Consider the following 57,671-nt stretch of genomic DNA (forward strand, 5'->3'; position numbering starts at 1 on the left):
GGCTGGGCCCGGGCGATGATCTGCCCCACCACCCAGATCAGGGATACCACTTCCGCGCCGTACTGCAGGGCGTCAGCGGCGAGCTGCTTGGGGATGTACCGGCGCTGGAAATCAAGCCGGCGGCGCTCATCCGCGTCACGGAGGCGGGAACGGAGGTCCATCAGGAATCCCACGATGCCGTAGAGGCGCATCTCCGCGATGTGCTGCGGCCGGAGGAGGTTCGTTTCGATCATCCTCCGCTGCCGGCGCGAGTCCACCTGGGTGTTCCAGTGGGCAATCTGCTCACGGGACAGTTTGAACTGCAGGTAGACGCTGGGCACGATGGCCACCAGGACAATCACCGCGATCCACCAGCTGACCAGGAGCAGCGCCCCGACGGCGAGGATCACCGATACGAGCTGGGTGAAGATGGCGGCGATCCGGTCCAGCACCCGGGCGTAGCTGTCGGAGAAACGCTTGGCGCGGTCGTACAGGTCTACGGTCTCTTTGTCGTCGTACCGCCAGAACTCCAGCGCCAGGAACCGCTGGTACATCTGGTCGCCCACAATGGCGCCCACCTTGAAGCTCATCAGCTGCTGGATGTAGCGGTCCACGCTGCTGAAGGCGCCCCAGAACAGCCCGAGGGCGGCGGTGATGATGACGTAGACGATGGCCAGCTGCCCTGCGCCGGAATCACCGGCGTACGCCGCTGCCAGCGCCGTTGTGGTGAGCGCAGCGTAGTAGGTGGTCACCAAGGGAAGCACGGCCGAGATCAGCGAGCCGAGCACCTTCATGATCACAGCGCCAGGCGAGGCATGGAAGCTGACGCGCAGTACCTGGGCCACGGCGCGGGCGTACGGGCGAAGGGCCAGACGCCGCGAGGGGTCCCGCTTGGGGGTAAGCTCCGCCGGATGTTGCGTTGGGGGCATGGTCTCAGCCTAGTGCCGCGCAAACAAGGGATGGGCAGCAGTGCCCATCCCTTCCAGGTGTTTAGCGGGAACCGTAGTTCGGCGCCTCGACGGTCATCTGGATGTCATGCGGGTGCGATTCCTTCAGGCCTGCCGGGGTGATCCGGACGAACTTGCCGCGGGCCTTCAGTTCGGCAACGGTGGGCGCACCGGTGTAGAACATGGTCTGGCGGAGGCCGCCCACCAGCTGGTAGGCCACGGAGGACAGCGGACCGCGGTAGGCCACCCGGCCTTCGATGCCCTCGGGGATGAGCTTGTCATCGCCGGAGACGTCTGCCTGGAAGTAACGGTCCTTGGAGTAGGACGTGTTCTTGCCGCGGGACTGCATGGCACCCAGCGAACCCATGCCGCGGTAGGACTTGAACTGCTTGCCGTTGACGAAGATCAGCTCACCCGGGGATTCGTCGCACCCCGCGAGCAGGGAGCCGAGCATGACGGTGTCGGCTCCGGCAACCAGCGCCTTGCCGATGTCGCCCGAGTACTGCAGGCCGCCGTCGGCAATCAGCGGGACGCCAGCCGGGATGGCGGCCTTGGCGGACTCGTAGATGGCGGTGATCTGCGGGACACCCACACCGGCCACCACACGGGTGGTGCAGATGGAGCCCGGCCCCACGCCCACCTTGATGCCGTCGGCACCGGCGTCGATCAGCGCCTGCGCACCTTCGCGGGTGGCGGCCTGGCCGCCGATGATGTCCACGTGCGCGGCAACGGGATCGGATTTGAGCCTGCGGATCATGTCCAGCACGCCCTGGGAGTGGCCATTGGCGGTATCCACGAACAGGGCGTCGACGCCGGCGTCCACGAGTGCCATGGCGCGCTCCCAGCCGTCCCCGAAGAAGCCGATGGCTGCACCCACGCGGAGCCGGCCTTCGTCGTCCTTGGTGGCCAGCGGGTACTGCTCTGCCTTGGTGAAGTCCTTGGTGGTGATGAGGCCTTTGAGCCGGCCCTGGTCGTCCACCAGGGGAAGCTTCTCGATCTTGTTGGTGGCCAGCTTGTGCGAGGCTTCCTCGCGGCTGATCCCCACGTGCCCGGTGACCAGCGGCATCTTGGTCATGACATCGCTGACCAGCCTCAGCGGGAAGTCGGACTCGGGAACAAAGCGGGTGTCGCGGTTGGTGACGATGCCCAGCAGGCGGTTGTCCTCATCCACCACGGGCAGTCCTGAGACCCGGTACTGGGCGCAAAGGTTGTCCAGCTCGCGCAGGGTTGCCTCGGGACGGATGGTGAGCGGGTTGGTGATCATGCCGGATTCGCTGCGCTTGACCCGGTCCACCTGGTCCGCCTGGTCCGCGATGGAAAGGTTCCGGTGCACCACGCCCAGGCCGCCCTGCCGCGCCATGGCGATGGCCATGCGGGATTCGGTGACGGTGTCCATGGCCGCGGAAAGCAGCGGCGTCTGCACAGTGATCCGCTTGGAGATCCGGGAGGACGTGTCCGCCTCGGACGGGATGACCTCGGTGTGGCCCGGCAGGAGCAGGACGTCGTCGTAGGTCAGGCCAATGAAGCCGAAGGGGTTGTGTTCGGGCTCGGTCATGAGTGCGCCTCTTACCTTGGTTGCTGGACGGGCAGGGGTTGCAGCCGATGACCAGCCCGTCATTACGGGACTGGCCTGTGCAGGTGATGTTGCCGGGCGGCCGCGGCAGGCGGCGCCCCGCGGGCCGGAAAGTATTGAGTAAATATTAGAACCTCCGCGCCGATCCCCCTATTCCTCGCCTGCAATGTGAGCAACTGCACGTCCCGGCCTGCCGATGTGGAGTCCCGGCCCTCAGCTCCAGCCCGTGGCTGCCAGCAGCCGCTCCTCAAACATGGGGATCATGCTTTCCACGTGCGTCCGGGTGGGGTGGTTGTCGTCCTTGTACACATAGACGTTCCCCACAACGCCAGGGCAGATCCCCCGCGCGCAGATGAAGTCGCCCAGATCCATTGAGGTGCAGCCGTTCCGTGCGGGTGGGGACGCCGAGGATTGGGGTGCCTGTTCCTGCCATCGACACAAAAGAGCTCACTGGCGCATGGGCAAAGCATCAATCCTTCCGAGTTGGGGAATTTTTCCCGCCAGGTACCGCGCGTCGCGGCCGACTCCGGGAAGGGTGGCGGATACCGCCGCGTACTGGAATTCCTGCCCCAGGAAGAACAGCCCGGGTGTATCCAGGGCGACACCGCGGTATTGTCGCGGCAGCCCGCCGCCGTCGAGCAGGTCCGGATCGATCCAGCTGAAATCGTCCCGGAACCCCGTGCACCAGATCACGTTCGCCGCCTCCTGCCGGGTGCCGTCCGCCAGTACCGGCATGCCGTCCTCCACGCCGGCCACCCGCGGTGCGAGCCGCACGCCGGCAGCCGCCAGGTCCTTGGTCTTGGTGCGGATCAGGGGCGTGGCGTGCGCTTTGAAGACGGGCGCCGCTTTGCGCCCGATGGGCGTGCCTAGCGTGAGCACATGAAGCCCAAGGAAGCGCATGAGCGGCAGGACGTAGCGGGCAGCGGCCCGGCCATGCTTCACCGGAAGCTCGCCGCCGGGCTTGCCCGCCGCGGTAGTGGGATGGGTCCGGCATACTTCGAGGGCTATCTCCGCACCCGAGTTCCCCAGGCCAACCACCAGGACCGGCCCGTCCTGCAGCTGGCCCGGATTCCGGTAGTCGGCCGAGTGGAGCTGGAGTATGGAGGGGGCAAGGTTCGCCGCAAAACCAGGCACTTTGGGTGCCTGGCTGACCCCCGTGGCCACGACGGCGTTCCGCGCCTCCCAGCGGCGGCCGTTGGACGCTGCCACGAAGTGGTCCGCGTCCCGCCACAGGCGTTCCACCCGGGTGCCGTGGAGTATGGGCAGGCCCTTCCGCGCCGCATAGTTTTCCAGGTATCCGGCCACCTCATCCTTTGTGGGGAAGGACAGCGGATGGGCCGGGAATGGCTCTCCGGGAAGTCCGTCGAACTTCGCGGGGGTGAACAGCCGGAGCGAATCCCACCGCTGGCGCCAGGCGTCGCCGGTGCGCGGGTCTGCGTCCAGGATGAGGAAGTTCCGTTGCTGCTCCTTGAGGTGGTGGCCCAGGGCGAGTCCCGCCTGGCCGCCGCCGATGATCATTGTGTCCAACATGCCGGTCACATTGCTGCTGTTCATGGCTGAGCTCCTGCTGTGCTGATGGGAATGCCGTTTCTGAGCCTTCCGGTCCTGCTGCCTTGCATCCTCCCCGTCCGGCCTGCGTCCCTGTAGCGCAGCCACCAGGCCAGCATCAGGGCGGAGGCCACGACGTAGGCGAGATGGAGGGCCCAGATGGGTCCGGCCGGGAGGCTGAACACGTACACGGAATGGACCGCATTGGCCGCATTGGTCAGCAGCAGGTTGCCCAGGCTGTAGGAGGCCAGGTCTTTGGTCCGTGCCGCCCTGACCAGCATCGGCACCATACCGAGGGCGAAGAGCACCGTGGAGAGGGTGCCTGCAAGGACTGAAAGGTTCATGTTTGAAGGCTATGGGCCGTGAACGGGCGGCCGCGTCGGACAAAACATGCAACTGCGCCGCAGGACCTGCTGGGTAATTTTGTGTACTCCCCCTAGCCGGTGACCCCGTGCTCGAAGGCGTACTTTGTGGCTGCAGCCCGGGAGGACAGTCCAAGCTTCAGGAAGATGTTGCTGATATGCCGGGCCACGGTTTTCTCGCTGAGGAAAAGGTGCGCCGCGATGGCGCGGTTACCCTCCCCGGAAGCCACGAGCCGAAGCACCTCCACCTCCCGCGGGGTCAGGGGACCCTGGCGCCGGCCGCCGTCGTCCGGGCCCGCCTGCATCAGGGAAGCCGCCCAGGCGGCGGCCGGAGCGGCGCCAAGTTCGAGGAATTCAGCATGGGCGGACTCAAAATCCATCAGCGCGGAGGCTTCGTCGCCCAGCGAACGGCAGGCAATTCCGATCAGCACCCGGCACCGGGCCGCCTCGTACGGCACACCAAGTCCAGCCCACAGGTGCCAGGCCTGCCGCAGAGACACGCACGCGGCGGCAGGATGATCTTCCGCCAGCCGGACCGCCCCATCCGCCTGGCTGGCTGCCGCCCGGACCATTGGTTTGGGGTACTCCCGGGCGAAGGACTCCAGCTCTGCGGCGGCCCGGGCCGCTGCTTCCGCATCGGCTGCGGCCAACTCGATCTCCACCATTGCCGGCAGCAGGTGCCGGCGGGTGGCCTGATCAGCTTCGCCGGCGGTCCGGCGGATCATCGTCTGCGCCTGCCGCGGGTCACCACGGGCCAGCCGAAGAAGGGCAAGGCCAGGCTGGGGCTCGTAGCCGCTCCGCGCTGCCTGCCGGTAGGAGGCCTCGGCTGCGTCAAGGTCGCCGGCGAGACGCTGCACCTCGCCCTGCTGGTAGTAGCCGCCGAACAGCGCCTGGGGATCGCCTTGGATTGCCCGCTTCCGGGCGACCGCCGCTGCCTCCAGTGCTTCATGCCAGGCGCCGTGGAGCCGGAAGAGCTCGGCCCGGTGGGACTGGCACTGGCCGCTGAAAGGCACCATATCCGGGCGGGCAGCGCACCAGCGGTCGAGGGCCGCTGTCCACTCCAACGCCCTTTTCAGGTCGAAGGCCAGATGGCAATTGCCGATGACTGCGCAGTAAATGATGCCGGAAGGGATCGGGGAGAGTTCCCCTGTAGTTACGGCGACCATGGCCTCATCGAACAAGCTGATTGCCTCGTCCGCGCGGCCCAGCATCAGTGTGGCCTGACCGGTGCCAAGAAGGCCCAGGGCGGACAGGTCCTTGTCCTGGAACCTTCGGCCGAACTCGGAAGCCTGGGAGAAGAGCTGGAGTGCCGCTGCGGGCTCCCCGCCATAGAGTTTGCCCAAGGCTGCGGGGACCAGCAGGAACCCCTCCACCACGTTGGGCTCCGTCAGCTCATCCAGGAGCCGCTGGCCACGGGCGAACCATCCCCCCGCCTGCCCCGCCTCGCCGAGGTTCATGAACTGGATCCCGAGCCAGCCGGCGCACCGGGCGGCCCCTGCCACATCGCCGACTTCCAAGTACTCTTCGTGGGCGCGGGCGAGTGTGTCCAGGCCCGTTGTTGTGTTTCCGGTCAGGATCTCGGCGGTGGCCAGCCGTTCAAGGTCGGCGGCGGGAAGCCCGCCACGCTGGTTCGCGTCCGTGTAGCTCCTGAGGGAATCGGTCCAGCGATTCTCCCGGAAGGCTGACCTGCCGTCGTCAATGGCCGTTTCAGTTGACACTCGGACCTCCTTGGGCACCCGCCCGCGCCGCCGGCCTCGCCGCCCCGCCGGCCTCGCCGCCCCGGGCGCCGGTCGCCCGGGACCTAAGCGTCACGCTACGCCCGGTGCACATCGGGCACAAGCGGCTGGAAGAGGCGGGTCCGGCTACGGCCGCAGCAGCCCGCGCAGGGTCTGGATGGTGTCCGCGTCCGCTACCGTTTTGTCGTCCCGGTAGCGCTTAACGCGCGCAAAGCGCAGCGCGATACCGCCGGGATAGCGGGACGACTGCTGTACACCGTCGATGGCAATCTCGACCACCGTGACCGGCTCTACCCAGACGGTGCCCGCCGTGCGCCGCACCTCAAGTTCCTGGAACCGCACGGTCTGCCAGCGCAGCAGCTCATCAGTGAGGCCCTTGAAGGTCTTGCCCACCATGACGTAGCCGCCCGGATCGCCAAACTCACCCGTGGGGTCCAAGGCGCCAAGGTGCAGGTTGGACAGCAGCCCGGTGCGCCGGCCCGAGCCCCATTCGCAGGCGAGCACCACGAGGTCGTAGGTGAGCACCGGCTTCACCTTGATCCAGTTGGAGCCGCGGCGGCCGGCCGCGTAAGCGGACCCCACGGCCTTGACCACCACGCCCTCATGGCCGGCGGCGAGTGCATCGCGCGATACCCTTTCGGCAACGGCCGCGTCCGCCGTGATCTTCCCGGGAATCCGGTGCCCGGGCACGATGCTTTCAAGCACGCCGAGGCGTGTGGACAATGGTTCGTCCAGCAGGTCCCGCCCGTCAAGGTGCAGCACGTCGAAGAACCACGGATGCAGCAACGTCTCGCGTGCAGCGTCCGCCCCGAACCGGGACATGGTTTCCTGGAACGGCCGGGGGCCGCCGTCCTCATCCAGGGCGAGGGTCTCGCCGTCGAGGATCACGTCCCGCACCCCAAGTCCGCGTACCACCTCCACCACCTCAGGCAGCCTGTGGGTCACTTCCGCCAAGGTGCGGGTGTAGATGCGCACCTCGTCGCCGGTGCGGTGCACCTGGATGCGTGCGCCGTCGAGCTTGTATTCCACGGACGCCTCCCCGGTGACATCCAGCGCCGCGCCGACGCTGGCCGCGGTTGAGGCGAGCATGGGCTGCACGGGGCGTCCCACGACGAGTCCGACGGCGGCAAGCTCGGCCGGCGTTCCCGTGAGGGCCAGCACGGCGGTGTGGCCGAGATCGCCGGAGAGCATGGCCGCGCGGCGCACGGCCTCAACCGGCCGGCCGGAAGCACGGGCCACCGCATCCGCCAGTACGCCCTCCAGAGCACCGGTCCGCAGTTCTCCCAGCAGCACGCCGGCGATGAATGCCTGCTCGCGTTCAGTTGCTGCCGCCGTGAGCGTCCTGAGGGTCGCAGCACGTTCTGCTGCCGATCCCGCGCCTGCTGTTGCGAGCAGCCGGTCCAACGCCGCATCGAGGTCTGCGACAGTAAGCCTGGGCTCGGCGGCCGGCTCCCCCATGGCCGCTGACATGCCGCGCCAGCCAATCCCTACCCGGCCCTGGCGCGGCCTGGCAGCCAGCAGGCCCACCGCCGTCGCGATCTCCGCGGGCTCGAGGCGGCGCAGCAGGTGCGCCAGTGCGTCAACTTTCGCCAGCCGGGACCGGGTGGACGCGACGGCAGCCGAAGTTCTCACGAGCTCGTCGAGCAGCATTGCCCCAGTCTGCCACGGCTGTTGCGCTGCAGGCGGCTGATGCTGGACAGGGCCGGAACTCCGCCCCAAAATGGGCTGGTGGGGATCATCATCGCCAACCTGTTCATCACCCTCGACGGCGTCTACCAGGCGCCCGGCGGCCGCGAGGAGGACACTGCGGGCGGCTTCGCCTTCGGCGGCTGGCAGGCGCCGGTTTCCGACGACGAGGCTGAAGCGGCCATCGAGGCTGAGATCAGCCAGATCGACGCCCTGCTTCTCGGCCGGAAAACCTACGACATTTTCGCCTCCTACTGGCCCCGCCAGTCCGGTGATATCGGGGGCACGCTCAACCGGGTGCCGAAGTACGTTGTCTCCGGCGCCCTCACCTCTCCGAGCTGGGCGGGCACAACAGTCCTGCCGGATGCCACGGCCGCGGGCCGGCTGCGGGAGGAATACGACCAGGTGCACATGTTCGGCAGCGGCGTCCTCATCCGTTCGCTGCTCGCGGCAAACGTACTGGACCGCCTCCACCTCTGGCTCTATCCGGTAACCCTCGGGCAGGGCAAGCGCCTGTTCGACGCCGGGACGATCCCTGCGTCCTTCCGCCTCGCGGAGCCGGCGCGCAGCTTCCCGAAGGGGGCGGTGTCGCTGGTCTATGAGCGCGCGGGCGACGTTGAGACGCAGGACATGCCGGGCACGTAAGTCCGCGCCGCTCCCGCCGTCCCGCCGACGAAAAAACCGGCCCAGCGGATGCTGGACCGGTTTTTTCGCGTACACGGTTGCCCCGTGCGCAGCTACTTGCTAGTGGCTGTGGCCTGCGTGCTCGTCTTCCTCGGCAGGCTTCTCAACAACCAGCGTCTCGGTGGTGAGAACCAGGGCAGCGATGGAAGCTGCATTGCGGAGGGCAGCGCGGGTGACCTTGACGGGGTCGATGACACCGGCAGCGATCAGGTCCTCGTACTCGCCCGACTTGGCGTTGAAGCCGTTGTTGGTTTCGAGCTCGGCAACCTTGGCGGTGATGACGTAGCCATCGAAGCCGGCGTTCTGGGCGATCCAGCGCAGCGGCTGGACGAGCGCGCGGCGGACAATGCCCACGGCAGCGGCGGCGTCGCCTTCGAGTGCCTTGACGGCCGGGTCCTCATCCAGTGCCTTCAGGGCGTGGATCAGGGCCGAGCCACCGCCGGCGACGATACCTTCTTCAAGGGCAGCGCGCGTGGAGGAAACAGCGTCCTCGATGCGGTGCTTCTTCTCCTTGAGCTCAACCTCGGTGGCTGCGCCCACCTTGATGACACCGATGCCGCCGGCCAGCTTGGCCAGGCGCTCCTGGAGCTTTTCACGGTCCCAGTCGGAATCGGTGCGGGTCAGCTCAGCGCGGAGCTGGGCCACGCGTGCTGCCACGTCTTCGGCCGAGCCTGCGCCGTCAACGATGGTGGTGTTGTCCTTGGTGACCGTGATGCGGCGGGCGGTACCCAGCACCTCAAGGCCGACGGTGTCCAGGCTGAGGCCCAGTTCCGGGGAGACAACCTGCGCGCCGGTGAGGGTGGCGATGTCCTGCAGCATGGCCTTGCGGCGGTCGCCGAAGCCGGGAGCCTTGACGGCGACGACGTTCAGCGTGCCGCGGATGCGGTTGACGATCAGCGTGGACAGGGCCTCGCCCTCAACGTCCTCGGCAATGATGAACAGCGGCTTGCCGGCCTGCAGCGCCTTCTCCAGCAGCGGCAGGAATTCCTGGATGCTGGAGATCTTGCCCTGGTTGATCAGGATGAGGGCGTCCTCGAGGATTGCTTCCTGGCGTTCCGCGTCCGTGACGAAGTACGGGGACAGGTAGCCCTTGTCGAACTGCATGCCCTCGGTCAGGACCAGTTCGGTCTGCGTGGTGGAGGATTCCTCGATGGTGATCACACCATCCTTGCCGACCTTGCCGAATGCCTCGGCGAGGAGCTCGCCAACCTCGTCGCTCTGGGCGGAGATAGCTGCAACGTTGGCCACCTGGGTGCCTTCAACGGGGCGGGCGTTCTCCAGCAGGCGGGCGGCGACGGCTTCAACGGAAACCTCGATGCCCCGCTTGATCTGGCCGGGGGCTGCGCCTGCCGCTACGTTGCGCAGGCCTTCCTTGACCAGGGCCTGGGCCAGGACGGTTGCCGTGGTGGTGCCGTCACCGGCAACATCGTTGGTCTTGGTCGCCACTTCCTTGGCCAGCTGCGCGCCAAGGTTCTCGTAGGGGTCGTCCAGCTCCACTTCGCGGGCGATGGTGACGCCGTCGTTCGTGATGGTGGGAGCGCCCCACTTCTTGTCCAGGACGACGTTGCGGCCGCGGGGGCCGAGCGTCACCTTGACGGTGTTGGCGAGCTTATCGATGCCGGCTTCAAGAGACCGGCGGGCAGCGTCGTTAAACGCAAGCTGCTTTGCCATGGTTTTGTCCTTTCAAGACAGAACCCCGCGCAGCCGACCAGCAGAATGCATGACCAGCGGCACGGGGATCCGGAGAGTTACTTTACGACGATCGCCAGGACGTCGCGGGCGGACAGCACGAGGTACTCGGTGCCGCCGGTCTTGACTTCGGTTCCGCCGTACTTGGAGTAGATAACGACGTCGCCAACGGCTACGTCGACAGGAACGCGGTTGCCGTCTTCAAAGCGGCCGGGGCCTACTGCAACAACTTCGCCTTCCTGCGGCTTCTCCTGCGCGGAGTCCGGGATGACCAGGCCGGAAGCCGTGGTCTGCTCGGCTTCGAGCGGGCGGACAACAATACGATCCTCAAGAGGCTTAATAGAGACCGACACTCGGACCTCTCCTTTTCGTCAGCAAATTCGTGGACTGGAAAGCTTTCCGCCGTGGCTGGCAACCGTCGTCGCGGTGCCGGCAGCAGCCTGGCTGGCAGCTCTTCATGTGTTAGCACCCTCCTAGGGAGAGTGCTAATGAAGACTCTATGTAAGGGTTAGCACTCGGTCAAGGCGAGTGCCAGCGTTTCGTCACGGGCGGACACCAACCCATGTACATTTGACCGGTGCGAGCAGCCCTGTACCTGACCCTTGCCACCCTCTTCTGGGCAGGCAACTTCGTTGTAGGCCAGGCCGCCATGGAAACCATGCAGCCGCTTCAGCTGACCTTCTGGCGCTGGGCCCTGACTGCCGTGCCGCTGCTGGTCCTGGCGCAGGCGGTGGACAGGCCGGACTGGCGCGCTGTCCTGCGCCGCTGGCCGATGCTCCTTCTCCTGAGCTGCCTTGGCATGAGCGCCTACACCCTGCTGCTCTACAGTGCGCTGGGGCACACCTCGGCGCTGAATGCATCCCTGGTGACTGCGGCAAACCCTGCCCTGATCATGATCCTGGCTGCCATCCTGCTCCGGGACAGGCCGGGCCCCCTGAGCTGGGTGGGCGTTGCCCTGGGCCTGGCAGGGGTCCTGCTGATCCTGGCCGGCGGCAACCTGCAGCGGCTGCTGACGTTCTCGATCGATGCCGGCGAATGGCTGATCGTCGCGGCCATCACCGTCTGGGGCTTCTACACGATCGCCGCCCGCAGGCTTTCCGTCCCGGCCATTACGTCCACGGCGGTGCAGGTGGCCATGGCGGCGGTTGTCCTGGTTCCCTTTGCGGCGGCCACCGGGGCCGGACTCCCGGCCACATCCTCCGAGGGCTGGTCGCTGGCCTACATCGTCCTGTTCCCCTCCCTGGGTTCCTACCTGCTCTGGAACCTAGCCCTTAAGCACACCACGGCAGCCAACGCCGGCAACTACCTGAACCTCATCGCCGTGTTCACCGCCATCATCACGGTTGCTCTCGGGCAGCCCGTCACGGTCCCGCAAATCCTGGGCGGCGTTCTGGTCATTTCCGGGGTTCTGCTCACCAGTGCGGGCGGAAAGGCACCTCAGCGGCCCAGGTCGTCGAAGTCGACGTCCTCACCGCCGTCGGCCTCGCCTGCGAAATTCCGCCCCCGGTAGAGGAAGAAGGCAGAGGCCAGGGCGGCCAGCAGCGACGCGACGAGGAAGACGACGCTGCCGGCGCGGGCTCCGTCGTACAGCCCGCGGATATCCCGGGCCTCCTGGGTGTCGTCCTTGATGTCGTTGCCGCCCACCGAATAGACCGTGGCGTTGAAGGTATCCAGGAAAAAGATGATCACCAGGAGCGCCAGGCAGACCACCGCCACTACGGAGCTGGCGATCAGTGCCGGCCGGGCGAACCTCGCCGGCCCGCCGTCCCCGGGTTGGTGGTGACGGGACTGCTGCGGACCTGCACTGTGGTTCATGGCTTCAACCCTATCGGCATAGCGCCGGCCCGCTCCTCCACTAGGCTGGAACCCATGGCTCACGCTCCCCAGGACCAGATTGCACCGCTGCTCACCCCTGAAGGCTGGGAGCTCCTGGCGTCCCTGGGCCCCTACCAGGAAGACAAATCCTTCGAGCTGAACTCGGCCCTCCGCAAGGCCGGCCACTCCCCCGAACTGGTTTCCGCCGTCCTGACCCAGTCCCGGCTCCGCACCAAGGCCGCCGCGAAGTTCGGCGAGTTCGCCCGCAGCATGCTGTTCACCCAGGCAGGGCTGGAACAGGCAACCCGGCTGAACGTTGCCGCCCGCCATGCCCAGCGGTTCGCCGAGGCCGGCATCCGCCACGTGGCGGACCTGGGCTGCGGCCTGGCCGCCGACTCGCTGGCGCTGGCCTCCATGGACATCAAGGTCACCGCCGTGGAGATGGATGAGACGACGGCGGCCTGCGCCACGGTGAACCTCATTCCGTTCCCCAACGCCACCGTGGTCCACGCGGACGCCACGGCGGTGCCGCTGGACGGGGTCGACGGCGTCTGGCTAGATCCTGCGCGCCGCGTCACTTCGACGTCGGGCACCACGCGGATCTGGGACCCTGAAGCCTTTTCGCCACCGTTGTCCTTCGTTGAGGGCCTGGCCGCGTCCGGCCTGGCCGTTGGGGTCAAGATGGGCCCGGGCATGCCGCACGCGTCCGTTCCTGCCGGCTGTGAGGCACAGTGGGTTTCGGTGGCCGGCGATGTCACCGAGGTGGCGCTGTGGTTCAACGCGGTGCGCCGGCCCGGAGTCCGCCGGGCCGCACTGGTGCTTGGCGCCCAGGGTGCGGCGGAGCTGACCAGCGGGGAAGACTTCGGGGCAGGTCCCGCCGCGCCGGTGGGGCCGGTGGAGGGCTACCTGTACGAACCGGACGGCGCGGTGATCCGGGCCGGACTGGTGGCCGACATCGCACTGCAACTGGGCGGGCACCTGGTGGATGAGCACATCGCCTATGTGTGCGCGCCGGAGCTGGTGGACACCCCGTTCGCGCGCCCCTACAAGGTCCTTAACGTGATGCCCTACAACGTGAAGGCACTCAAGGCCTGGGTGAAGGCCGAGGGCATCGGCGTCCTGGACATCAAGAAGCGCGGCACCGCCGTCACGCCTGAGGAGCTCCGCAAGCAGTTGCTGCCCGGCGGGAAGGGCGCAGCCGGAAAGAATTCCGGCAAGAGGGCCGGGACCAAAACGGCCACCCTGGTCCTGACCCGTATTGGCGAGGACCGGGTGGCCATCGTGGTGGAGCCGGTGCAGGGCACTGCCCTCGAAGAAAAGGCTACTGCGCGCGCATGAACTCTTCTGCCGCGCGCACCTGCCCGGCAGTGGGCCGGATGCCGGTGTAAAGCACAAACTGCTCCAAGGCCTGGATGGTTGCAACTTCGGCACCGGTAATTACGGGTTTCCCCGCCGCCCGCGCCGCCTTGACCAGCGGTGTCTCGGCGGGCAGCGCAACCACGTCGAACACCACTTTGGCGGCGTCGATGGCTTCCTGCGGGAAAGCCAGGGCACCTGCCTCGGATCCGCCCGCCATGCCAATCGGCGTCACGTTGATGATCAGGTCCGCGGCGCCGCGGTCGAGTTCGGCACGCCACTGGAAGCCGTACTGTTCTGCCAGCGCCTGGCCCGTGGTTTCGTTCCGTGCCAGGACTGTAACGTCCGAAAAGCCGGCGTCACGAAGCGCGGCGACAGTGGCCTTGGCCATCCCGCCCGCGCCCTGGACCAGGACGGAATAGCCCGTAGGCACCTTGTTGGTGGCCAGAAGCTGTTCGATGGCCGTGTAGTCGGTGTTGTAGGCCTTGAGGTGCCCGTCCGTGTTCACGATGGTGTTCACCGAGTCGATGGCCGTGGCGGAGGGGTCCATCTCGTCCACCAGGGCGATCACGTCCTCCTTGTACGGCATGGAGATGGCGCAGCCGCGGATGCCCAGCCCGCGGACTCCGGCGATGGCCTGTTCAAGGTTGGTGGGGGCGAAGGCCTTGTAGATCCAGTTGAGGTCCAGCTGCTCGTACAGGTGGTTGTGGAACCGGGTCCCGTTGTTGCTGGGCCGGGCCGAGAGCGAGATGCAGAGGGTCATGTCTTTATTCAGTATGGGCACCTGACCATTTAACCCGCTCCCTCCCAACTAGGTAGCGCTAAGTGTCGTTTTGAGCCCCCAAAACGACACTTAGCGCTACCTAGTTGGGTTCTAGGGGCAGCCGGTGCCGGCCGGGAAGCTTCCGACGGCGGCGGGCAGCTTCCCGGGGGCGGGCGCCTTCCCTGCCAGGACGGCGGCCAGGGCGTCGAAGGCGCCGTCGCTGCGGCCGTAGAGGGCAATCTTCACGGGAGCGGGCGAGTCCTGCAGCGGCCAGGGGGCATCAAGTGCGACGGCGATGTCCCCTTCCGCCCCGCGCCCGCCGTAGCCGATGAGGCTGACCAGCGGCCCGGAGCCCACGGACAGACCGGCCCGGACGGCCGCGGCCTCAAACCGGGCCCTGTCCCCCGGCCCGCCGCCGGCCACCCGCACCGCTCCGGGCACCAGCGGGCCGCTGCACGGTCCGGAGACCATGGTGACGGCAGAGGCGGAAACCCGGGCCGAGAGTGCTCCTCCGCTACCGGCCGGCGCACCGGTTGCCGCAGCGGTCCGGCCGTGCCACGCCATCATCGTGGCCACCCGCCGGGCAGCCTCGTCCAGGCGCTCAGGCGGCAGCGCGCCTGAGGCCACGGCCTGGACGACGGCCGCGTGTGCCTGCCCCACGTCGGCGGGCATCAGCAGGAGGTCCGCTCCGGCGGCAAGGGCCATCACGGCGGCGGTTCCGCTGGTGTACTGCTTGGCCACGGCGCCCATGTTCAGGGCATCCGTCACCGCCACCCCTTTGAAGCCCAGGCCCCGCAGCGCGGCATACGTGGGTCCGGAGAGCGACGCCGGGACGCCGGGTTCCAGCGCGGGCACGGCGATGTGCCCGGTCATCACCATGGGCGAACCGGCGGCAATGGCTGCCCCAAACGGCTTCCAGTCGCGGCCGCTGAGCTCCGCAACGGCCGCAGGCTGCACGGGCAGGCTCAGGTGGGAGTCGACGGTCACCGAACCATGCCCGGGGAAGTGCTTGACCGCAGGCAGGACGCCCGCGGCGAGCATCCCCTGGGAGAATGCGACGCCGAGCGAAGCGGCAGCACCCGGGTCCGAGGCCATGGACCGGGCACCAATGGTGGGATCCTTCGGGCCGATGGTGACGTCCGTATCGGGAGCGAAATCCACGTTGAACCCCAGCGGCACCAGCTCCGCCGCCAGCCCTTGCCCTGCTTCCTTGGCCAGGGGCGCGCTGCCGGCGGCACCGTAGCTCATGGGCGTGGGCCATTCCGTCAGGGGCGGTCCCAGCCTGGCAACCTGGCCGCCTTCCTGGTCCACCGCGATGATCCCGGGCCAGGGCCGGCCGCCGGCGGCTGCTGCCTGGGCCAGCCGCTGGTTGATGGCGGCCATGCCGTGCACGTCCATCCTGCCCTGGGGGTCGAGCGGCACGTTGTCGCCCATGATGATGGACCCGGCAAGGTGCAGGCGCTCGATGGCGGCCGCGTGGGCCTCCACCTCCTTGCCCTTGAAGAACGGAAGGAGGACCTGCCCGGCTTTCTGCTCGGTGGTCATCGCCGCCACCGCCGCGGCAGCCGTGTCGTGGTCGCGCTGCCGGGGACCCCAGCCCAGCGGCAGGGCACCCGGGTCAGGTGGCGGGGAGGAGGTGGCGGGCGCCGTCGTCGTACTCGGCGATGCGGTGGGCGAGGCTGGAGCAGAAGGGGTCGACGACGACGGGACGGAGCCGGGTGCGGCCGTACAGGACGCCAGGGCTACTGCGGCAGAGGCCGCCGCCAGGAAGGGGAAGGTTTTGTTAGGACTGTCACGCAGGTGTTGGAACAAGGCCATCAATACGATGCTACCCCTGCACTAGACTTGAACCATCCGTTCGCCTGCCGGCAACAGCCTGTCAGTGACGGCGTGAGCCAGCGGCAAACAGGACAGTTAGGACATGCGTGAAGATCGATTTCGCCCCCTCAAGGCAGTCAACCCTGGGAGTTGAATGGGAACTCGCGCTGGTGGACGGCAGGACAGGCGAACTCGCGTCCGTGGCCAATGAGGTGCTTCGCGGCGTTGCTTCACGACACCCGGAACTCAATGATGACGACGAGCATCCCCATATCAAGCAGGAACTGCTCCTGAACACCGTTGAGCTGGTGACCGGCATCTGCGAGACCGCCGCTGAAGCCAAGGAAGACCTCAGCCGTTCCCTGGCTGCCGTCCGCGAAATCACCGATCCCATGGGCGTGGAACTGTTCTGCGCCGGGAGCCACCCGTTCAGCCCGCCCCAGCTGCAGCCGGTGACGGACAAGGCCCGCTATGCCAAGCTGATCGACCGCACCCAGTGGTGGGGCCGGCAGATGGTCATCTACGGTGTGCACGTCCACGTGGGACTGGACCGCCGGGACAAGGCCCTGCCCGTGCTGGACGGCCTGGTCAACTACTTCCCGCATTTCCAGGCGCTCTCCGCGTCCAGCCCGTTCTGGGGCGGCGAGGACACCGGCTACGCTTCACAGCGCGCGCTGATGTTCCAGCAGCTCCCCACCGCGGGCCTGCCCTTCCAGTTCCGCTCCTGGGAGGAATACGAGTCCTACGTCCAGGACATGTTCACCACCGGCGTGATCGACACCCTCTCGGAGATCCGCTGGGACATCCGGCCGGTGCCCAACCTGGGCACCATCGAGATGCGCATCTGCGACGGCCTGGCCACGCTGGAGGAAGTGGGCGCCATCGCAGCGCTCACCCAGTGCCTGGTGGACGAGTTCTCCACGACCCTGGACAACGGCGGCACCATCCCCACCATGCCGCCCTGGCACATCCAGGAAAACAAGTGGCGCGCTGCCCGTTACGGCATGGACGCCATCATCATCCTCGATGCCGCGGGCAAGGAGCAGCTGGTCACCGAGCACCTGCTCGAGACCCTGAACCGGCTTGAGCCCGTGGCCGCCAAGCTGGGCTGCCCGGACGAGCTTGCCGACGTCGAAAAGATCATCCGCCGCGGTGCCGGCTACCAGCGCCAGCGCCGCGTGGCCGCTGAACACGGCGGAGACCTCAGGGCAGTGGTCCTGGACCTGGTGAAGCAGATGCGCAACGGCCCCACCGCCTGACGTTCCCGCGGCTTACGCCGGAAGGGAAACCGAGGTGACCGGCATGGACGAGTCCGGGGCGAAGCGGATGCCGCTTGGTTCCACTCCCGCCATCACCAGCTGCGCGCCCAGTGCCGCCACCATGGCGCCGTTGTCCGTGCAGAGGTCCAGCGGCGGCACATGCAGCCTGATTCCGGCGGAGGCGCAGCGCTGGCCGGTGAGCTCGCGGAGCCTTGAGTTAGCCGCCACGCCGCCGCCCAGGAGCACGTCCTTGATGCCGTGCTCACGGCAGGCCAGCACGGCCTTGGAAGAGATGATGTCCACCACCGCCTCCTGGAAGGCGGCCGCAATGTCGGCCACGGGAATCACCTCCCCGCGCGCCTCGAACTGCTCCACGCAGCGGGCCACCGCCGTCTTGAGGCCGCTGAAGGACCAGTCATAACGGTGCGGGCCGGGCTCCTCGGCCGTTCCCATGTACTTGGGCTGGCTGAGGCCGCGGGGAAACCGGATTGTCTTCGGGTTACCGGTGCGGGCCACCTTGTCGATGGCCGGTCCGCCCGGATAGCCGAGGCCCAGGATGCGGGCCACCTTGTCATAGGCTTCGCCGGCGGCATCGTCGATGGTGGAGCCGAGGAGCACCACGTCGTCGGTAATGCTGTTGATTTTCAGGATTTCAGTGTGGCCCCCGGAGACCAGCAGGGCGCCGAGGTTCTCCGGCAGCCGCGGCGCTGTGCTGCCGGCCCGGGCTGCGTTATTCCCGTCCAGCAAGCCCACTCCCACATGGGCCACCAGGTGGTTGATGGCGTACAGGGGCTTGCCGGTGGCCACCGCCAGCGCCTTGGCCGCGCAAACCCCCACCATGAGGGCTCCGGCCAGGCCAGGACCGGACGTGACGGCGATGGCGTCCACCTCGTCGAGGGTCACGCCGGCGTCGGAAAGCGCCTGCTCCAGGGTGGGAACAAAGGCATCGAGGTGGGCCCGGGAGGCGATCTCGGGGATGACGCCGCCGAACCGGACGTGCTCGTCCATGGAGGAGGACACGGTGTTGGTGAGCAGCGTTGTGCCGCGGACCACGCCGACGCCGGTCTCGTCGCAGGACGATTCGATGCCCAGCACCAGTGGCTGCAAGCGGTTCATGGCTGGCGTCCTTTCTCGGGATTCGCGTCTCCAGTGCCCGCCGCGGGGATTCCGGCGAGCTGGAGGCGCATGATGAGGGCGTCGGTGCCGTCGCGGTAATACCGGGGGCGGACGTGGATCTGTTCGAAGCCGAACCGGACATACAGCTGCTGCGCCCGCGGGTTGTCCGCCCGGACCTCCAGCAGGACGTCCGCCGCCTGCCTGCGCCGGGCTTCGTCGATGAGGCTGGTGAGCAGCGCGGTGCCGATGCCCCGGCCCTCATATTCAGGGACGACGGCGATGGTCTGGACATCCGCGATGGGCTCAATGCACATCAGGCCGGCGTAGCCCACGATGCCGTCGGTGCTTTGCGCCACCAGGTAACGGCGGGTTTCCGGCTGGGACAGTTCGTCGAGGAACATCTGCAGGGGCCAGGCATCCACCGGGAAGAGCCGCTGTTCCAGGGCACTCACGGCGGGGACGTCGTCCAGGGTCATGTCGCGGACAGTGACACCAAGGCTGCCGAATCCGGGCGTAACGCTCACAGGGCCCTCTTCCTCGGTCCGGGGACCTGGGCGTCGGACTCCCGGAGGTACAGGGGCGTGGAGTCGAGAAGTCCGTTGCCGGCCGCGAGCCTGGCCAGCGCGAACTGCCCCAGGTACAGGGCGTCCGGCTGTTCCTGCACGAAGTCGGGATGGACGTTCAGTACATCAGCGTAAAGGCCGGCGCCGGCACCGAAAGCGGGCAGGCGGGGCAGGTCGGCGGCGAAGCTGACATGCGGGCCGTCTTCCAGGACTGGAAGCTGGCCTTCCGTGAGGCTGTAGCGCGCCCAGTAGACCTCCTTGCGGCGCGCGTCGGTTGCCACGAGGAACTCGCTCACAGCCGCCGAGGATTCCGCCACTTCCAGGGCCACGGCATCCAGGCTCATCAGCCCGTGCAGGGGCTTGCCCCAGACAAAGGCCAGGGTCCTCGCCGTGGCGATTCCGGACCGCAGCCCCGTGAAAGGCCCGGGACCCACCCCCACCACCAGGGCGTCGATATCGTTTCCGGTAACGCCGGCGTCCGCGAGCATCTCTTCGATCCCCGGGGCAAGTACCTCGGCATGGCTGCGGGTGTCCTCGGTGGAGAAGCTGGCGAGCACGCCTTCCGGCACATGGTCTGAAACCAGGGCGGCGCTGGCGACGGCGGAGGTATCAATGGCCAGGATCAGCATCAGCGGACGCCTTCGTTCACGGCGCCGAGTTCCGGCGCTTCAGGCCAGCGGGGACCGTACCCGCGGATGACGATGGTGCGGGGCTCGTCCGCGTCCTCTGTGTCGAAGTCCAGGCCGGCAGGGGGCAGCTCAGCGCCGAGCCCGATCGCCCGGTGCAGGTCGATCTCCAGCCTGCTTTCGCTGAGGTGCTCCACCCGCTTCTTGCCCCACTCCACCACCGTGACGGAGGAGTCCATGGTGTTTTCAAGGTCGATGTCGTCAATCTCGGCTGCTGACCCCAGCCGGTAGGCATCCACATGGACCAGGTCCGGGCCGCCGGGCCGTGGGCCCTCCGGCAGGTTGGGGTGGATGCGGACCAGGACGAACGTGGGGGAAATGACGCCCTCCCGGACGCCCAGCCCCTCTCCCAGCCCCTGGGTGAATGTGGTCTTTCCGGCACCCAACTCACCGCTCAGCACCAGCAGGTCCCCGGCCTCCAGGACCGCAGCCAGGCGGACGGCGAGCGCATGGGTCTGTTCCGCCGTCGTCGCGGTGAGGGTTTCTTCCCAGTTGGGCAGGGCAGCTTGGCCGTTAGTAATCACGGGAGCTTCTCCTGGCTGGACACGGAGCCCGGGCCCCCTTCGTTGACGAAGCAACGCGGCACCCTGGGGCTGATCCTGGTGACGATCTCATAGTTGATGGTTCCGGCCGCCCGCGCCCAGTCATCGGCGGTGGGTCCGCCGTCCGCGCCGTCGCCGAAGAGTTCCGCCTCCGCACCGAGCAGGTCCGCACCGGCGGGGCCGGCGTCGCCCATGTCGATGACCATCTGGTCCATCGCGATCCGGCCCACCACGGGATATGTCGTCCCTGCCACCCGGACCGGGCCGCCGGTAGCGACGCGCGGAACGCCGTCGGCATAACCCATCGGTATCAGGCCCAGCGTGCTGGGGCCGCTGGTGTGGTAGCGGAGGCCGTAGGAGACGCCCTGGCCGTCCGGGACGTCCTTGCACTGCGAGACCAGGGTCCGCAGGGTCATCGCCGGGCGCAGTCCCAGCTCGGCGGAGGTCTGCCCGCTGAAAGGCGAGAGACCGTAAATTCCGAGGCCCACCCGGACCAGGTCAAAGTGGGTGTCCGGCCGGGAGAGCGTGGCAGGGGTATTGGCAAGGTGCCGGACCTCCGGGTCCACCCCGGCGTCCTCCGCAACGGCAAGGACCTCCCGGAATGTGGCCAGCTGCTGGTCTGTTTCGGGGCGCTCAGGCTCATCGGCGACCGCAAGATGGGAGAAGATCCCCACTACGCGCAGCAGGCCCTGGTCCTGGTACTCCATTGCCTCTCCCACCAACTGGTCCCAGGTGTCCAGGGCGGCTCCGTTCCGGCCCAGGCCGGTGTCCACTTTCAGGTGGATGCGGGCGGGGCGCTCCTGGTCCCGGGCCGCGGCAACGATGCTGTCCAGCTCCCAGCCCGAGCAGCCAATGTCGACGCCGGCCGCCACGGCAGCGCCGAAGTTGCTTTCCGTGGTGTGCAGCCAGGCGAGCAATGGCGCGTCGATACCGGCAGCGCGCAGCGCCAGGGCCTCCGAAATGTGGGCCACGCCCAACCAGGCCGCACCTGCCTCCAGGGCTGCCCGCGCCACGGGAACCGCACCGTGCCCGTACGCATCAGCCTTGACCACGGCCATGACTTTCGCCGGGGAGGCGGCGGCGGCCAGGCGCCGGACGTTGTGCCGGATGGCGTCGAGGTCGATCACGGCGGACCGTTCATATCGGGGGCCGGGCCCCGGGGCAGCACTGAATTCTCCGGTTGTTGCGGGGTAAGTCACCCTAGTGATTCTAGTGCTGGCGCTTCAGGCCGAATAATCCGTCAGGCGTCCGAGAGGTGGGCGATGGTTGCCGAAGCCCTACGCTGGGCGGCGAGCGGGACGTCCTGGATGATATCGGCGAGGAAGCCAAAACGCCGCAGCCATTGGCTTGTCTGGCGCTCGGGACGGGCGTTTGCGCGCTTCCACCAGTCGGCAATATCGCCCCAGCCGGGGGCGGCCAACGATCCGCCCACCTCCTGCACCGCCAGCGAGGCGCAGAGGTTGGCAAAACGCAGCCTGTTGCCCAGCGGCCAGCCTGCCAGGCTGCCGACGATAAACGCGGCGTCGAAACAGTCTCCCGCGCCCGTGGGATCGTATGCCTTGACCGGAAGCGACGGCACCCATTCCTCCTCCCCCGTTTCGGAGTCCACGGCCATGGCGCCCTGCGCCCCGAGCGTTACCACCGCTACGGGGACCCGGTCCGCCAGGGCATAGAGGGCGGTCCAGGGATCATCCTTCCCGGTGAAGGCCATGGCCTCGCGCTGGTTGGGGAGGAAGGCGTGGAAGTATTGCAGGTTGTCCAGCCGGGCAGGCGCCCATTCTCCGCTGGGGTCCCAACCGACGTCGCCGAACAGCTTGACCCCCGCGTGGTGCGCTGCCTTGGCCCACGGCTCAATCTCCCTGCCCACTTCCGCGATGCCTGCGAGGGCGGGCGGCGGGTCCCCGATCAGCTCTGAGGAGGTGATGGGCGCGGCGTGGCCGTGGGTCACCATCGACCGGTCCTTCTCCACGCACAGGGAGACCGTCACGGGTGAGTGCCAGCCCGGCACTTTTCGCGACAAGGAGAGGTCCACGTGCTCCTGCCCGGACAGGATCTTCCAGTTGAAGTCTCCGTAGCCGTCGTCCCCAAACGCGGCGGCCAGTCCTGTCTTCAGCCCCAGCCGCGCCGCGGCGATGGCCTGGTTGGCAACCCCGCCGGGGCAGCTGCCCATGCCGTCGCTCCAGATTTCGGTGCCGGGCTCCGGCGCGTGCGGAAGGCCTGTGAAAATGATGTCCTGGAAAACTGTTCCGGCCAACAGCACATCGAATCCGGGGGTTGAGGGCGGGCGGACAGCTGCCAGGGGGTCGAAAGGGCGGGCTGGGATCGCGTCCATGTCCGCACACTACGCCCTGCCGCAGACATCCGGTAGGGGCCTGCCGGGCGCGGGCCTAGACTGCTGGTTATGCGGCTTCTTATTGCCGGCGGCGGGGGTTTCCGGGTGCCGCTGATATACCGGGCACTGGCCTCCGGCCGCTTCGCCGGGATGGTCAGCGACCTCGTGCTGTACGACGTCGACCCCGCCCGCCTCGAGGCAATCACCGCTGTTCTCCGCAGCATGCCGGAAGCGCCCGGTGCACGCCTTCCCATCCATTCCACCACTGACCTTCCGGAGGCGCTGGCAGGTGCCGGAATGGTGTTCGCCGCGATCCGGCCCGGCGGGACGGCAGGACGGGTGGCGGACGAAAAAGTGGCTCAGGACCTTGGCCTGCTGGGGCAGGAAACGACCGGCCCAGGCGGGATTTCCTACGCCCTGCGGACCATCCCGCACATGCTCCGCCTTGCCCTGCTGATGAGGGTGCATTGCCCGGATGCCTGGCTGATCAACTTCACCAACCCCGCGGGCATGGTCACGGAGGCGCTGCTGCCCGTGCTGGGCCGGAAGGTGATCGGCATCTGCGACTCCGCAGGGGCCCTGGTGCAGCGGGCTGCGCGGGCGGCGGGCGCGGCGCTTCCGGAAGGAAGGCTCGACGGCGTGGGCTACTACGGGCTCAACCACCTGGGCTGGCTCTACCGGCTGGAGTCCGGCGGGCGGGACCTGCTGCCGGAGCTGCTCCGGAACCCGCGTGTGCTGGGCTCCTTCGAGGAGGGCCGGCTTTTCCCGCAGCCGTTCCTTGCCGGCCTTGGAGCGCTGCCCAACGAATACCTGTATTACTACTACCGGCAGGATGCTGCGCGGACGGCGATGCGCGCCATGGCCCGGACCCGCGGAGAATCCATCCACAGCCAGCAGCAGGAGCTCTATCCACGGCTGGCCGCGGCGGGCGCCGATGCCTTCCGGCTGTGGCAAGAGGCGCGCCGGTCCCGCGAGGAGGGCTACCTGGCGGAGGCCCGCAGTGAAGGCGGGCAGCGGGAGGAGTCCGATCTGGCGGGCGGCGGCTACGAGCAGGTTGCCCTCGCCGCGATGCATGCCCTGTCAGGAGGAGGCGGCACTCAGCTGATCCTCAACACCCGCAACTCCCTCCCCGGCGGGCAGGACACCGCCGGGCCAGCCACCGCCGGGCCAGCCACCGCAGGAACAGGCACCGCCGGGCCAACCACCGCTCAGCCAGCCGCCCCGGAACCGGCGATTCCCGGACTGCCGGCGGACGCCGTCGTCGAAGTTCCCTGCACGGTGACCAAGGACGGCGCGGTACCGCTGGCCCAGCAGGCTCCCCCGGAGCCGCAGCTGGCACTCCTCCGGCGGGTGAAGGAGGTGGAGCGGCTGACGGTGCGGGCGGCCGCGGACGGTGACCGGGACGCGGCCCTCGAAGCGTTTACGCACCACCCACTGGTGGATTCCCGGGAGCTAGGCGTGCAACTGCTGGCGGGCTACGAGCGGGAGTTCCCTGCGCTCGCGGACCTGTGGCGCCGTGGCGGGCACTAAGGGAGGAGTAGTGTTTTATCGGATGCGCACACTACCGGCGCTGCCAGGACACGCCGGTGGCCGGAAGGAGGTCCCATGGCACTGATCCGCAGGGTCGCTTTGCTCTCCCTCCACACCTCCCCCATGGAGCAGCCGGGCGCCGGCGACGCCGGCGGGATGAACGTCTACATCCGCGAACTCGCGTCCGCATTGGCCGAGGCAGGAGTTGAGGTGGAGATCTTCACCAGGTCCACCTCGACCCACCAGCCCGCCGTCGAGCATCCCGATCCCGGCGTCTGCGTCCATAACGTCCTGGCCGGGCCCCTTAAGAAGATTCCCAAGGAAGAGCTTCCGGGCCTGCTGCACAGCATGGTTGCCGAGATCGAGCAGATCCGCCGCCGCCAGCCGCACGGGCGCTACGACGTGATCCATTCGCACTACTGGGTCTCCGGAATCGCAGGGCTGGAGCTGTCCGAACTCTGGGGCGTGCCGTTGGTCCACACCATGCACACCATGGCCAAGGTCAAGAACCTGCTGCTGGAATCGGGCGAGCAGCCGGAGCCGCGGCGGCGGGAGCTGGGCGAACACCGGATCGTGGACGGCGCGGCCCGGCTGATTGCCAATACCAGCGCCGAGGCCGCCGAACTGGTTTCCCATTACGGTGCCACGTACGAGCGGATCGACATTGCCCCGCCCGGCGTGGACCTCAGCACCTTCACGCCTGCCTTCCGGGCACGGTCCCGGGCGGAACGGGGCATCCGTCCCGGGACGTTTCACCTCGTTTTCGCCGGCCGCATCCAGCGGCTGAAGGGGCCCCAGGTCCTGGTCAGGGCCGCCGCGCTGCTCCGGCAGCGCCGCCCGGACATCGACCTCCAGGTCACCATCCTTGGCTCGCTGAGCGGTAACAAGGAATTCAACCTCCGCCGCCTGGTCTCCGAGGCGGCCATGGACGACGTCGTCACGCAGCTTCCGCCGGTCAAGGCACCGGAGCTTGCGGCGTGGTTCAGGGCGGCGGACGTAGTGGTGATGCCTTCCTTCAGCGAGTCTTTCGGGTTGGTGGCGCTCGAAGCGCAGGCCTGCGGAACCCCGGTTGTGGCCACGCGCGTGGGCGGGCTGTCGCGCGCGATCTTCCACGGCAGGACCGGACTGCTGGTGGACGGGCACCACGCCGCCGACTGGGCGGACGCACTTGAGGCCCTTTATGACGATCCCGCTACCCGCGAGGACATGGGGCGGGCCGCCGGCATCCGCGCCCAGAACTCCGGATGGGCCCGCACCGCCGCCATCACGCTCGAAAGCTACCATGCCGCCGTCGACCGTTACTCGGGGAGCAGGCTCGTGCAGGCCTTTCCGGCCTCATGACCGCGCCCTCCACGGAAACCGAAACCCCACCGGCCCCGCCGAACAAAGGACAATGATGCCTTCCACCCCAAGTGACCTGGAGATCGCCAGGACGGCACGGATCCGGCCCATCGAGGATATCGCCGCGGCTGCCGGCATCAACGCTGACGCCCTGGAGCAGTACGGGCGCTACAAGGCGAAGATCGACCCCGCGCGGCTGCAGGCTCCGGCCCCTGCCGGGAAGGTGGTGCTGGTCTCCGCGATGTCACCCACCCCCGCCGGGGAGGGGAAGTCCACCACCACGGTGGGGCTCGCGGATTCCCTGGCCCGGGCGGGGCACAAGGTGATGATTGCGCTCCGTGAGCCGTCGCTGGGACCCGTCCTGGGCATGAAGGGCGGCGCCACCGGCGGCGGTTACTCCCAGGTGCTGCCGATGGACGAAATCAACCTCCACTTCACCGGCGATTTCCATGCAGTGACAGCTGCCAACAATGCCCTGATGGCGCTGGTGGACAACCACATCTACCAGGGCAACGAGCTCAACATCGACCCCCGGCGCATGACATTCAAACGGGTCCTGGACATGAATGACCGCGCCCTGCGGGAAGTTGTCATCGGGCTGGGCGGGCCCACCCAGGGGATTCCGCGCCAGGACGGGTTCGATATCACTGTTGCATCCGAAATCATGGCGGTGTTCTGCCTGGCCACGGACCTGGCAGACCTCCGGTCCCGGCTGGGCCGGATCACGTTCGGCTACACCTTTGACCGCTCCCCCGTCACGGTTGCGGACCTGGGCGTGCAGGGCGCGCTGACGCTGCTGCTGAAGGAAGCCATCAAGCCCAACCTGGTGCAGACCATCGCCGGCACCCCCGCCCTGGTCCACGGCGGTCCGTTCGCCAACATCGCCCACGGCTGCAACTCGCTGATTGCCACCCAGACGGCCCGGCGCCTGGCGGACATCGTGGTCACCGAGGCAGGTTTCGGCGCCGACCTTGGTGCCGAGAAATTCATGGACATCAAGGCACGGACCGGTGGCCTGGCGCCCTCGGCAGTTGTGGTGGTGGCAACCGTGCGGGCTTTGAAGATGCAGGGCGGTGTTGCCAAGGACAAGCTCACGGAACCGGACATCGCCGCCCTTGAGGCGGGCGTGGCCAACCTGCGCAGGCACGTCCGGAACGTGGAGAAGTTCGGGGTTCCACCCGTGGTGGCCATCAACAGGTTTGCGTCCGATTCGGCCGGGGAACTTGACTGGCTGCTGGCGTGGTGCGCTGCGGAGGGCGTACCGGCCGCCGTAGCCGACGTGTGGGGGCACGGCGGCGGCGGCGACGGCGGTGACGAACTTGCCGCCCTCGTGGCCCGGGTGGCTGCCCGGCCCAACAGCTTCCGGCACCTGTACCCCCTGGAACTGCCGGTGGAGGACAAAATACGGACCATCGCCCAGGAGATCTACGGGGCTGACGGCGTGGATTTCTCCGTTCCTGCCCTGAAGCGGCTGGCGGACATCGAGCGGAACGGATGGGGCGGGCTGCCGGTGTGCATGGCCAAGACCCAGTACTCCTTTACGGACGACGCCTCCCGCCTCGGAGCGCCCAAGGGCTTCACCATCCACGTGCGGGACCTCCTGCCCAAGACCGGTGCGGGGTTCATCGTCGCGCTGACCGGAGCGGTGATGACAATGCCCGGCCTGCCTGCCGCGCCGGCTGCCATGAGGATGGACGTGGACGCCGACGGCAACCCCGTGGGCCTCGCCTAGCGCACCCTCTCTCACTTAATGTGCGCTTTCCTGCGATCCTCTCTCACTTAATGTTGGCTTTTTACAGACGCTCTCTCACTTAACGTGGGTTTTCCGGCGATCCCCTCGCACTTCTGCTGAGCCGGGGACTCTTGAGGCCGCCGCTTGGCGGTAAGAACGGTACGCGCAGCTGGCCTGTCCGGCGTCCCGCTTCAGCGAAACGAAGATCACTGCCGTGCTCGCCGGACCCGACATTGCCGCGACGACCGCGCCGGAGAGCACCGACAGGCTCATACTCACTGCCGCCGTCGGCATGCATATGCAAAGCCAGCTTCTGCTCAATCTACTGGCACTCGCAGGCCAGCCACGCCATCCGCCAATACCAGGGTTAAAGCGCGGCGCTCCCGCACCGAAGTGAGAGAGCGCCGCGTGGAAGCCCACATTAAGTGAGAGAGGATCGGCCAGAAACCGACATTAAGTGAGAGAGGATCCCAGGGGTGGGCAGCCAGACTTAAGGATTAGCGCTCAAGGTCTCCGCGTATGAAGGCCTCGACCTTTTCGCGGGCGAGGTCGTCGTTGAACTGCTCCGGCGGCGACTTCATGAAGTAGCTCGAAGCCGACAGCAGTGGGCCGCCGATGCCGCGGTCCAGGCCGATCTTGGCGGCCCGGATGGCGTCGATGATCACGCCCGCGGAGTTGGGTGAGTCCCAGACCTCCAGCTTGTACTCGAGCGACACAGGCGCGTCGCCGAAGTTACGGCCCTCAAGGCGGACAAACGCCCACTTGCGGTCGTCGAGCCACTGCACGTAGTCCGACGGGCCGATGTGCACGTCCTTCGCAGCCAGTTCGGCCTCGACGTTGGACGTCACGGCCTGGGTCTTGGAGATCTTCTTGGATTCCAGGCGGTCGCGCTCGAGCATGTTCTTGAAGTCCATGTTGCCGCCGACGTTCAGCTGGTAGGTGCGGTCCAGGGTGACACCGCGGTCTTCGAAGAGCTTGGCCATCACGCGGTGCGTGATGGTGGCACCGATCTGGCTCTTGATGTCGTCGCCCACGATCGGAACGCCGGCGGCGGTGAACTTGTCCGCCCACTCCTTCGTCCCGGCGATGAAGACGGGCAGGGCGTTGACGAAGCCGACGCCGGCGTCGATGGCGCACTGGGCGTAGAACTCGGCTGCCTCCTGCGAGCCAACGGGCAGGTAGCAGACCATGACGTCAACCTTGGCGTCCTTGAGCACCTGCACGACATCCACGGGCTCTTCAGTGGACTGCTCGATGGTCTCGAGGTAGTACTTGCCGAGGCCGTCCAGGGTGTGGCCGCGCTGGACGGTGACGCCGGTGGGCGGCACGTCCGCGATCTTGATGGTGTTGTTTTCGCTGGCCAGGATCGCGTCGGCAAGGTCAACGCCGACCTTCTTGCCGTCGACGTCGAACGCGGCGGCGAACTCAACGTCACCCACGTGGTACTTGCCGAACTCAACATGCATCAGGCCCGGGATCGTGGCCTTGGGGTCTGCGTCCTTGTAGTAGTGGACGCCCTGGACCAGCGAAGCGGCACAGTTTCCTACGCCAACGATTGCAACACGAATCGGATGTGAAGACACGGAACTCCTTTGAGGACAAACGTCAGCCCGCCGGGTTCGCGTCGAACAAAGGTCGACGGCGGCGCGGCAGGCCCTGCGCCAAGCGGCGCGTTTTCATAGTAACCAACAGAGTGGGACAAGGGCCTCTTCCCGTGTCCCACTCTGTGGATATGACGGCCGGCGGGTCAGACGGGTTGCTTCCAGAGGTTGATGTCGGACTCAACCGCGAACTCGTCGATGGCGTTGATCTCGTCCGCGGTAAATTCGAGGTTGTTGATGGCGGACAATGTGTCCTCCAGCTGGCGGACGCTTGAGGCGCCGATGAGGGCGGACGTGACTGGCGAGCCCTTCGGCTGGTCCCGCAGGATCCATGCGACGGCCATCTGGGCCAGGGATTGCCCGCGGCCCTCGGCGATCCGGTTGAGTCCGCGCACGCGGTCCAGGTTTTCGTCGTTGATCATGCTTTCCCGCAGGGATTTGCGCTGAGCAGCCCGGGAATCTGCGGGGACGCCCTTGAGATAGCGGTCGGTAAGCATCCCTTGTGCCAGCGGCGAGAAGGCGATGGAGCCTGCACCCACCTGGTCCAGCGCCTCATAGAGATTGGGCGAACCGTTCTCTGTCCAGCGGTTCAACATGGAGTAGCTGGGCTGGTGGATCAACAGCGGGGTGCCCAGCTCCTTCAGGATACGGGCAGCCTCGATGGTCTGCTCGGGGGTGTAGGAGGAGATGCCTGCGTAGAGCGCCCTGCCCGAACGGACGGCGTAGTCCAACGCAGCCATGGTCTCTTCCATGGGCGTTTCCGGGTCCGGCCGGTGGCTGTAGAAGATGTCCACGTAATCCAGGCCCATGCGCTGCAGCGACTGGTCAAGGCTGGAAATGAGGTACTTGCGGGATCCCCATTCCCCGTAGGGGCCGGGCCACATATAGTAGCCCGCCTTGGTGGAGATGACGAGTTCGTCCCGGTAGGGCTTGAAGTCATCCGCGAGGTGCCGGCCGAAGTTCGTCTCCGCGGATCCGGCCGGCGGTCCGTAGTTGTTGGCGAGGTCGAAGTGGTTCACGCCGAGGTCGAAGGCGCGGCGGAGGATGGCCCGCTGTTCGTCAAAGCGCTTGTCGTCCCCGAAGTTGTGCCAGAGGCCAAGCGAAATGGCCGGGAGCTTCAGGCCGCTGCGGCCGACGCGGCGGTAGGGCATGGATTCATAGCGGTTTTCCGCGGCTGAATAAGTCATGCGTTCCATCCTGCCAGTTGTGACGGACGCTACAGCGCAGGGAGCAAAAGTTACGCCGCGGGCTGACATCAGCCCGCGGCGCAATCGTTGCCTGACCAGGGATCAGGATTTCACAATGGCCGCACTCCAAGGCGCCAGGGCCAATGACTCTCCCTCAAGGGCGATAGCCTCATCCGTTGCCAGCAGGAGCGCACCGGGAACGTCCTCCAGCCGGACCTTGGCGTCCGACAGATTCAGCAGCACCTCAACGCTCCCCCGCCGGAAGCGCAGCCAGCCCGCGTCGTCGTCGAACGTCACATCGGTCCCGCCAAAGCCAAGCCCGGCAAGTTCCGCGTGCTCCCGGCGCAATGCCGTGAGGGAGCGGTAAAGCTCCAGGAGCCGCGCGTGGTCACCCCGGGCGGCCTCGTCCCAGTTCAGCTTGGACCGGCGGAAGGTTTCCGGGCCCTGCGGATCAGGAACGACGGCGGGATCCCACCCCATGCGCTCGAACTCCTTGATCCGGCCTTCCGCAGTGGCCTTGCCGAGGTCAGGCTCAGGGTGGGAGGTGAAGAACTGCCAGGGGGTGCTCGCCGCGAACTCCTCGCCCATGAACAGCATGGGAGTGAACGGCGAGGTCAGCGTGAGGACCGCGGCCACGGCCAGCTGCCCGTGGGACAGCGACTGGGACAACCGGTCCCCTGTGGCGCGGTTGCCGATCTGGTCATGGTTCTGGCTACAGACAACCAGCGCTGCAGGGTGCACCAGGCTGGCATCGATGGGCCGGCCATGGTGCCGCCCGCGGAAGCTGGAGTAGCTGCCGTCGTGCAGGAAGCCGTCCTTGAGGACCTTCGCCAGCACCCCCAGCGACTGGAAGTCTGAGTAGTACCCGGTGGTTTCGCCGCTGACGCTCACGTGCACCGCGTGGTGGAAGTCGTCGCTCCACTGCCCGGCCAGCCCGTAGCCGTTGGCGTCCCGGGGATACAGAAGGCGTGGGTTGTTCAGGTCCGATTCCGCAATCAGGGTTTTCGGCAGCCCCGTTTCGGCCGAGAGGGCATCGCCCAGCGCACCGAACTCCTCCAGGATGTGCACGGCCCGCTCATCGCGCAGCGCGTGCACCGCATCCAGCCGGAGCCCGTCCACGTGGTAGTCGCGGAGCCACAGCGCCAGGTTGTCCAGGATGTACTCGCGCACCACGTCCGAGCCTGGGCCGTCCAGGTTCACCGAGTCGCCCCACGTGTTGGCGTCGCCCTGTTTCAGGTACGGGCCGAACCTGGACAGATAGTTCCCGCTGGGACCGAGGTGGTTGTACACCACGTCCTGGATGACCCCAATGCCGGCAGCATGGGCCGCGTCCACGAACCGCTGGTAGGCCGCCGGCCCGCCGTATCCTTCGTGGACCGCGTACCACTGCACGCCGTCGTACCCCCAGTTGTGGGTTCCGTTGAAGCCGTTGACGGGCAGAAGCTCAACGAAGTCGACGCCGAGGTCCGCCAGATAGCCCAGCTTTGCGGCGGCGGCTTCCAGGGTTCCCTCAGGCGTGAAGGTTCCCACGTGGAGTTCGTAGATGACCGAGCCCTGCAGTTCCTTGCCCTTCCAGCCGCCGTCCTGCCAGGCATGGGCGGCGGGGTTGAAGGTCCTGGAGAGCTCATGCACTCCGGCAGGCAGCCGCCGCGACCGGGGATCCGGCAGCGGGTGGCCGTCCCCGTCCAGCAGGTACCCGTAGTCCACGTCGCCCTCGCCCGGTGCCTCGGGAGCGGTCCACCAGCCCTCCGAGCCGGGCGCCGCCTCCTTTTTCACCATGGGGTACTGGCGGCCGTCCGCGAGCAGGGTTACCGACGTGGCCTCCGGGGCCCAGACATCGAAACGCTCCGGTCCAACATTCTTGAGGGTCATCCCTGTTCTCCATCCACCGGTACCAGCAAAGCCACGGGGTAGGTACCCAGGACATCCGCCACCGAAACGGCGCCCGGCCCGTAACCGGCGCCGGTCAGGGCATCCCGCATGGCTACGGGAAGCTCGACGGCGGTGTCCCGCCAGCCGCCGTTGGCCGCCAGCCCGGCGGGCAGCCGAGTGGCCAGTGTCAGGGCGCCCAGGGCGCCGCCGCTCCCGCGCTGGAAGGCGAGCAGGTGCGCTGCCGCGGAACCTGTGGCGGTCACGGGGCTGTAGCCCTGGAACAGTTCGGGCCGGTCGCGGCGGAGGCGGAGTGCCCGGGAGGTGGCCAGGAGCTTGCTGGTTTCCGTGCCCGCCTCAGGCAAGGAGCCGGCGTCGAGCTTTGCCAGCTCCTCCTGCCGGCGCGCGAAGTCCACGGGCCGCCGGTTGTCGGGGTCGGTCAGGGACCGTTCCCAGAATTCGCTGCCCTGGTACACGTCCGGGACGCCCGGCATGGTCAGTTGGACCAGCTTGGCGGACACGGAGTTGGAGGCGGCGCAGGAGTCGATCCGTGCCACGAAGTCCTCCACCACCTTGGTGACGCGGGCGTCGTCGAAGGCTGCGTCCACGGCTGCCTTGACGGAGGACTCGAAGTCCCCGTCCGGATCCGTCCAGGTGGTGGAGTTGCCGGCTTCGCGGGCGGCCTTTTCGGCATAACCCTGGAGCCGTTCCCGGCTGGCGGGCCACGCTCCGACGACCGCCTGCCAGAGCAGGTTCTCGTACGGGCCGTCCGGGATCGGGGCAAGTTCACGCAGCGCGTCCAGGGTGTCCGCCCACTCCCGGGGAAGTTCAGCGATGACCGAGATCCGTGCCCGGGCGTCCTCGCTGCGCTTGGTGTCATGCGTGGACAGCGTGGTCATCGACAGTGGCAGTTCCTGCTGGCGGCGAAGCATCCTGTGGTGGAACTCCTCAACCGACACCGAGAACTCAGTCGGTTCGGCCCCCACCTCCGTCAGCGTGCCCAGTCGGGTGTAGCGGTAGAACGCAGTGTCCTCCACGCCCTTGGCCATCACCATGCCGGAGGTCTGCTGGAACCGGACGGCGATGGGATTCGCGGGATCCAGCAGCAGCGGCAGCAGCGTTCCCACGGCGACCTCGAGCTCGGGCCGGGAGGCAGCGGCGGACTCGCACGCCTCCTTGAGGATCTCCGCGCCGGTGGGCAGGTAGGTCCGGTATACCGGGAACGCGGCAATGATCTCGGCGATGGCGTCAGCTGCCTGTTCCACGGTAAGCCCGTGGGACTCGGGAACCAGCCGGGCCAGGCGCAGGACCTCGGACCGCAGGATGCCGTCCGCGATCATGCGCTTGGTGCCCCGGATCATCCCGGCATAGTCCGCCGGGGCAGGAGAGTTCCTGAGGTTCGCGTCCAAGGCGTCCAGCGCCTGCTCTCCGGCCGGGTCCACGAACACCCGGTCCACGTCGGCCAGGGCGTCGTACCCGGTGGTTCCTTCACACGCGAACTCGCTGGGCAGGACCTCGCCCGGTTCGAGGATCTTCTCGACCAGGACGTAAGCGCCGCCCGTGAGGTCCTTCAGCCAGCGCAGGTATCCCACCGGATCTGCCAGCCCGTCAGGGTGGTCCACGCGCAGGCCGTCCACCAGGCCCTCATGGAACCAGCGGCCCACCTCGGCATGGGCTTCCTCGAACACGCGCGGAGTCTCCACCCGGATCCCCGCGAGCGTGGTGACCGCGAAGAAACGCCGGTAGTTGAGCTCCGCGTCCGCGCGGCGCCAGTCCATCAGTTCGTAGTGCTGGCGGCTGTGCACCTCCTGCGGCGAGTCGCCGTCGGAGTACGTGCCCTCGGCGAGCGGGAAGCGGTGGTCGTAGTAGCGGAGTTCGCCGTCCTTGATCTCCAGCTTGTCCAGGTCCCCGTCCGAGCCCAGCATGGGCAGCCGGATTTTACCGCCGGCAAGCTCCCACTCGACGTCGAAGGCTTCGGCATACGGTGATCCCTGCCCCTCTTTCAGCAGCGACCACCACCACGGGTTCCGGGCCGGCGTTGCGACGCCCACATGGTTGGGCACAATGTCCACCAGAACGCCCATGCCATGTTGGCGCGCGGCCTTGGACAGCGCCACCAGCCCCTCGGGGCCACCCCGCGCCGGATCCACGGCGGAGGGATCGGTGACGTCATAGCCGTGGTCCGAGCCCTGCTCCGCCGTCAGGATGGGCGAAAGATACACCCAGTCCACCCCGAGGGATTTCAGGTACGGCACCTTTTCGGCAGCATCAAACAGGGTGAAGCTGCTGCGGATCTGCAGGCGGTACGTGGATGCGGGCACCCTCATTTTTTGGAAGACTTCCGTGAGCCCACCTTGGTGGTCTTCCCGGGCTCGGCCACCATGGGCGTTGTGAGCGATTCGGTTTCGCTGGTGGAGGTCTGGGTCAGCGCCGCCAGGGATGCGGCCACGGAGTGGTCAGGTTCAACTTCCTCGACTTGATGGGCACGCAGGACCACCAGGGACTTTGCTTCCACCGGCAGCGACTCCCCCGCGTTGACCGGCTTGGTGTCCGCGTTCTGCCCGGCGGTATCAATGATGACGTCCCAGGCCGGTGCGTATTCGTCCGCAGGCAGGGTGAATTTGACGGTGTCATCGTGGGCGTTGAAGTACAGCAGGAAGTTCACGTCGGTGATCCTCCGGCCGCGGCTGTCCTTGCCCTGAATGCCGTCCCCGTTCAGGAAGACGCCCACGGACCGGCCGAATCCGCTGTCCCATGCTTCCGGTTTCATAGTCTCGCCGGACGGGTCCAGCCATACGATGTCCGGCAGCCGTTCGCCCTCGCCCCGCAGCACGGGCCGTCCGTCGAAGAACCGGCTGCGGCGGAAGGTGGGGTGCTTGGCCCGCAGCGCGTTGACCGCTGCCGTGAACTCGATCAGTGGCTGGTCGACGGTGTCCCAGTTGATCCAGGTCAGCTCGGAGTCCTGGCAGTAGCCGTTGTTGTTGCCCTTCTGGGTGCGCCCCATTTCGTCACCGTGCAGGAGCATGGGAACACCCTGGGACAGCAGGAGCGAGGCAATGAAGTTCCGCTGCTGGCGGGCGCGCAGGCCAAGGACTTCAGGGTCATCGGTGGGACCTTCGACGCCACAGTTCCAGGACCTGTTGTGGGATTCGCCGTCGTTGTTGCCCTCGCCGTTGGCGTCGTTGTGCTTCTCGTTGTAGGACACCAGGTCCGCCAGCGTGAAGCCGTCATGCGCGGTGACGAAGTTGATGGAGGCCACCGGCCGGCGGCCGGAGTGCTCGTACAGGTCCGCGGAACCGGTGATGCGGGAGGCGAATTCGCCGAGCGTGGCGGGCTCGCCGCGCCAGAAGTCCCGCACGGTGTCGCGGTATTTGCCGTTCCATTCGGTCCACTGCGGCGGGAAGTTGCCCACCTGGTAGCCGCCGGGACCAACGTCCCAGGGCTCGGCGATGAGCTTCACCTGGGAGACTACCGGGTCCTGCTGGATGAGTTCGAAGAAGGTGGACAGCTTGTCAACGTCGTAGAACTCGCGGGCCAGGGTGGAGGCGAGGTCGAAGCGGAAGCCGTCCACGTGCATCTCGGTGACCCAGTAGCGCAGCGAATCCATCAGCAGTTGCAGGGAGTGCGGCTGGCGGACGTTGAGGGAGTTGCCGGTGCCTGTGTAGTCCATGTAGTGCTTCTCGTCGCCCTCCATCAAACGGTAGTAGGCGGCGTTGTCGATGCCCTTGAAGGACAGCGTGGGGCCCAGGTGGTTACCTTCCGCGGTGTGGTTGTACACCACGTCCAGGATGACCTCGATGCCCGCTTTGTGCAGGGAACGGACCATGGCCTTGAAGTCCTGGACCTGCTGGCCGGTATCACCAGTGGAGCTGTAGGTGTTCTGCGGCGCGAAGAAGCCGATGGTGTTGTAGCCCCAGTAGTTGTTCAGGCCCTTGTCCTGGAGCGTGCCGTCATTGACGAACTGGTGTACGGGCATCAGTTCGATGGCGGTGACGCCGAGCTTCTGCAGGTGGGAGATGACGGCGGGATGCGCCACGCCGGCGTAGGTTCCGCGCTGTTCCTCGGGGATTTCCGGGTGGAGCTGGGTGAGGCCCTTGACGTGGGCTTCGTAGATGACGGACTGGTGGTAGGGAATCCGGAGGTTCTGGTCGCCGTCCCAGTCGAAGAAGGGGTTGATGACCACGCCCATCATCATGTGGCTGGCGGAGTCCTCGTTGTTGATGGAGTCCGGCTCGCCCAGGTTGTACGTGAACAGGGACGGGTCCCAGTCCACCTGGCCGTGCACGGCCTTGGCATAGGGGTCCAGCAGGAGCTTGTTGGGGTTGAAACGGTTGCCCGACGCGGGGTCGTACGGGCCGTGGACCCGGTAGCCGTACTTCTGGCCCGGCTGGACCTGCGGGATGTAGCAGTGCCAGACGTACCCGTCCACCTCGTCCAGGGTAATGCGGGTTTCCTTGCCGTCGTCGTCGAAGAGGCAAAGTTCGACTTTTTCTGCTCGTTCGCTGAACAGGGCAAAGTTGGTGCCGGTTCCGTTATAGGTGGCGCCAAGGGGATAAGCCGATCCAGGCCAGACTTCCATAATGCTCCTCTTTGTGATTCGGCAGCAGAGGAGCAGGAGCGCCCCTACTGCCGGATGCGAACTAATGCCTACCGTAACGGCTGGCTGTGACTATTACATTTCCCGGCCCCAGAGTTACTAAGCATGCTGACTTTACCCCACACTTCGGGTAAGGCGTCGGCAATTCCGCCAGCAGCGATCGGACCACCGGAGCGCGCGTCCGACGCCGACGTGCCGGCTTTCCCGTGCAGGGCGGCTCCCAGCGCGGCAATAACGGCCCAACGCGCCTCCCCGTCAACGCCCGCCTTCCGGAAGCGTCCGACGTCGGAACCTTCCTGGGCGAGCAGCGCGCCGATGATGCCAGCGAGGACATCGCCGCTGCCGGCGGTGGCGAGCCAGGGTGTGCCGTCAGCCTGGCTGTACACGCTGCCGGAGGGTGCGGCCACCAGGGTGGTTGCACCCTTGAGCAGCACTGTGGCCCCGGTCAGCCGGGAAGCCTTGCGAACGGCGGCCAGGGTCCCGGCTTCCACGGTTTCCCGGTCCTCCGTCCGGCCAAGGCGCCGCAGGAGCGCGGCAAGCTCGCCGGCATGCGGGGTGAGGACAACCTGCGGGGCCAAGACATCGGGAAGGGCGGGCAGGGCCCCGGCATCTGCCACGACCGGAAGCCCTGAGTCCACGGCGTCGCGGGCGCGCTGGAGCTGGTCGTGGTCCCCGGGACCCATGCCCGAGCCCACCAGCCAGGCCTGGACGCGGTTCTCCGCAACAGTGCCGGTACTGCAGACCACTTCGGGGCAGGACCGGCGCACCAGGTCCGCGACTTCGGGCGGACCGAGGTAACGGACCATCCCCACCCCGGCGGCGAGCGCACCCCGGCATGCCAGGACGGCGGCGCCCGGATAATCTGCGGAGCCGGCCACCACGCCCAGTACCCCGCGCGAGTACTTGTGGGCCCGGCGGGCAGGGCGTGGGAGAAGCCGGGCAATGTCCACGTCCTGGAGCCGGCGCAGCGAAGGTTCCGGCAGGTGTTCCTCGATGCCGATCCGCACTACTTCCACCCTGCCGGCATAGTCGGCGCCGGGGTCGGCCAGCAGGCCGGCCTTGGCACCGCCGAAGGTGACGGTCAGGTCAGCCGGCAGCACAGGCTGGGACACTTCCCCCGTGTCGGCGTCCACGCCGCTGGGAAGGTCGCAGGCCACAACAAAGTTGTGTCCGTCGCGGCTGGCTCCACGCTCGGCGAGGGCGGCTACGAGGCTTGCAGCACTTCCCCGCAACCCGCCTTGCGCACCTGTGCCCAGCACGGCATCGATCACGACGTCGGCGCGGGCCGTTTCTTCCGCGAGTTTCCCGGGTGCCGCTTCCGGGAGGCGGCGGACCAGGCCGCCGGCGCGCTCAAAAGCAGCCAACGCCAGTGCGTGGGCGGAATCGCCGGTGAGGACCGCCGTCGTGCGCATGCCCCGGGCGGCAAGGAAAGAGGCCGCGTACAGTCCGTCCCCGCCGTTGTTGCCCTTGCCGGCAAGCACCGCGACGCTGGCGCCGTAGGCGCGGCGGCCGCGGGCCTTCAGCTCCGCGATGACCGCGTTGGCCAGGCCGTGGGCGGCGCGCTGCATGAGGGCGTCCCCCAGGCCGGAGGCGAGGATCGGTTCCTCGGCCTGCCGGACCTGGCTGCCGGTGTAGGCGCTGATCACGTGTCAGTCCTGTGACGGCCGGAGCAGCTCAGCCTTCGGCCAGGACCGTCGCAGTGGCGATGCCGCCGTCGTGGCTGATGGAGAGGTGCCAGCGCTTGACGCCCTTGGCCTCTGCGACGGCCAGCACGGTGCCCTTGACCTGGACGGTGGGCCCGTTGTGGTCCAGGCCGATCCAGCAGTCCTGCCAGTTCATGCCGGCCGGCGCGCCCAGGACCTTGGCTACAGCTTCCTTCGCGGCAAACCGCGCGGCGAGGGACCTGGTGTTCAGTTCCCGCTCAGCCGGTACGAACAGCCGGTCCCGGAGGCCGGGGGTGCGCTCAAGCTGGCGGCCGAACCGCTCGATGTCTACAACGTCTACGCCAATGCCAACAATCATGCGGCTTATTCTACGGTGACGCCCCCGGCCCGCTGTGCGCAGCACGCCTGGCAGCCTGCTGCTGGCTTGCTGACTCAGGCCCCGGTCAACCGGCAGCCGACGCAAATGCGTCGCTTTTGGCTCCCCCGCACGGACTCGGCCCCGGGTTTGCGGGGGCCCGCTGCCCGCGCGCCGCCAAAAGTTACGCCATTCCGTTCACCAAATCCCCGGTACCGCCCATGCCGGCGGAGACGAAGGAAGCCCTGGGCGCAGGGCCCAGGGCTTCCTTCATGAATCAGTACCGGATCAGGCCTTTACTCGACGGTGACGCTCTTGGCGAGGTTGCGGGGCTGGTCCACGTCGTAGCCTTTTGCCTGAGCCAGTTCCGCTGCGAAGATCTGCAGCGGGACCGTGGTCAGGAGCGGCATCAGCAGCGTGGGAGTTTCCGGGACGTAGAAGACGTGCTCGGCGTAGGCCTTGACCGCTTCGTCGCCCTCCTCGGCGATGACCAGGGTGCGGGCGCCGCGGGCGCGGACTTCCTGGATGTTGGAGACCACCTTGGCGTGCAGGGAGTCGCGGCCGCGCGGGGACGGGACCACCACGAACACCGGCTGGCCCTCGTCGATCAGGGCGATCGGGCCGTGCTTGAGCTCACCGGCGGCGAATCCCTCGGCGTGGATGTACGCGATTTCCTTCAGCTTCAGCGCGCCCTCAAGGGCCACCGGGTAGCCCACGTGGCGGCCCAGGAACAGCACCGACTTCTCGTTGGCCATGCTGCGGGCCAGCTCGCGGAGCGGGCCGGCGTTGTCCAGGATCTTCTGGATCTTCGCAGGGATCTTGTTCAGGTCCGCGAGGACGTCCTTGATCTGGCCGGAGAAGATGTTCCCGCGCAGCTGCGCCAGGTACAGTCCCAGCAGGTACGCGGCGGTGATCTGGGCCAGGAACGCCTTGGTGGAGGCAACCGCGATTTCCGGGCCGGCGTGCGTATACAGCACGGCGTCAGACTCGCGCGGGATGGTGGAGCCGTTGGTGTTGCAGATCGAGATGGTCTTGGCGCCCTGTTCCCGGGCGTAGCGGACGGCCATCAGGGTGTCCATGGTTTCGCCGGACTGGCTGATGGATACCACCAGGGTGTTCGCGTCCAGGATCGGGTCCCGGTAGCGGAACTCGTGCGCGAGTTCCACCTCGGTGGGGATCCGGCACCAGTTCTCGATTGCGTACTTCGCCACCATGCCCGCGTACGCGGCGGTGCCGCAGGCCAGGACGATGATCTTGTCGACCTGCTTCAGCAGCGCCGGATCGATCCGGACCTCATCCAGGGTCAGCTTGTGGTTGATGTCCGAGCGGCCCAGCAGGGTCTGTGCAACGGCGTCCGGCTGGTCATGGATTTCCTTCTCCATGAACGAGCTGAACCCGCCCTTCTCGGCGGAGGCAGGATCCCAGTCCACGTGGTATTCCTTGCCCGCGGCCGGGTTTCCGTAAAAGTCGGTGATCTCCACCGTGTCCGCAGTGATGGTGACAATCTGGTCCTGGCCCAGCTCAACCGCCCGGCGGGTGTAGTCAATGAACCCGGACACATCCGAGCCGAGGAAGTTCTCCCCCTCGCCCAGGCCCACCACCAGCGGCGAGTTGCGGCGGGCGGCCACCACAACGTCGGGCTGGTCAGCATGGACCGCGAGGAGCGTGAACGCACCCTCAAGGCGCTGGCAGGCGAGCTCCATGGCCCGGGTCAGGCCGCCGTCGGACGCGTCCCCGCCAAGCTTGTTCCGGAAGATGTCCCCCAGCAGCGCCGCGGCCACCTCGGTGTCCGTCTCGGACAGGAACGTGACGCCCTTGTCCAGCAGTTCCTGCTTGAGCTCGGCAAAGTTTTCGATGATGCCGTTGTGGATCACGGCGAGCCTGCCGCCATCAGCCAGGTGCGGGTGCGCGTTCCGGTCCGTCGGCCCGCCGTGCGTGGCCCAGCGGGTGTGGCCGATCCCGGTCATCGTCTCCGGCAGCGGGCGGGCCTCCAGCTCCGCGATCAGGTTGCTCAGCTTCCCGGACTTCTTCCGGGACTCAATCACGCCCTTGGACACCACAGCCACCCCGGCGGAGTCATAGCCCCGGTATTCCAGGCGGCGCAGCCCCTCAAGCACAACATCCAACGCACTGTGACTTCCGCCGTTACCAGAACGGCCCACATAACCCACGATTCCACACATAGGCTCAAGACTATCGGCAGGGGTGCCCTACCTCTAAACCGGGACACCCTGCCGGGTCGTCATCTGCGGCGCGCCTCACCTCTGCCGCCGCACTCACATCCGCCTCCATTTCGCTATGTGCCGGGCGAGGGGCAGAATCACTAACGTGACTTTGCAACGCAACGAGGCGAACGGAGAAGGTGTCTCCCCGTTCGTCGAGCTGGACCGGCAGACCTGGTCCCGGCTCGCAGATGAGATGGAACAGCCTCTTAACCAAGAGGACATCATCCGTCTCCGCGGCCTCGGGGATCCCTTGGACATGAAGGAAATCCGCGAGGTCTACCTTCCGCTGTCGCGGTTGCTGCACCTCTACGTCGAGGCTGCCGGGCAGCTGCACGCGGCGACCACCACGTTCCTGGGTGAGCACACCCAGCGCACGCCGTTTGTGATCGGCGTGGCGGGGTCCGTGGCGGTGGGCAAGTCGACCATTGCGCGTGTGCTCCGTGAAATGCTGCGCCGCTGGCCCGGCACCCCCAATGTGGAACTCATCACGACAGACGGCTTCCTTTATCCGCTGGCCGAGTTGAAGCGGCGGCAGCTGCTGGAGCGCAAGGGATTCCCGGAGTCGTACGACAGGCGGGCCCTGCTGCGTTTCGTGAGTGAGATCAAGAGCGGCGCGGAGGAAGTGCGCGCCCCGTGGTACTCCCACGTGACGTACGACATCGTCCCGGACAAGGAAGTGGTGGTGCGCCGGCCCGACGTGCTCATTGTTGAGGGGCTGAACGTGCTGGCGCCGGCGCGGCCGCGGCACGACGGCCGGCAGGGCCTGGCCTTGAGCGACTTCTTCGATTTCTCCATCTACGTGGATGCCAAGACCTCCTACATCGAGGAATGGTACGTGGACCGGTTCCGCAAACTGCGGAGCACGGCGTTTGCCCAGCCGGAATCGTATTTCCACCGCTACGCCACGCTGTCCGACGACGAAGCCGAGGTCACTGCGCGGGACATCTGGAAGCGAATCAACGAGCCGAACCTGGAGGAGAACGTCCTTCCCACCCGGGGCCGTGCCCAGCTGGTGCTGACAAAGGAGGCGGACCACTCGATCCGCCGGATGTTGCTCCGGAAGGTTTAACCCAGGTGCGCCACGACCGCTCCCCCGGCGGGGCTGTCCCCTCGGTCAGATTGCCCGGCCGGCGCAGCTTCGCCCGCGTCCTCGCCGCCGGCGCGGGGCTGACTGTCTTGGCAGCGTGCACGCCGGAGGCGCCCGCGGCGATGGCGCCGTCGTCCGCTTTTCCCTCATCCCCCTCGGGCGGTGCCTCCACGCCCGCCCCGGAAAGCACGACGGCGGGGCCCGCCACCGAGGTTGCCGCACCTGCCGCCCCGTCCCCCACCCCGTCGCCCTCCGCAGCGCTGCCGCGGCAGTTCTCCCTCACAGACCCCGCAAGCCCCTGGCTGGTGGTCAACAAGCACCGTCCCCTGGTCCCGGCCGACTATGTGCCGGCTGATTTGGTGCCGCCCGCCGTCGCAATGACCGCTTCCGGCGAGGCGGCGCTGCTTAACAGCACCACGGCGGCGGCAGCGGAGGCGATGTTCGCCGCGGCTGGGCGGGACGGCGTGGCGATGGTCCTGGCCAGCGGATACCGCTCGTACGGTACGCAGGTGGGGACCTACAACAACTATGTCGCTGCGCGGGGGCAGGCCGACGCGGACACGGCCAGTGCGCGCCCTGGCTACTCGGAACACCAGACGGGGTGGGCGTTCGACGTCGCCGATGGCGGGGGTGCGTGCAGTTTCCAGCCCTGCTTTGCGGACCAGCCCGCCGCCGTGTGGGCCAAGGCGAACGGTCACCGGTTCGGGTTTGTGGTGCGGTACCCGTGGATGTTCCATCCCATTACGGGGTACTACTACGAGCCGTGGCACCTGCGGTACATCGGCGTGGAGGCGGCCACGGACATGGTTGCCCGCGGGATTTTCACGCTGGAGGAGTACTTCGGCGTGGAGGCGGCGCCGGGGTATTTGTAGAGCGGATGCAGGCGCTCGTCCATAGCGTTCCCCTCCTGTAGTCTCGCTGACTATGGTGGGGAAACCAAGAAAACTGGTCCTCAAGTCCACGGCTGGTGGACGGGAGGAGGCGTTTAGGCGCTTGGCGCGGCGGGTCGACAATCTAATCACAGCAGACCGCCTGCGGGTTTACCCGGTGCTCTTGATCGTGGCGGGCGCACTTGGACTCGCTGCCGGCAGCCTAGTCCGGATCCTGGACCCGGCCGCCCAGGGCGCGTTCCTGCCTGACTACCTGGCTCACTGGACCGGCGGGCGGCTGCTGTGGGACGACCCGGGAAATCTTTACGACCCCGGGATCCAGAACCGCGTTCAAGGCGAAGCTCTGGGGACAACAACCCCGCACTTGGCATGGTTTGTATCGCCGCCGATCGTTGCTGCCCTCTATGCGCCGCTGGCACTCATCCCTTACAACCTAAGCGGCCTTTTATGGCTGGGGATAAACACAGCAATGCTGGTCTGCTGTATTTCCAGCCTGGGCGCCGTTGCCCCCGACCTGATGCGCCACCGACAGAAGCTCGTGTTCCTGGTTGTCCTTGCTGCGCCTCCTACGTTCGAACTCTTGGGCAGCGGCCAGGATTCCGCATTCGTCCTCTTCCTTTGGCTCACGGGGATACGCCTTTTCAGCGCCGGCTATTCCGGCTGGGCCGGTGCGGTCCTGGGACTCGGCGTCGCCAAACCCCAGCTCGTGCTGGTTGTGCCGCTGGTGCTGCTGGCCATGCAGAGCTACAAGGCGCTGGCCGCCTTTGTGGGCGTGGTCGGCGCCATGAGTGGCATCTCCCTTGCCCTGGTTGGTTTTGAGGGGATCGGACGATGGACTTCCGCGTTGTCGAGCCCGCTGTACATGACCGAAGTCCAGCAGGGCCAAGCATGGAAGATGGTGGGGCTTCCGTCGCTTCTTCAAGCCCTGATGCCTCCCGGGTGGGGAGACGGCATAGCACCGCTGCTCACAACAGCCTCGCTGCCCCTGGGAGCTGCAATCCTCCTGGTGACACTCTTGCGACTGGGGAAATCAGCCGTTGATCCGCAGGCGGTATGGATCGCTACGCTGGCAACAACGCTCACGTTCTCGCCGCACTTGGCAACCTACGACGCCGTGCTGTTCGTTCCGGTGGTGATCTTCCTGTTGGAGCGCCGCCCTACCCGGACCCTGCGCATAGCGGCAGCATCCGCCTTCACGCTGATGTGGATGGTGCCCCCGTTGCATCTTGCGGCGCTCAGCCTGCCCTGGCCGCTTTCCGTCGTGGACGCTCCGTGGGCGTCCCTGCCCTTGACCGTCCTTTGGCTCGAATCCCTCCGGACTCTCCGAGCACTCCAGCCAGGAACCCTTGAGGCAGCGCAAGCGCCGGGAGAGCAAAGGCAGCAGGGCCGCTGAGGCGGCCAGGCAGCACAGTCCGGTTACCTCCCTCGCAGGTCGCCGCGATACGTTTGTTCCTATGCTGACTGGTTTCAAGAACTTCATCATGAAAGGCAACGTCGTTGACCTTGCCGTCGCCGTGGTTATTGGCACAGCCTTTGGAGCTGTAGTCACTGCCATGGTGAACAAGGTGCTCATGCCGTTCATTGCGGGCCTGGTGGGTTCACCTAACTTTGACAGTTTCGCCCGGATCGACTTCAACGGGAACTTCATCGAGTTCGGCGTCCTGCTCACGGCAATCGTCAATTTCCTTTTGATCTCGGCCGCCATCTACTTCGTGGTGGTGATGCCCATGAACCTCATGATTGAACGCCGCAACCGGAGGCTGGGGATCGGCCAGGACGTGAAGAAGGAGTCGGCCGAGGACCCGCAGATCGCGTTGCTCACCGAGATCCGCGATGCCCTAAAGAGCCGGGCTGGCTAGCTCTAACCGACACTCACCCAACGCAGCGGCCCGCCTCCAGCAGGAGACGGGCCGCGTTGCTTCGCAGGCTATTCGCTGACCAGTTCCAGGGCGAGCTCGGCGCGCACCACCTGGGCCAGGTGTTCCGCGATGGACTGAGCCGTCTCCTCGTCAGCGGCCTCCACCATCACACGCACCACTGGCTCCGTACCGGAGGGGCGGAGCAGGACACGGCCGGTATCGCCCAGGGCGGCCTCCGCTGCAGCCACGGCCTGGGCCAGGACCTCGTTGCTTCCAACCCTGGCACGGTCCACGCCCTTGACGTTGATGAGTACCTGGGGAAGCTTGGTCATCACGGTAGCCAGTTCCTTGAGCGGCTTTCCGGTCAATGCGATCTGGGCCGCGAGCTGCAGCCCGGTGAGGACGCCGTCACCCGTGGTGGCATGGTCGGCGAAGATGACGTGGCCGGACTGTTCCCCGCCCAGGTTGTAGCCGCCGTCGCGCATTTCCTCCAGGACGTAGCGGTCCCCTACAGCTGTTTCGCGGATGCTGATGCCCGCATTGCGGAGCGCGATCTTGAGGCCGAGGTTGCTCATGACGGTGGCCACCAGGACGTCGTCCTTGAGCTTGCCGGACTGTTTCAGGGCAACTGCGAGGATGGCCATGATCTGATCGCCGTCCACCTCATTGCCTTCGTGGTCCACTGCGAGGCAACGGTCGGCGTCGCCGTCGTGGGCAATGCCAAGGTCCGCCTGGAACGTGACCACCGCTTCCTTGAGCGGGCCAAGATGGGTGGAGCCAACGCCGTCGTTGATGTTGTGCCCGTCCGGTTCCGCGCCGATGACCACCACGTCCGCGCCGGCGTCCTTGAACACCTGGGGTGAGCACCCGCTGGCGGCGCCGTGGGCGCAGTCGAGGACCACTTTCAGGCCCTCAAGATTGTGCGGCAGCGTGCGCAGGAGGTGGACGATGTAGCGGTCCTCGGCATCGGAAAAGCGCTGGATGCGGCCTACGCCGTCGCCGACCGGACGCACCGCTTCCTTGGACATCTGCGCCTCAATGGCGTCCTCAACGTCGTCCGGCAGTTTCTGGCCGCCGCGGGCGAAGAACTTGATGCCGTTGTCCGGTGCGGGGTTGTGGGAGGCCGAGATCATCACGCCGAAGTCTGCGTCCAGATCGGCCACCAAGTAGGCTGCCGCGGGTGTGGGGAGCACGCCGGCGTCGTAGACGTCGATGCCTGAGCTGGAGAGCCCGGCCTCCACCGCCGCGGCAATGAACTCACCGCTGGCGCGCGGGTCACGGGCCACCACGGCGCGAGGCCGCGACCCGTTGGAGTTACGGTCGTGGCCAAGCACGACGGCGGCCGCCTGGGCGAGCTGCAGCGCCAGCTCCGCAGTCAACAGGCCGTTCGCCAGCCCCCGGACACCATCAGTTCCAAATAATCTAGACACCGGTCAAGTCTAGAGGATGGGGGTGGTGCAGCATGTATCTAGAAATTGGTAGCTAGGAGTCGCACCCGACAAACCTGTACAAGACCGCGTCCCCTTGCTGGTCGACCTTAACGAAGGCCGAAGAATCATCCGAGACCTCTAGGCCCGGGAAGTCGTTGGCTTCCTTGCGTTTTGGATCAATGTATTGCCTGCCGAAATCCAAGAGGAACTGAATGTTCTCCCTTTTCACGGCCTCGCAGACGTCAGATTCAGGATTGGCCTGGTTCAGCTTTTCCGCCGCTAGCAGGCGGTCTGGATTCGAACCTGTGTACGCGTGCGCAAAGAGTACTCGGCGATCTGCTATGGCGTATGCGGTAGAGCTGCCGTCCCAAGGGTTATTCGCAATAACCGCATCTTTCGGTACATGCGTGCCTAACCGGTTGAGCAACTCAAGTTCATTAGGACTTAGCAAAGGAGAGGCGTCAGCTAAAGCATAGGTTCGCTCCCGGCCGGGGGCCGTTTCAGAGTTCGTTGGCCAAATGACTATGGACAGGGCCAATGCTGCCATGCCCATAGGAACGACCCATCGGATCCTGTTTCGCCTCAAGCTTTCGAAGATCCCGGCACCGGCTGCGCCAGCAAATACGGCCCAAAACATCGGAAGGAGTGCAGCAAGGCGAGGAGGGTCCCCGTACCACGCCCCCACAATAATTTCCCTGACCAGGGGAGCCGAGGCCGGAACAGCGGCTGACACCAAGTACAGCGCCACTGCACCGCCATAGGACGCCAGGAACCATCGTTCAGTTCGGCGCCGAACTAGCTGTACGGTTCCGATCAAAGTCAGGGCCGCGAGGGCCCAAGCGACATTGCCATGGGTTGGTGCGGTGAGAAGTACGCTGCCGGCTGCAGCCGGGAAGGAATCAATCGGATCCCAAGTAGTGGTCCAAGGGCGCACGACCGCCCACACTATGAGGCCCGAGGAAAATGCCGTGATCCATAGCGCCGTCCACTTCAGATATCCAAATAGATCCGACCGCCGTTGCTTAAGCTCGCGGAATGACCTCCAAGCTGCCATCACCGCGAAGAATGAAGAAAGCCCCACGAGAGCTACGAGGCCCGACATGTGCGTGTTGACTAGTCCCGGAAGCCCTAGCGCGAGCGTTGCTGCGGCCAATGGCCATGGCATCGACGTCCTGTTGCCGAACTTCAAAGCCGTCGCCAAAACGGCAATGAGCGGCGGCAGGAAAGTCACAGCCAGCATGTAGGGAAACAGCGGCCCAAAATCACTCTTCTGACTCTGCATCACTGTGAACGGGAAGGCGAAGAAGCCCGCGCTGGCAACTCCGGCGCACAGCAGGGCAACAGCTTTAGGCCCGACAACCAAGTAGACAAAAAGAAGCACGCCAAGCGGCCAGGAGATAGCGACTATCGCGAAGTTGAGGGCGTTGGCGGCCTCAACCACTGGCAGCTGCGTCACCTGCGACGTCAACGCCGCCAGAGCGTGCCAGATTTGAGGATAAAAACCGGACGACTCACCCATTAATGCCCGTACGGAAAATGGCGAGCCATCCCCGGAATCAAGGATTTGCTGTACGAAATTCACGTGAAACGGCGTATCGATGCCCTGATTAATGTTGCCAGGCCGCTCAACAATCTGGACGTAGCGGACCGTCAGGAAGAACCCGCTTGTCAACACGGCAATCCCGTATGCAGCCCCCGCGGTGTCGCCCGCTGGCCGCCAAGCGAAGCTGTCAGGCCAGCGCTTGCTCAACAAACGAACCACGACAAGGACCACTCCAGCGAGCAACACAGCGGTGACGGCGAAGCTGCCCGCATTCCATCCAATATGCAGCCACCAAGTGGCGAGCGTGGACACCGCAACAAGTGATGCTGTCAGGACGGGTGCAAGTGAAATCAGCCAAACATGTCGGAGTCCCAGCGCCCATCCCAGAAGTAGCCCCGGAAGCACAAGCACTGCGACCGCTCCTGCAAGGCCCGGCAAAGCTAAAACCCACTCCATCAAGGATTCCCCAAGTTTTCCATCAGTTAAAGCCCAAGATCCCACTCTGCGCTAGCGGGTCCCCGACGCGCGTCTATAGCATACACAGCATGAAACTTAGCCACGGGGGCCTGGCGCTTGAAATTGTTGTACCGGTTTTTAATGAAGAATCAGTACTCGAAAAGAGCATCATCGAGCTTGCGAATTATCTGAAACTGGAAATGCCGGCGTCGTGGCAGATTACCATTGCTGACAACGCCAGCACGGACAACACACCAATTATTGCCACTCGGCTGGCTGAGGATATGCCCAACGTTGCCTATAGGCGTCTGGACGTCAAGGGTCGTGGGCGTGCCCTTCGGGATGCATGGAGCGCGTCCACAGCCGAAGTCTTGGCATATGTGGACGTAGACCTCTCCACCGACTTGGCAGCCCTGCCGCCTTTAGTTGCACCCCTGTTGTCGGGTCACTCAGACATCTCCATTGGCACGCGACTCGGTCAAAGTTCCCGTGTCAGCCGTGGCCCTAAACGGGAATTCATTTCGCGCTCGTACAATTTTCTCCTGAAGCGTACGATGCAGGTGCGTTTCTCCGATGCTCAATGCGGTTTCAAGGCCATCCGCGCTGACGTTGCCAGAACGCTGCTTCCGCATATCGAGGACAACGGATGGTTTTTTGACACCGAACTCCTGATCATCGCGGAGCGGTCAGGACTGCGGATCCACGAAATCCCAGTTGATTGGGTTGACGACCCGGACAGCAGGGTGGATATCAAACAGACGGCGATCGACGACATTCGCGGACTTATTCGTGTTGCCGGCTCTTTGGTGAGGGGGTCGATTCCGGTTCAGGCCATCTACGCGGAGCTCGGGCGGCGCCCAATCGTTCCGCAGTCACGGCCGAGTTTCTTCGGCCAGGTCATTAGGTTCGGAATGGTCGGAGGCATATCGACGATGGCCTTCGCTTTGCTGTACCTGTTGTTTCAAGGACCCTTAGGTGCTCAACAGGCGAATTTCTTTGCCCTCCTCCTGACAGCGCTCGGCAATACGGCTGCCAACCGACGTTTCACTTTCGGTATTAACGGACCCGAGAAGCTCTTCACGCAGCAGTTCCAGGGACTGGTGGTGTTCGCTTTGGCATGGTCGATCACCTCGTCATCGCTCTTGGTGCTGCATGCGATTACGCCGAACTCGTCGTCTACGATGGAGCTCGTGACACTAACCGGGGCCAACATTCTTGCAACTCTCATGCGGTTTGTGCTGCTGCGGATCTGGGTATTCCGGGTGCGCAATCCGGAAAACGAAAACGTTATCCATGCGAGCCCTTCGACTGTTAAAGTGGCACGGGTCGCTTGAAGGCTGTGACCGGGGGCGCCGCGGGCTCAAACGAAGCCTTATCGAACATACAAACCCAGCCGAAAGCCCCCAGCCAGTGGGTTCGTCGCTTGTCTCCCGCAGTGGGAACCGAGCGTGGGGCCCTCGGGGTACTCCTAGCTCTGACAGGCCTTCTGTATCTATGGGGCTTGGACCGCAACGGCTGGGCCAATTCATACTATTCCGCAGCTGCCATGGCCGGTTCCCAGGATTGGACAGCCTTCTTCTTCTCATCGTCGGAGCCTGGCAATGCCATTAGCGTTGACAAGCCTCCGCTCAGCCTGTGGGTGATGTCGGCATCCGTGTGGGCGTTCGGTTTGAATCCCTGGAGCATCCTGGTGCCGCAGGCCCTCATGGGTGTCGCGAGCGTCTACCTCCTCTATCGCATGCTTCGAACGAACGTCAGCGCAACTGCTGGCCTCTTGGCGGCTACTGCGCTGGCCGTAACTCCCGTAGCGACGGTCATGTTCCGCTACAACAATCCGGATGCGCTGCTCACTTTGCTGATGATCGGAGTTGCGTATGCCACCCTGGAGTCAATCCGGCGAGGCAGTGTACGGTGGCTTATCTTGGCCGGGGCGCTGACAGGTGCAGCACTACTGACCAAGCAACTTCAGATTGCACTGGTTCTGCCTGCTGTTGCCACGGCCTATCTTGTGTTTGCCACGGCCCCGGTTCTGAAGCGTCTACTTCACCTCGTGGCCGCCCTTGTGGCGGCCTGCGTGACAGGAGGCTGGTGGTTCGTCCTTGTACAGATGACCCCAGCATCCAGCCGGCCCTTTGTTGGAGGTTCCCGTTTCAATAGTGCCGTTGAGCTGACCTTGGGGTACAACGGCCTGGATCGGCTTACCGGTGAAGACGCCAGCCGCACCATGTCCCCAGCTGCTGCCAACCTCGCGGAGAAACTCGATCCAGGGTTCCAGCGTTTCCTCCAACCACAGTTTTCCGGGCAGTTCGGGTGGTTCCTGCCCTTGGCGATCGTTGGTCTCTGCCTGGCTGTATGGCACATCAAGCGACGCAGCGGCAGCACGCAATACCGGGCGCTCCTGGTCCTTTGTAGTGTCTGGTTTCTTTGTTCGGCCACAGTGTTGGCGTTCATGTCCGGGATCGTCCATCCCTACTATTCGTTGACCCTTGTCCCTCCATTGAGCTGTCTGGCGGCCGTCGGCCTGATCCATATGCATCGTCTCCGACACCGCCGCGATATGCGCGTCGCGCTAGCGGGCACCCTCCTCGCAACCATGCTCATTGGCTTCGTCTCTGCGAGCCGCTCAATTGCTGATTTCCCATTCGGACCGGAAGTTGCGCTGGCTATAGGCTCAGCTGCCATCGCCTTGCAGGTTCTTCCTCCGCCTTCGCGGATTCTCAAAAATGTGTCGGTAGGTATCCTTGCCGCCGCGCTTATGATCGGTCCTGTCGTCTGGTCCGTCAACACGGTATTTAGCCCTCACATCGGCGCCGGCGTTGTTGCTGGTCCAAGTATCTTGGGCATCAGAACAGACCATCCTGACCGGAAACAGCTCGGACCGGACGTGCCAGCCAGCTTCATTGCAGTGATGTTCGGTGACATTCCGGAGAAAGCGGTGGTCTCCAGGCTTCGCGGTGCCCCTGAGAGCACACGATGGGCAGCTGCCATGGTGGGCTCAGAGACGGCGGCCAACTACCAGTTGGAAAGCGGACGGTCAGTCCTGCCGATTGGTGGTTTTGATGGGACGGATCCTTTTCCCACACTTGGGCAGTTTCAGTCCATGGTCAGCGAGGGCAAATTGGCTTCTCTTGTCATTCAGGAGTTGCCTCCGCTGACGCTTGAGGGCCGTGGTGAGTCCGCGAAGATTGTCAATTGGGTGCGTGACAGTTATGCTGCGGAGCAAATTGGCGACGCAGAGTATTACGACTTGCTTCCATAGCGCTTTGAACTGCCCAGCACGCTACCGGGTAGCCTTTCCGATGCAAGACGACCTTGGTGAGGTTGGCTGTGCTCCGGGCGATACAACAACAAAAAGCCCGTCCCGCCGTTACGGCGGGACGGGCTTCTGTACAAGCGGATTTAGCGCTTGGAGTACTGCTGGGCCTTGCGGGCCTTCTTGAGGCCGGCCTTCTTACGCTCGATGACGCGGGCGTCACGGGAGAGGTAACCGGCCTTCTTCAGGGTGGCGCGGTTGTTCTCGACGTCGATCTCGTTCAGGGACCGGGCGATGCCGAGGCGCAGGGCTCCCGCCTGGCCGGAGATGCCGCCGCCGTGGATGCGGGCGATGACGTCGTAGGCACCTTCAAGATCGAGGATCTTGAAGGGCTCGTTGACGTCCTGCTGGTGCAGCTTGTTCGGGAAGTAGTTGTCCAGCGCACGGCCGTTGATGGTCCACTTGCCGGAGCCGGGGACAACGCGGACGCGTGCAACAGCTTCCTTACGGCGGCCAACAGCTGCGCCGGCGACGGTCAGGGCCGGGCGCTCCTTCTTCGGCGCAGCGGCGTCAGCAGCTGAGCTTTCAGAGGTGTAGCTGGTCAGGGTTTCCTCAGCCTCAACGGCTTCGGTGGTCTCTTCGTTCTGAGCCACGATTCTCCTTGTATAGATAAGTTGTTTGGTGGCCAGGACTACTGGGCGACCTGGGTGATTTCGAAAGTCTTGGGCTGCTGGGCGGCGTGCGGGTGCTCAGCACCGCGGTACACCTTCAGCTTGCCGAGCTGCTGGGCAGCGAGGGAGTTCTTGGGGAGCATGCCCTTGATGGCCTTCTCAACGGCGCGGACCGGGTTGGACTCCAGGAGTTCCGCGTAGTTGACGGAGGTCAGGCCGCCCGGGTAGCCGGAGTGACGGTATGCGCGCTTCTGCTCCAGCTTGGCGCCGGTGAGGGCGACCTTTTCAGCGTTGATGATGATGACGAAGTCGCCCATGTCCATGTGGGACGCAAAGGTGGCCTTGTGCTTGCCGCGCAGCAGGATTGCGGTCTGGCTCGCGAGACGACCAAGGACAACGTCTGTGGCGTCAATGACGTGCCACTGGCGGTTGATATCGCCGGGCTTCGGGGTGTACGTACGCACGGTGTTTGCCTCGTTCTTGTTCTGGCGTTCTTGTTTAGGTGTCACTAGCTCGTGCACCTACTATCTGCGCGCTACCGGAACAGAGGTGAGGGCTCTATGTAACCAGTCATCCTTTGCTTCCGAATGTGCACGTTGAGTAGTCATCCTGCAACCGGATTCTCAAGCGGGCACGCACCATCGGAATAGGACACGCACAACGACTACCAAGATTAGCGCGTTAAGGGGTTCAGGGTCAAAATGGGGTAGCCGGAGGCTGGTGCGCCGAGCCGGATCGACGTTCGCAGGGGGACGCAGTGAATTCTTGGGTCAACGATGGGTCTGCTGTGTGGCTTTTCATCGTCGGAGCCGGCGTCCTGGGCGGCGTCCTCTCCCCCGCCGCGGAGACTGCCATCGCCCGTTTCCTTCCCAGGGCGGGTGCCCGCCCCAGCATCCCCGTCCAAATCACGACGGCGGCAATTACCTTCGCAGTGTGCGCAGCCTTTTCCTTTCGCTTGGGAATTACCTTTAGCTTGCCCGCTTTTCTATTCTTGGCGGTTCTGGGTACGCAGTTGGGGCGAATTGATATAACCCGGCACTTGCTGCCCAATCCACTTGTCTTAATACTTCTTGTTGGCGGCCTCTTGCTGCTACTGCTGCCGGCGTTCTTCAATAAACAGGCTGCCGATCTGGGACGAGGACTTGCCGGCTGCGTAATTTTGTTCGCCGCATACCTGCTTCTGGCCTTAATTTCGCCAGCTGGCATCGGGATGGGCGACGTTAAGCTCGCCGCGCCCATCGGTCTTTACCTCGGGTACTTGGGCTGGACGCAACTTCTCTATGGGGGCCTCCTCGGTTTCATTATCAACGGGCTGGTCTCGGCACTGGCCGCCGGCAGAAATCGCCGGATTAGCGGGGCGGAAGTGGCACACGGCCCCTCCATGCTGCTGGCGACCACAATCGTTGCACTTCTCGTTATCTAGTCCGATTCGGGCTTCATTGCCCGCCCTGCACCCCTCAGGGCATGGAGATCCCAAGTAGTAGTCGAACCCGGCAAGGGGCCGACACCTGAGTACAGCAACCTCCTTCTGAGTACGGTCACATCTGACCTGCCAAAAAATTCGAGTACAACTACGCATTGTTGCCCTTCACCCACACTGACAATCTTTTCTTAGCGAAGTCCAGCCGCTAAAGAATTATGGGGGCAGCTGGAAATTCGTTGAAATCAATCCACTTTATTTCACCGAATCAAAGGAAAAAACAATGACATCTCTCATGGTCTCAATGACTGCTTTCATCGCCGGCGTCAAGGATCGCTTCGCTCGCGAAGAAAAGGGCGCAACAATGGTGGAGTACGGCATTATGGTCGCCTTCATCGCCGTTGTCGTAATGGTAGTTGTTGCCCTTCTTGGCCCGGCCATCGCCGCTCTCTTCCAGCAGGTTGTTGACGCGCTGTAGTACCCAAAATAGCGGCTGGCTCTGGTGGAATCCGCAAGAGCCAGCCGCTTCAGCTACGAAAGCACCGGGGAGACGCTGTGCAAATCGCTAACAAAGAAAAGGGCGCCGTAGCGGTGGAGATGGCCATCGTCCTCCCGCTACTGCTGCTGATAGTCCTGGGAATCATCGAATTTGGCAGGGTTCTGAACGTCCAAGTGTCCCTGACACAGGCAGCACGCGAAGGCGCGCGCTACGCCGCAATTCACCACGGCGAGCCTGGATTCGACGTTCAGGCAACGGCCCTGGCAGCCGCGCCGGCGCTTTCGGGACTGGGCGTTTCAGTAACTGATGACGCCAGTAGCTGCTCGTCGAACTCCAATGTCCAGGTGCAAACCAAGGTGACCTTGCCCTCGTTAACTGGCTTCCTTGATGCCGGATTCTTCGGGGCACCAAGCATTTTTCCACTGAACCTGACCGGAGTGGGGGTAATGAGATGCGGCGGATGAAACGGCACTCTCCTTGCACTGAAAGTCCTTCCAAAACGCCACAGGAACACCAGCGGGGAGCGGCCACCATCATGGTGGCAGTACTCATGGTGGCCCTGCTCGGATTCGCAGCGCTGGCCGTAGACGTCGGAGCGATGTATGTAGAGAAGGCCCAGATTCAAAACGGAGCAGACGCCACAGCCCTTGCCATTGCGGATGACTGTGCCAATGGGCTGAACTGCACCATAGCGATGACCGCGCCAGCTAACCGCCTGGCGGATGCAAACGCCAACGACAGTTCCACTGGGGTTTTCTCGGTCACCCAGCCCAATGCGAATACAGTTCGTGTAGAAACGAACGCCCGCGAGGCTGGATCAGGAAACGACCATTTCTCCCTGTTCTTGGCCAGGACCATGGGCCTCGAAACGGCGCAAATCACGGCGGTTGCCGAAGCTTCCTGGGGCCCTCCCAGCTCCGGATCTACCCTGCCGTGGACAGTCAGCGAATGTGTGTTCCGCAAGTACCTCACCGCTAGCCAGCTAGCGGAACTCGATGCAACCGGCAACTTCACCGGAGATCCCACACCCACCCACATACTGCTGCGATACGACGAGAACGCACCGGATTATCCGGGTTGCACTGCACAAAACGGATACCAGCCAGGAGGGTTCGGATGGTTGAAGACGGATGAGGGCTGCACGGCCGACATAGATATTGATGCCACGGCGGAGGGCCAGCCAGGTAACCACTTCCCCACCGCGGCGGCATGCGACGCGATTCTTGCCAGCATCATGGATGAACCTGCGCTGGTACCCCTCTTCGATTCAGCCACCGACGGCGGGAATAACACTGTTTACACCCTGGTCGGATTCGCTGCCTTTCAAGTCACGGGGTACAAGTTTGGTGGCCCCTCTGTGACCCATGTCGATCCTGCCGCACCGAGCTGCACGGGCAACTGCAGAGGACTTCAGGGTTACTTCGTCCGCTTCGTATCCCTCGAAGAGGGCGGCGTTACCACCGGTGGTGGCCCCAATTTTGGAGCGACCGCGGTGTTCCTATCGAAGTAACCGAGCAGGACAACGTCTCGCTTGCCATGTCTATAAAGGAGCAAATGAAGTGAAATCACGCCTACTGGGAGGCTTAGCTGCATTACTGCTGGCAGTAGTGGGAGCCATTCTCCTATTCATTTATGTACAGGGCGCTTCAGCACGAGCCCAGGCCGGCCTTGAACCGGTAAACGTCCTTGTGGTGAAAGAACAAGTCCCTGCGGGAACAAAGTCGTCCGATCTGGCCGGCAAGCTCCGCGTCGAGTCGATCCCGAAATCCGCGGTTCCGGAAGGTGCCCTCACCACCCTGGATCAACAGGAAGGAAAGGTCACGGCCGTCGGTCTTGAACCAGGGGAGCAACTTCTCGCCACTCGCTTAGTAGATCCCCGCGACTTGGCTCCTGGTACCGTTCCCGTTCCGGAGGGACTGGAAGAGGTCACTCTCCTGCTGTCGCCCGAACGCATACTAGGTGGCCGGCTTGAAGCCGGTGACACAGTGACGATTTATTCTTCCTTTGACAAAGAGGACGGGCAAACAGGCTTACTTTTCCATGATGTCCTGATAACCGCAGTGCAGAAAGCGCCGCCTGCTTCCAAGAACAATTCAAGTTCGGGTTCCGCCGACCAGGCAGTTGAGATGCCAAGCGGTTCTGCTTTCATCACGTTCGCTAGAAGCGACGCGGAAGCCTCGAAGCTCATCTACAGTGCAGAGTTTGGAAAGCTATGGCTGGCCAAGCAGACCGATTCCACAGTCAAGACAACGCCTCCCGTGACCAAATTTGGAGGGCTGTTCTCATGAGCCGCTTCGTCGCAATCACTGCAGTGCGCGACTTTGAAAGCCGAATTCGCCAAGCCATCACCGGCGCACTTCACGGTGAGTTGCAGACCCTGTCGCCGCACGTGCTCGCCGGTGGCCCTGACGACGTTTTCAAGCAGCTTAACGGTGCGCCACCAGAGGTTCTCATTCTCGGTCCGGGAGTCGCAGCCGATGACGCCCTCAAGCTGGCAACGGTCTTCGACCTGCAGTACCCGGAGGTCAGCCTCCTCCTGATCGCCGAGCCAAACCCTGAGTTGGTCTTACGTGCCATGCACGCTGGTATTCGAGACGTGGTGTCCTCGGAGATCGGCTCGAGTGACCTCCGAGTACTGCTGGAACGGGCATGTCTGGCTTCGGCCAGCCGCCGGCGCGGCATGGCTCCTGCGGCCGAAGGACATCAGGATCGAGGAAGGGTTATTGCGGTCTTGTCGCCGAAGGGCGGGGTTGGCAAGACAACGGTAGCCACGAACTTGGCCATCGGCCTAAGCAAAGTCGCGCCCATGAGCGTGGTGCTCGTGGACCTGGACCTGCAATTCGGGGACGTTGCTTCAGGTCTTCTGCTTGATCCGGAGCATTCAATCACCGACGCAGTCAAAGGAGCAGCCTCCCAGGATTCAATGGTGTTGAAAGCCTTCCTTACCGTCCATCCGGCAGGCATCTACGCGCTTTGCGGGCCGAAGACTCCAGCCGAATCTGATTTCATTACTGCCGAACACGTCACCCGGCTCATCAATCAACTGGCGAGTGAGTTCAAGTATGTGGTGGTGGATACCGCACCCGGACTGGGAGAGCATGTCCTGGCGACCCTCGAGCAGGCAACCGACGGGGTTTGGGTTTGCGGCATGGACGTCCCCAGTATTCGTGGACTGCATAAGTGCTTCGCGGTACTCCGGGAGCTCCAGCTGCTTCCCCAGGGCCGCCATACCGTCCTGAACTTCGCTGACCGGAAGAGCGGAATTTCAGTGCAGGACGTCGAAGCTACCATCGGTGTTCCCGTGGATACTGTCATACCGCGCTCAAGGACCCTTCCCTTCTCCACCAATCGAGGCATACCCATCCTCCAGAGCAACACCAGGGACTCGGCCTCCAAGGGCCTAAAAAAGCTCGTGGATCGCTTTGATCCTCAATGGCTAGCCTCAACACAGACCAAGCTTCACCGACGGGTGGTTGTATCATGAAACTCTCAGACCGGCTTTCACGCTCCAGCGGCGGTTCACGTGAGCCAAACCAAAATCCGGCAACTGCGGAAACTGTGGCTGAGCCCCAGGGCCTAGGTCTGAATTCGCCCCCTCCAGCGCTCCCGACGCTCCTGTCCGCGCCGCCAGCAACCTCACAGGCTATGGCAGCAACCCCGGCTGTGGATGCTCTGGCAGGCCTTAAGCAAAGGGCCGCCCAGGCCCTCTTCGAACGGATGGGAACCCGGTTCGGCGACACCGCTTCTACAGAAGATGCCCTCCGGGCTTCGGCTGTCGAGGAATTGTCCACGGTCATCGACCAGGAACAGGTTCCGCTGTCACCTGAGGAACGCCGCAGACTCATCCGTGAAATTGCAGATGAGGTGATGGGCTACGGTCCGCTGCAGCGTCTCTTGGAAGACCCATCTGTCACGGAAATCATGGTAAACCGCTTTGACCAGATCTACATTGAGCGGCACGGACGCTTGACACTGACTGGCTCGCGGTTCAGCTCCGATGAACACCTT

Annotated in this window: 50 protein-coding genes (2 of these 50 only partly in view); 20 read left to right on the top strand and 30 right to left on the bottom strand. The window is 65.4% G+C overall.

Annotated features, from left to right (window positions below):
* The 7 genes from C3B78_RS13790 to C3B78_RS13815 all read right to left on the bottom strand — a co-directional run.
* Positions 1 to 908, bottom strand: the beginning of a protein-coding gene (locus C3B78_RS13790; protein WP_104998576.1) for an ABC transporter ATP-binding protein. It extends 946 nt beyond the left edge of the window; the window shows 908 of its 1,854 coding nt (coding positions 1-908); it begins with the start codon at positions 906 to 908; its stop codon lies beyond the left edge, outside the window.
* A gap of 61 nt (positions 909 to 969) precedes the next feature.
* Positions 970 to 2,481 (bottom strand): IMP dehydrogenase, encoded by a 1,512-nt coding sequence (guaB, locus tag C3B78_RS13795; protein WP_104998577.1) that lies wholly within the window; start codon positions 2,479 to 2,481, stop codon positions 970 to 972.
* Between the two features lie 231 nt (positions 2,482 to 2,712).
* Entirely contained in the window at positions 2,713 to 2,940 is a 228-nt protein-coding gene (locus tag C3B78_RS19875; protein ID WP_442778245.1) for an SGNH hydrolase domain-containing protein, read from the bottom strand.
* A gap of 6 nt (positions 2,941 to 2,946) precedes the next feature.
* Positions 2,947 to 4,053 (bottom strand): flavin-containing monooxygenase, encoded by a 1,107-nt coding sequence (locus C3B78_RS13800; protein ID WP_104998578.1) that lies wholly within the window; start codon positions 4,051 to 4,053, stop codon positions 2,947 to 2,949.
* Entirely contained in the window at positions 4,050 to 4,391 is a 342-nt protein-coding gene (locus tag C3B78_RS13805) for a hypothetical protein (protein ID WP_199775255.1), read from the bottom strand. The genes C3B78_RS13800 and C3B78_RS13805 overlap by 4 nt, the downstream gene beginning before the upstream one ends.
* 92 nt (positions 4,392 to 4,483) lie before the next feature.
* Positions 4,484 to 6,127 (bottom strand): helix-turn-helix transcriptional regulator, encoded by a 1,644-nt coding sequence (locus C3B78_RS13810; protein WP_104998579.1) that lies wholly within the window; start codon positions 6,125 to 6,127, stop codon positions 4,484 to 4,486.
* Between the two features lie 144 nt (positions 6,128 to 6,271).
* Complete coding sequence (locus tag C3B78_RS13815; RefSeq protein WP_104998580.1) at positions 6,272 to 7,795, bottom strand: ATP-dependent DNA ligase; 1,524 nt, start codon at positions 7,793 to 7,795, stop codon at positions 6,272 to 6,274.
* Positions 7,796 to 7,873: 78 nt separating this feature from the next.
* On the opposite strand from C3B78_RS13815, the gene C3B78_RS13820 reads away from it, so the two are divergent.
* Positions 7,874 to 8,476: a dihydrofolate reductase family protein gene (locus C3B78_RS13820; RefSeq protein WP_104999798.1), complete on the top strand. Its 603-nt coding sequence runs from the start codon at positions 7,874 to 7,876 to the stop codon at positions 8,474 to 8,476.
* 99 nt (positions 8,477 to 8,575) lie between these two features.
* On the opposite strand, the gene groL is transcribed toward C3B78_RS13820, so the two are convergent.
* Together groL and groES are read right to left on the bottom strand one after the other, a co-directional pair.
* Positions 8,576 to 10,186, bottom strand: coding sequence for a chaperonin GroEL (groL, locus tag C3B78_RS13825; protein WP_104998581.1), 1,611 nt, complete (start codon positions 10,184 to 10,186; stop codon positions 8,576 to 8,578).
* A gap of 77 nt (positions 10,187 to 10,263) precedes the next feature.
* Positions 10,264 to 10,557, bottom strand: coding sequence for a co-chaperone GroES (gene groES / locus C3B78_RS13830; protein WP_003805290.1), 294 nt, complete (start codon positions 10,555 to 10,557; stop codon positions 10,264 to 10,266).
* Positions 10,558 to 10,781: 224 nt separating this feature from the next.
* Here groES and C3B78_RS13835 point away from each other — a divergent pair, with 224 nt between their 5' ends.
* Positions 10,782 to 11,714 carry a DMT family transporter gene (locus C3B78_RS13835; protein WP_104998582.1) on the top strand — a complete coding sequence of 311 codons (933 nt, stop codon included), beginning with the start codon at positions 10,782 to 10,784 and terminating at the stop codon, positions 11,712 to 11,714.
* On the opposite strand, the gene C3B78_RS13840 is transcribed toward C3B78_RS13835, so the two are convergent.
* A complete protein-coding gene (locus C3B78_RS13840; protein ID WP_104998583.1) occupies positions 11,642 to 12,019 on the bottom strand; it encodes a hypothetical protein in 378 nt (125 codons plus the stop codon). The genes C3B78_RS13835 and C3B78_RS13840 overlap by 73 nt on opposite strands.
* A gap of 54 nt (positions 12,020 to 12,073) precedes the next feature.
* Between C3B78_RS13840 and C3B78_RS13845 the strand changes: the two genes are divergently transcribed.
* On the top strand, positions 12,074 to 13,357 hold the full coding sequence (locus C3B78_RS13845) for a class I SAM-dependent methyltransferase (protein ID WP_104998584.1): 1,284 nt from the start codon (positions 12,074 to 12,076) through the stop codon (positions 13,355 to 13,357).
* Here the strand turns inward: C3B78_RS13845 and C3B78_RS13850 are convergent.
* Positions 13,341 to 14,138, bottom strand: coding sequence for a shikimate 5-dehydrogenase (locus C3B78_RS13850; protein ID WP_104998585.1), 798 nt, complete (start codon positions 14,136 to 14,138; stop codon positions 13,341 to 13,343). The two genes, C3B78_RS13845 and C3B78_RS13850, sit on opposite strands and share 17 nt — an antisense overlap.
* Positions 14,139 to 14,249: 111 nt before the next feature.
* Positions 14,250 to 15,683 carry a glycoside hydrolase family 3 N-terminal domain-containing protein gene (locus C3B78_RS13855; RefSeq protein WP_104998586.1) on the bottom strand — a complete coding sequence of 478 codons (1,434 nt, stop codon included), beginning with the start codon at positions 15,681 to 15,683 and terminating at the stop codon, positions 14,250 to 14,252.
* Between the two features lie 380 nt (positions 15,684 to 16,063).
* Here C3B78_RS13855 and C3B78_RS13865 point away from each other — a divergent pair, with 380 nt between their 5' ends.
* On the top strand, positions 16,064 to 17,215 hold the full coding sequence (locus tag C3B78_RS13865; RefSeq protein ID WP_104998587.1) for a glutamate--cysteine ligase: 1,152 nt from the start codon (positions 16,064 to 16,066) through the stop codon (positions 17,213 to 17,215).
* Between the two features lie 12 nt (positions 17,216 to 17,227).
* On the opposite strand, the gene tsaD is transcribed toward C3B78_RS13865, so the two are convergent.
* Genes tsaD through C3B78_RS13895 form a run of 6 tightly spaced genes read right to left on the bottom strand, consistent with a single transcriptional unit; the run spans position 17,228 to position 22,454 of the window.
* Positions 17,228 to 18,331, bottom strand: a complete 1,104-nt coding sequence (tsaD, locus tag C3B78_RS13870; RefSeq protein WP_104998588.1) for a tRNA (adenosine(37)-N6)-threonylcarbamoyltransferase complex transferase subunit TsaD — start codon at positions 18,329 to 18,331, stop codon at positions 17,228 to 17,230.
* Positions 18,328 to 18,807, bottom strand: coding sequence for a ribosomal protein S18-alanine N-acetyltransferase (gene rimI / locus C3B78_RS13875; protein WP_104999800.1), 480 nt, complete (start codon positions 18,805 to 18,807; stop codon positions 18,328 to 18,330). The genes tsaD and rimI overlap by 4 nt, the downstream gene beginning before the upstream one ends.
* A 44-nt stretch (positions 18,808 to 18,851) precedes the next feature.
* Positions 18,852 to 19,523 carry a tRNA (adenosine(37)-N6)-threonylcarbamoyltransferase complex dimerization subunit type 1 TsaB gene (gene tsaB, locus C3B78_RS13880; RefSeq protein ID WP_104998589.1) on the bottom strand — a complete coding sequence of 224 codons (672 nt, stop codon included), beginning with the start codon at positions 19,521 to 19,523 and terminating at the stop codon, positions 18,852 to 18,854.
* Entirely contained in the window at positions 19,523 to 20,104 is a 582-nt protein-coding gene (tsaE, locus tag C3B78_RS13885) for a tRNA (adenosine(37)-N6)-threonylcarbamoyltransferase complex ATPase subunit type 1 TsaE (protein WP_104998590.1), read from the bottom strand. Before tsaE ends, tsaB begins: the two co-directional genes overlap by 1 nt.
* Entirely contained in the window at positions 20,101 to 21,321 is a 1,221-nt protein-coding gene (alr, locus tag C3B78_RS13890; RefSeq protein ID WP_104998591.1) for an alanine racemase, read from the bottom strand. The genes tsaE and alr overlap by 4 nt, the downstream gene beginning before the upstream one ends.
* A gap of 41 nt (positions 21,322 to 21,362) precedes the next feature.
* Positions 21,363 to 22,454, bottom strand: a complete 1,092-nt coding sequence (locus C3B78_RS13895) for a carbohydrate kinase family protein (protein WP_104998592.1) — start codon at positions 22,452 to 22,454, stop codon at positions 21,363 to 21,365.
* Positions 22,455 to 22,523: 69 nt separating this feature from the next.
* Between C3B78_RS13895 and C3B78_RS13900 the strand changes: the two genes are divergently transcribed.
* From C3B78_RS13900 to C3B78_RS13910, 3 genes are all read left to right on the top strand, one after another.
* The gene (locus tag C3B78_RS13900; protein ID WP_104998593.1) at positions 22,524 to 23,984 is read left to right on the top strand and encodes a family 4 glycosyl hydrolase; all 1,461 of its coding nucleotides are present in this window, start codon (positions 22,524 to 22,526) and stop codon (positions 23,982 to 23,984) included.
* 75 nt (positions 23,985 to 24,059) lie between these two features.
* Entirely contained in the window at positions 24,060 to 25,325 is a 1,266-nt protein-coding gene (gene mshA / locus C3B78_RS13905; RefSeq protein WP_104998594.1) for a D-inositol-3-phosphate glycosyltransferase, read from the top strand.
* A gap of 55 nt (positions 25,326 to 25,380) precedes the next feature.
* Positions 25,381 to 27,057, top strand: coding sequence for a formate--tetrahydrofolate ligase (locus C3B78_RS13910; protein ID WP_104999801.1), 1,677 nt, complete (start codon positions 25,381 to 25,383; stop codon positions 27,055 to 27,057).
* A 497-nt stretch (positions 27,058 to 27,554) separates the two neighbouring features.
* Here the strand turns inward: C3B78_RS13910 and C3B78_RS13920 are convergent, their stop codons facing one another.
* From C3B78_RS13920 to glmS, 8 genes are all read right to left on the bottom strand, one after another.
* A complete protein-coding gene (locus tag C3B78_RS13920; RefSeq protein ID WP_104998595.1) occupies positions 27,555 to 28,640 on the bottom strand; it encodes an inositol-3-phosphate synthase in 1,086 nt (361 codons plus the stop codon).
* A gap of 164 nt (positions 28,641 to 28,804) precedes the next feature.
* Positions 28,805 to 29,845, bottom strand: a complete 1,041-nt coding sequence (gene mgrA / locus C3B78_RS13925; RefSeq protein ID WP_104998596.1) for an L-glyceraldehyde 3-phosphate reductase — start codon at positions 29,843 to 29,845, stop codon at positions 28,805 to 28,807.
* A 102-nt stretch (positions 29,846 to 29,947) separates the two neighbouring features.
* Positions 29,948 to 31,717 carry a malto-oligosyltrehalose trehalohydrolase gene (gene treZ / locus C3B78_RS13930; protein WP_104998597.1) on the bottom strand — a complete coding sequence of 590 codons (1,770 nt, stop codon included), beginning with the start codon at positions 31,715 to 31,717 and terminating at the stop codon, positions 29,948 to 29,950.
* On the bottom strand, positions 31,714 to 34,041 hold the full coding sequence (gene treY, locus C3B78_RS13935; protein ID WP_104998598.1) for a malto-oligosyltrehalose synthase: 2,328 nt from the start codon (positions 34,039 to 34,041) through the stop codon (positions 31,714 to 31,716). The genes treZ and treY overlap by 4 nt, the downstream gene beginning before the upstream one ends.
* Positions 34,038 to 36,293: a glycogen debranching protein GlgX gene (gene glgX, locus C3B78_RS13940; RefSeq protein WP_104998599.1), complete on the bottom strand. Its 2,256-nt coding sequence runs from the start codon at positions 36,291 to 36,293 to the stop codon at positions 34,038 to 34,040. The genes treY and glgX overlap by 4 nt, the downstream gene beginning before the upstream one ends.
* Before the next feature lie 68 nt (positions 36,294 to 36,361).
* Entirely contained in the window at positions 36,362 to 37,957 is a 1,596-nt protein-coding gene (locus C3B78_RS13945; protein ID WP_104998600.1) for an NAD(P)H-hydrate dehydratase, read from the bottom strand.
* Between the two features lie 28 nt (positions 37,958 to 37,985).
* Positions 37,986 to 38,333 (bottom strand): holo-ACP synthase, encoded by a 348-nt coding sequence (locus C3B78_RS13950; protein ID WP_013601780.1) that lies wholly within the window; start codon positions 38,331 to 38,333, stop codon positions 37,986 to 37,988.
* Positions 38,334 to 38,626: 293 nt separating this feature from the next.
* Complete coding sequence (glmS, locus tag C3B78_RS13955; RefSeq protein WP_104998601.1) at positions 38,627 to 40,513, bottom strand: glutamine--fructose-6-phosphate transaminase (isomerizing); 1,887 nt, start codon at positions 40,511 to 40,513, stop codon at positions 38,627 to 38,629.
* A gap of 115 nt (positions 40,514 to 40,628) precedes the next feature.
* On the opposite strand from glmS, the gene coaA reads away from it, so the two are divergent.
* The 4 genes from coaA to mscL all read left to right on the top strand — a co-directional run bounded on the left by coaA (position 40,629) and on the right by mscL (position 44,391).
* On the top strand, positions 40,629 to 41,624 hold the full coding sequence (gene coaA, locus C3B78_RS13960) for a type I pantothenate kinase (protein WP_199775256.1): 996 nt from the start codon (positions 40,629 to 40,631) through the stop codon (positions 41,622 to 41,624).
* Between the two features lie 5 nt (positions 41,625 to 41,629).
* The gene (locus C3B78_RS13965) at positions 41,630 to 42,514 is read left to right on the top strand and encodes a M15 family metallopeptidase (RefSeq protein ID WP_234005395.1); all 885 of its coding nucleotides are present in this window, start codon (positions 41,630 to 41,632) and stop codon (positions 42,512 to 42,514) included.
* A gap of 121 nt (positions 42,515 to 42,635) precedes the next feature.
* Positions 42,636 to 43,925, top strand: coding sequence for a glycosyltransferase family 87 protein (locus C3B78_RS13970; protein WP_158677250.1), 1,290 nt, complete (start codon positions 42,636 to 42,638; stop codon positions 43,923 to 43,925).
* A gap of 61 nt (positions 43,926 to 43,986) precedes the next feature.
* Entirely contained in the window at positions 43,987 to 44,391 is a 405-nt protein-coding gene (gene mscL, locus C3B78_RS13975; RefSeq protein ID WP_104998604.1) for a large conductance mechanosensitive channel protein MscL, read from the top strand.
* Positions 44,392 to 44,459: 68 nt separating this feature from the next.
* Here the strand turns inward: mscL and glmM are convergent, their stop codons facing one another.
* Positions 44,460 to 45,821, bottom strand: coding sequence for a phosphoglucosamine mutase (glmM, locus tag C3B78_RS13980; protein WP_104998605.1), 1,362 nt, complete (start codon positions 45,819 to 45,821; stop codon positions 44,460 to 44,462).
* 52 nt (positions 45,822 to 45,873) lie between these two features.
* Positions 45,874 to 47,820 (bottom strand): DUF6541 family protein, encoded by a 1,947-nt coding sequence (locus tag C3B78_RS13985; RefSeq protein ID WP_324778142.1) that lies wholly within the window; start codon positions 47,818 to 47,820, stop codon positions 45,874 to 45,876.
* A gap of 89 nt (positions 47,821 to 47,909) precedes the next feature.
* Here C3B78_RS13985 and C3B78_RS13990 point away from each other — a divergent pair, with 89 nt between their 5' ends.
* Together C3B78_RS13990 and C3B78_RS13995 are read left to right on the top strand one after the other, a co-directional pair.
* On the top strand, positions 47,910 to 49,154 hold the full coding sequence (locus C3B78_RS13990) for a bifunctional glycosyltransferase family 2/GtrA family protein (protein ID WP_104998607.1): 1,245 nt from the start codon (positions 47,910 to 47,912) through the stop codon (positions 49,152 to 49,154).
* Between the two features lie 167 nt (positions 49,155 to 49,321).
* Positions 49,322 to 51,079 carry a glycosyltransferase family 39 protein gene (locus C3B78_RS13995; protein WP_158677252.1) on the top strand — a complete coding sequence of 586 codons (1,758 nt, stop codon included), beginning with the start codon at positions 49,322 to 49,324 and terminating at the stop codon, positions 51,077 to 51,079.
* A gap of 140 nt (positions 51,080 to 51,219) precedes the next feature.
* Here the strand turns inward: C3B78_RS13995 and rpsI are convergent, their stop codons facing one another.
* Positions 51,220 to 51,726 (bottom strand): 30S ribosomal protein S9, encoded by a 507-nt coding sequence (gene rpsI, locus C3B78_RS14000; RefSeq protein ID WP_050684362.1) that lies wholly within the window; start codon positions 51,724 to 51,726, stop codon positions 51,220 to 51,222.
* A gap of 38 nt (positions 51,727 to 51,764) precedes the next feature.
* Positions 51,765 to 52,208: a 50S ribosomal protein L13 gene (gene rplM, locus C3B78_RS14005; protein ID WP_015937805.1), complete on the bottom strand. Its 444-nt coding sequence runs from the start codon at positions 52,206 to 52,208 to the stop codon at positions 51,765 to 51,767.
* A 293-nt stretch (positions 52,209 to 52,501) separates the two neighbouring features.
* Between rplM and C3B78_RS14010 the strand changes: the two genes are divergently transcribed.
* The 7 genes from C3B78_RS14010 to C3B78_RS14040 all read left to right on the top strand — a co-directional run.
* Positions 52,502 to 53,167, top strand: coding sequence for a prepilin peptidase (locus C3B78_RS14010; protein WP_199775257.1), 666 nt, complete (start codon positions 52,502 to 52,504; stop codon positions 53,165 to 53,167).
* 280 nt (positions 53,168 to 53,447) lie between these two features.
* Entirely contained in the window at positions 53,448 to 53,642 is a 195-nt protein-coding gene (locus C3B78_RS14015; RefSeq protein WP_234005396.1) for a Flp family type IVb pilin, read from the top strand.
* Between the two features lie 77 nt (positions 53,643 to 53,719).
* Positions 53,720 to 54,127, top strand: coding sequence for a TadE/TadG family type IV pilus assembly protein (locus C3B78_RS14020; RefSeq protein ID WP_104998610.1), 408 nt, complete (start codon positions 53,720 to 53,722; stop codon positions 54,125 to 54,127).
* Positions 54,124 to 55,173 (top strand): pilus assembly protein TadG-related protein, encoded by a 1,050-nt coding sequence (locus tag C3B78_RS14025; protein ID WP_267895213.1) that lies wholly within the window; start codon positions 54,124 to 54,126, stop codon positions 55,171 to 55,173. Before C3B78_RS14020 ends, C3B78_RS14025 begins: the two co-directional genes overlap by 4 nt.
* Positions 55,174 to 55,222: 49 nt before the next feature.
* A complete protein-coding gene (gene cpaB, locus C3B78_RS14030) occupies positions 55,223 to 55,951 on the top strand; it encodes a Flp pilus assembly protein CpaB (protein WP_104998612.1) in 729 nt (242 codons plus the stop codon).
* Positions 55,948 to 57,147: an AAA family ATPase gene (locus C3B78_RS14035; protein WP_104998613.1), complete on the top strand. Its 1,200-nt coding sequence runs from the start codon at positions 55,948 to 55,950 to the stop codon at positions 57,145 to 57,147. Before cpaB ends, C3B78_RS14035 begins: the two co-directional genes overlap by 4 nt.
* A protein-coding gene (locus C3B78_RS14040) for a CpaF family protein (protein WP_104998614.1) crosses the window boundary here: on the top strand, positions 57,144 to 57,671 show its start. 945 nt of this gene lie beyond the right edge of the window; only the first 528 of its 1,473 coding nucleotides appear in the window; its start codon is at positions 57,144 to 57,146; its stop codon lies beyond the right edge, outside the window. Before C3B78_RS14035 ends, C3B78_RS14040 begins: the two co-directional genes overlap by 4 nt.

The sequence above is a fragment of the Arthrobacter sp. PGP41 genome, from assembly GCF_002953935.1.
In the GTDB taxonomy this organism is placed as follows: domain Bacteria; phylum Actinomycetota; class Actinomycetes; order Actinomycetales; family Micrococcaceae; genus Arthrobacter.

What these genes read in the sequence shown, in the direction of transcription:
- guaB (WP_104998577.1), bottom strand. Translation starts at nt 2,481, where the DNA reads ATGACCGAGCCCGAACACAACCCCTTCGGCTTCATTGGCCTGACCTAC.
- C3B78_RS13800 (WP_104998578.1), bottom strand. Translation starts at nt 4,053, where the DNA reads ATGAACAGCAGCAATGTGACCGGCATGTTGGACACAATGATCATCGGC.
- C3B78_RS13805 (WP_199775255.1), bottom strand. Translation starts at nt 4,391, where the DNA reads ATGAACCTTTCAGTCCTTGCAGGCACCCTCTCCACGGTGCTCTTCGCC.
- C3B78_RS13815 (WP_104998580.1), bottom strand. Translation starts at nt 7,795, where the DNA reads ATGCTGCTCGACGAGCTCGTGAGAACTTCGGCTGCCGTCGCGTCCACC.
- groL (WP_104998581.1), bottom strand. Translation starts at nt 10,186, where the DNA reads ATGGCAAAGCAGCTTGCGTTTAACGACGCTGCCCGCCGGTCTCTTGAA.
- C3B78_RS13840 (WP_104998583.1), bottom strand. Translation starts at nt 12,019, where the DNA reads ATGAACCACAGTGCAGGTCCGCAGCAGTCCCGTCACCACCAACCCGGG.
- C3B78_RS13845 (WP_104998584.1), top strand. Translation starts at nt 12,074, where the DNA reads ATGGCTCACGCTCCCCAGGACCAGATTGCACCGCTGCTCACCCCTGAA.
- C3B78_RS13850 (WP_104998585.1), bottom strand. Translation starts at nt 14,138, where the DNA reads ATGACCCTCTGCATCTCGCTCTCGGCCCGGCCCAGCAACAACGGGACC.
- C3B78_RS13855 (WP_104998586.1), bottom strand. Translation starts at nt 15,683, where the DNA reads ATGACCACCGAGCAGAAAGCCGGGCAGGTCCTCCTTCCGTTCTTCAAG.
- tsaD (WP_104998588.1), bottom strand. Translation starts at nt 18,331, where the DNA reads ATGAACCGCTTGCAGCCACTGGTGCTGGGCATCGAATCGTCCTGCGAC.
- rimI (WP_104999800.1), bottom strand. Translation starts at nt 18,807, where the DNA reads ATGACCCTGGACGACGTCCCCGCCGTGAGTGCCCTGGAACAGCGGCTC.
- tsaB (WP_104998589.1), bottom strand. Translation starts at nt 19,523, where the DNA reads ATGCTGATCCTGGCCATTGATACCTCCGCCGTCGCCAGCGCCGCCCTG.
- C3B78_RS13895 (WP_104998592.1), bottom strand. Translation starts at nt 22,454, where the DNA reads ATGGACGCGATCCCAGCCCGCCCTTTCGACCCCCTGGCAGCTGTCCGC.
- C3B78_RS13900 (WP_104998593.1), top strand. Translation starts at nt 22,524, where the DNA reads ATGCGGCTTCTTATTGCCGGCGGCGGGGGTTTCCGGGTGCCGCTGATA.
- mshA (WP_104998594.1), top strand. Translation starts at nt 24,060, where the DNA reads ATGGCACTGATCCGCAGGGTCGCTTTGCTCTCCCTCCACACCTCCCCC.
- C3B78_RS13910 (WP_104999801.1), top strand. Translation starts at nt 25,381, where the DNA reads ATGCCTTCCACCCCAAGTGACCTGGAGATCGCCAGGACGGCACGGATC.
- mgrA (WP_104998596.1), bottom strand. Translation starts at nt 29,845, where the DNA reads ATGACTTATTCAGCCGCGGAAAACCGCTATGAATCCATGCCCTACCGC.
- treZ (WP_104998597.1), bottom strand. Translation starts at nt 31,717, where the DNA reads ATGACCCTCAAGAATGTTGGACCGGAGCGTTTCGATGTCTGGGCCCCG.
- treY (WP_104998598.1), bottom strand. Translation starts at nt 34,041, where the DNA reads ATGAGGGTGCCCGCATCCACGTACCGCCTGCAGATCCGCAGCAGCTTC.
- glgX (WP_104998599.1), bottom strand. Translation starts at nt 36,293, where the DNA reads ATGGAAGTCTGGCCTGGATCGGCTTATCCCCTTGGCGCCACCTATAAC.
- C3B78_RS13950 (WP_013601780.1), bottom strand. Translation starts at nt 38,333, where the DNA reads ATGATTGTTGGCATTGGCGTAGACGTTGTAGACATCGAGCGGTTCGGC.
- glmS (WP_104998601.1), bottom strand. Translation starts at nt 40,513, where the DNA reads ATGTGTGGAATCGTGGGTTATGTGGGCCGTTCTGGTAACGGCGGAAGT.
- coaA (WP_199775256.1), top strand. Translation starts at nt 40,629, where the DNA reads ATGTGCCGGGCGAGGGGCAGAATCACTAACGTGACTTTGCAACGCAAC.
- mscL (WP_104998604.1), top strand. Translation starts at nt 43,987, where the DNA reads ATGCTGACTGGTTTCAAGAACTTCATCATGAAAGGCAACGTCGTTGAC.
- C3B78_RS13985 (WP_324778142.1), bottom strand. Translation starts at nt 47,820, where the DNA reads ATGGAGTGGGTTTTAGCTTTGCCGGGCCTTGCAGGAGCGGTCGCAGTG.
- C3B78_RS13990 (WP_104998607.1), top strand. Translation starts at nt 47,910, where the DNA reads ATGAAACTTAGCCACGGGGGCCTGGCGCTTGAAATTGTTGTACCGGTT.
- C3B78_RS14015 (WP_234005396.1), top strand. Translation starts at nt 53,448, where the DNA reads ATGACATCTCTCATGGTCTCAATGACTGCTTTCATCGCCGGCGTCAAG.
- C3B78_RS14025 (WP_267895213.1), top strand. Translation starts at nt 54,124, where the DNA reads ATGAAACGGCACTCTCCTTGCACTGAAAGTCCTTCCAAAACGCCACAG.
- C3B78_RS14035 (WP_104998613.1), top strand. Translation starts at nt 55,948, where the DNA reads ATGAGCCGCTTCGTCGCAATCACTGCAGTGCGCGACTTTGAAAGCCGA.